This is a genomic window from Herbaspirillum sp. GW103 (assembly GCF_000261365.1).
Classification (GTDB): domain Bacteria; phylum Pseudomonadota; class Gammaproteobacteria; order Burkholderiales; family Burkholderiaceae_D; genus Herbaspirillum.
This window is the reverse complement of sequence record NZ_AJVC01000003.1, coordinates 115344-173014: the sequence shown is the minus strand read 5'-3', so window position 1 is coordinate 173014 and position 57671 is coordinate 115344. Positions and strand designations below refer to the sequence as shown.

The window sequence follows — 57671 nt, the reverse complement described above, 5'->3', positions numbered from 1 at the left end:
AGGATATCGGCCATGGCCACCCTGGCCCCGGCGGCGGCAAGGGCTTCGACGAACGCCAGGCCGAGGCCGCGTGCCGCGCCAGTGACCAGAATGCGTCGTCCTGCCAAAAGAGTCACCGTGCTTGCTGCTGACATGTTCATGCTCCTGTGTCCTGTCGGGAAATCGCCATCAAGCTCAGACGGTGCTGGTATGGACCTTGGGCAGGTAGTGCAGTACCTTGCGTTCGGCCCAGACCACCGCGCCGTAGGTGACTACGCCGATCAGGGTCAGGGCGACGATGGAGACGAAGACGGCGGCGGTGTTGCCCTGCCCTTCGCCATCCACCAGCAGATAGCCCAGACCCTGGTTGCCACCGACCAGCTCGCCCACGGTCACGCCGATCACCGACAGCGTGGAGGCGATACGCAGCCCCGAGAACAGTGCCGGCAGTGCCGAGCGAAACTCCACCAGATGGAAAATCTGCCAGCGCCCGGCATTGAGCGTACGCACCAGGTTGACCATATCGGGGTCGACAGTACGGATGGCCGAGAGCACGTTGATCATGATGGGGAAGAACACGATCAATACCGCCACGATGATCTTGGGATAGATGGTGTAGCCCAGCCACATCACGAACAGCGGCGCAAAAGCGACCTTGGGCGCGATCTGCAGTGCCAGGATGTAGGGCGAGAGCATGGCTTCGGCACGCGGCGAGAGGCCCAGCGCCACACCGACGGCCAAGCCGAGCAAGGCCCCGAAGAGGAAACCGAACACCACCTCCATGGCAGTCACACCGAAGTGCTGCAGCAGTTGTGCGTTGTTCCACATCACCACGCCCTCACGCACGACCTGCATGAAATTGGGCAGGATGTATTCGGGCAGGCCGAGCATGCCGGGCCCCCATTGCCAGGCGGCGATGAAGAGCACCAGCAGCACCAGGCTGCCACATACGGTACGTGCCTTCTCACTGAACAGCGGACGACGTGGCTGGGTCGCGGGTACAGCGGATGGCTCGGAACTGGACATGGTCAGGTCTTTGGCTGTCGTGGTGTTCATGATTACTTGGCCACTCCCACGAACTGGTTGGTGAAGAGTTCATTGAGCGGCGTGGCTTTGCTCACGATGCCTTCGCTGACGTAGAACTTCTGCACCGCATCCATGCGCGCCGGGTCGATCTGGCCCAGGGTCTTCTGGTTGGCATAGACGTATTTGTCGTACATCTCGAAGGTGGCCTGGATGCTGGCCTCCTTGCCCTTGTAGCTGGGCAGCGCGGCGACATAGTCATCGGCAGCGGCCTTGGGGTCTTTCATGATGTCCTGCATGCCGCGCAGGGTGGCGCGCACCAGCCGCTTCAACAGTTCGGGGTTCTTCTTGATGGTGTCATCCGAGGCCAGGATGGCCTGCGCCATGCTCTTGAAACCGCCGTTGTCCAGCAGCTCCAGCTTGGCGCCGGCATCGGTCGCATTGACCACCCAGTCGGGCACCCCGGCAAAGCCCTGCGACTTGCCCGAGGTGTAGAGCTGCCACACGCCGGCGGGACCGGCGGCCTGGATCTGCACATCGGTCTTGGACAGTCCGGCAGTCTTGAGGCTACCGAGGAAGGCGTAATAGGTGGTGTCGGTATAGGACATGACGGTCACTGTCTTGCCCTTCAGATCCTTCAGGGTCTTGATGCCATCGGCCGGATTGGCCGCCACCATGGTGACGGAACCTGCCCCCAGCACGGCAATGGCCTTCACCGGAATGCCGTTGGCACGTACCACGATGGGCGTATCCCCGATGGCACCGCCGATGACGGCATTGCCGGCACCGATCTGCTTGGCCACGTCAACGCCACCCTTGGCGACGATGAAACTGACCTTGAGATTTTCGTCGGCGTAATAGCCCTTGTGCTGGGCCAGCACCCAAGGGGCGAAGGCTGGTGAATTGGGGGGCGCGGGCAGCAGGTAGGTCACTTCTTCCGGGGCCGCGTGGGCCACTGCCGGAACGACGGTCACGCCGACGGCGGCAACCAGGGCAAGTGCACTGGCGGCGGATGCAAACAGGTTCTTCATGTTTCTGGCTCTCCCTTGAGGTCTCTCTGTTGACGGGTGAAAACGGGTGAAGATGCAGCGTGAAATCAGTGGAGCTCGGCGGTCTCTTTGCCCACCTTGAGCAGTTCCATCAGGCGTCCTTGCAACGGACCGATCTCGGGCAGCTTGCGACGCTCCAGCGGGTTGTCGCGGAACGGCAGGTTGACTTCGATTTCCTCGACGATGGTGCCGGGACGTTCGCTCATGACCAGCAGACGGTCCGACAGGGCGATGGCTTCCACCAGGTCGTGGGTGATGAAGAGCGCGGTCTTCTTCTTTTCGTAGAGCATCTTGGCCAGGTCCTGCTGCAGCACCATCTTGGTCTGCGCATCCAGGGCAGAGAAAGGCTCATCGAGCAACAGCACCTGCGGATCCACCGCCAGCGTCCGGGCCAGCGCGGCGCGCTGGCGCATGCCACCGGAGAGCTGGTACGGGTAATGCTCCTCGAAGCCCTTGAGGTGGCACTTGGCCAGCAGTTCATCGGCGATGCGACGGCGTTCGGCCTCGCGCATGCCATCGATCTCCAGGCCGAGGGTGACGTTGGCGCGGATATTGCGCCAGGGCATGAGCAAATCCTTCTGCAGCATGAAGGCCACCTTGCGGACCGGCTTGGTCACTTTCTCGCCACCGACGAAGACCTCGCCCTCGCTGGGCAGGTACAGGCCGGCCCCCATGTTGAGCAGCGTGCTCTTGCCACAGCCCGAGGGACCGATGATGGAGACCACCTCGCCACTTTTGATGGACAGATTGACATTGGTGACGGCCGCCCGTGCTTGTGCCGTCTGGCGATCGACAAAACGCTTGCCGACCTTGCGGAATTCGATTTCGATCATGTTGCCTCTGCTCTTTGCCCTGGCACGCGGTTGCGCCCCAGCTAGTCTTCCCGGCTGCCGCCTCTGATGGACGGGTGTCTCCTGCCGGGCGCGGAAACGTTCCATATATGAAACAACAATTTATATATGGGAGATATTCAACGCCAATATAGCAGATATCTCGGCGCGGAATAACTTATTTTGTTCCATATATGAACTGATGGTTTATATAAAAACCGTTTCAGAGCAAAAAGCAAATTACATACCAGGCTCGAAAGCCCCGTCTGACCGGGTTTATGTCAGGCAGGACAAACTTCGTCGCCCCAAAATCTCCCGTCGCCACCAAAGTACGGTGCAGCTTTGCACTGCCTTGGCGCCTGTCGCGGCTGCGCGACGCTGGGCATTACGCCGGGCTTCCCCGCGCTTGTCGTGGAAATGCCATGAGAAAGCAACTGAATCGACATCACGGAAAAATAATCACAACTTGACGGATCTTTTCTGGATGAGCCAACTCAATAGCGTTACAAGATCCGTGCATATCGTCATAAAGCAGGCAATTAGTTGCGCAAATTGCATGCAATTAAACGAACATGGCGTATAGACCGCGTAAAAATGTGTAATTGCATCATTTATATACGGGAATTTCATTCACCCTGTACATGGCGGCCACAGCCATGGCAGGTCTGAGGGGGTCTTGCAACCTGATCGGAAGCAAATTACATCTAGAGGGGCTTTTCCATGAACAAATTGAAAGTATCCACCCGCCTGGCCTTGGGCTTTGCCAGCGTTGTCGTCTTGCTGGTCGTCATTTCTCTCGTCGGCGTGTGGGGCATGTCCACGGTCAAGGGCAACCTGTCCGACATCATCGTCAACAACCAGCAGGGTTCGATGGTGGACCAGATGAACACCAGCGTGCGCGTCCGTGCTCTGGCCATCCGCAACATTGCGCTGTTCCAGGATCCGGCGCTGATCAAGCGCGAGATCGATCGCATCAAGGTGCAGGAAAAGTCCTATCAGGAGGCGCGCACCAAGCTCGCCAAGCTCTTTGAACAGCCGGGGACGACGCCAAAGGAACATGAACTCTTTGATCGGATCGCGCAGAACGCCGCCGAGACCGAGCCACTGCTGGCCCAGGCCGTGGCGCTGGCCCAGGACAACAAGACGGCGGAAGTGACCAGCCTGCTGGTCCAGAAGATCCGCCCGGTCCAGGCCAAATGGCTGGACAACCTGGATGAACTGGGCAGTTTCGAAGACAAGCTCAACGCCCAGGCGGCTGCCGACTCTGACGTCACTTACAGTGGCATCCTGACCACCACCTGGACGCTGGTGGCCGCTGCGGTACTGCTGGCCTTGGGCGCAGCCTTCCTGATCGTGCGCAGCGTGCTGCGCCAGCTCGGTGGCGAACCGGCACATGCCCAGGAACTGGCGGCCCAGATCGCCCAGGGCAACCTGGCCGTGACGATCCCGCTGACCAAGGGTGACCACAGCAGCCTGATGGCCTCGCTGGAGAACATGCGCGCCCAGCTGACCAGCATCGTCGATGGCATCAAGCGTTCGGCCGAGTCGATTTCCACCGCCGCCGGCCAGATCGCGGTAGGCAACCTGGATCTGTCGCGCCGTACCGAAGAGCAGGCGGCGTCGCTGGAAGAAACTGCGTCGAGCATGGAAGAGATCACCTCCACCGTGGAGCAGAACACCCAGAACGCCGGCCAGGGCAACCAGCTGGCGCGCTCTGCCTCACTGCATGCGCAAAAGGGCGGCGAGGTGGTGGAACGTGTGGTCGATACCATGAAGGATATTTCCGACAGCGCCAACAAGATCACTGAGATCATTTCGACCGTGGAAGGTATCGCTTTCCAGACCAATATCCTGGCACTCAACGCCGCCGTGGAAGCCGCTCGTGCCGGCGAACAGGGCCGCGGCTTCGCAGTGGTGGCGACCGAGGTGCGTTCGCTGGCCCAGCGCAGTGCCTCGGCGGCCAAGGAAATCCGGGGCTTGATCGAGTCGTCGGTACAGCACGTGGGAGCAGGCCAGAAACTGGTCGACGAGGCCGGCCAGACCATGAGCCAGGTGGTGCAGTCGATCCAGCAGGTCAATGACCTGATGAGCGAAATCACGGCGGCGTCCAGCGAACAGAGCTCGGGCATCAGCCAGATCAACATCGCCATCTCGCAGATGGATGAAGTGACGCAGCAGAACGCAGCGCTGGTGGAAGAATCGGCCAGCGCTGCGCAATCCATGGCGCAACAGGCCGACAGCCTGCGACAGGCCGTGTCGGTATTTCGTATCGAGCCGCCAGCGCTGGCGCCGCTTGTTTCTCGTGAACCCGGCTTCGGCAGCACGACTGCCCTGCTGAGCCCGGCCTGAAGTCGCGCCGCCGGCCGCCTCCTCAATGCAGGGCGCGGCCGCGGTGCTCCAGCCACGACAGCCAGCGCACCAGCGGCAGCAACAGCGCCAGGTAAAGCAAGGCCGCCAGCACGATGGGCGAAGGATTGTAGACCAGCGACTGGGCATCGCGCGCCACACGCAGCAGTTCGGGCAGCGCCACCACGCTGGCAATGGTGGTGAGCTTGATGACTTCGATGCCATTACCCACCAGGTCCGGCAAGGCGTTGCGCACCGCCTGGGGAACCACCACGTACGCCAGCGCCTGGGTGCGCGAGAGACCAGTGGAGCGCGCCGCTTCCATCTGTCCGCCGGGAACGCTCTCGATGCCGGCGCGCAGCACCTCGGCGAAGTAACTGGAATTGTTGAGCATGAAGCCCAGCGCCACCGCCAGCAGCTTGGGCAGTTCCAGCCCCAGGAACGGCGCGCCGAAATAGATCAGGATCAGCAGCACCAGCGGCGGGAAGGAACGGAAAAAGTCCACATACACCGCCACGGCAATGCGCACCGTGCGCGAACGGCTCTGGGTCGCCAGCAAGGCCAGCAGCAAACCCGAGATCACACCGATCGGAATGACCAGCAGCGACAGCCACACCGTGGTCCACAAGCCTCCCAGCAGGAAAGGCAGGACCTGGCGGTACACCTCCAGGTTGAAGAAATTCTGCAGCAAGGCATCCATGATGGCCCTCTCCTATCGTTTCCAGCGCCAGCGCGTTTCCAGCCAGCGCGCCAACAAGACCACCGGAATGAAGATCAGCAGGTAGGCTGCCGCCCCCAGCATCAGCGGGGTCGGATTGCCGGCATTGCTGCTGGCGGCCTGGGCCGTGTTGAGAATTTCGGACAAGGCGACCACCGAGCCCAGCGCCGTATTCTTGGTGATCGAGATGACGCGGTTGGTCAGCGGCGGCACGGCCATGCGCAAGGCCTGCGGCAGGATCACGGCGGCCATGGTCTGCCCCCAGGACAGCCCGGTCGAGCGGGCCGCCTCGCTCTGCCCGCGCGGCAAGGAAGCGATGCCGGCCCAGATGCTCTCTTCGGCATAGGCGGCCAATACAAGCGTCAGCGCCAGCCAGGTCGCGGTGAAGGACGACATGGCCAGGTCGATATACGGAAACGCAAAGAAGAGCACGATGATCAGGATCAGCGGCGGCAAGGCCCGCATCACATCGGCAAAGGCCACCACCAGCCACACCAGGCCACGCTTGCCGGTAGCGCGCAGCACCGCCAGCAGCAGGCCCAGCAGCAGGCCGGAGACGATCACGGCCAGGCTCAGCAGCACGGTCACGCCCATGCCGCGCAGGATGTCGGGCCAGTAGCGGGCGGCGATCTCGGCGTTGAAGAAGGTGAAGAGGAATTGCTCCATGGTTCAGCCGTGCTGTGCAAAGCGCGCCACGAAGGCTTTGGTGCGGGCTTGCTGCGGATCGCCGAAGATCTGCTCGGGCGGTCCTTCCTCGACGATCACGCCACCGTCCATGAAGACCACGCGATCGGCCGCCGCGCGGGCAAAGGCCATTTCGTGCGTGACCACCAGCATGGTCATGCCGGCTTCGCGCAGTTGACGCATCACCTGCAGCACGCTGCCGACCAGTTCGGGATCGAGGGCGCTGGTCGGTTCATCGAACAGCATCACCTTGGGTTCCAGTGCGATGCCTCGAGCGATGCCCACGCGCTGCTGCTGGCCGCCGGAAAGCTGGCCGGGGAAGGCTGATGCCTTCTCCAGCATCCCCACCTGCTCCAGGGCCCGCCGCGCGCGCCGCTCGGCCTCGGCCTGGGAATGCTTCTGCACCTTCTTCAGGGCCAGCATCACGTTGCCCAGCACGCTCATGTGCGGATAGAGGTTGAACTGCTGGAACACCATGCCGACCTTCTGACGGATCGCATTGAGGTCGGCGCGGGCGTGCATGATGTCCACGCCGTCCACCACGATCTGGCCGGCGCTGGGTTCTTCTAGCCGGTTGCAGCAACGCAGCATGGTGCTCTTGCCCGAACCGGACGGGCCGATCACGCAGATCAGCTGGCCCGGCCGCACGCGCAGGTCGATCCCGCGCAGGACCGTATTGCCCTCATAGGACTTGTGCAGGCCGACGATTTCAAGGATGGGTGCGGCGAGGTTCATGGCGGCATCAGTCTCGGTTCGTTCAGGCGATTCGGGCAATCCGGGCGCGGTGCTGCGGGCTCACTTGCACTTGAGCGTCACGGGCGTCGGGTCGTAGCCATCCAGGCCCGGCACGCCCTGCCCCACGCCGACCTTGACCACGGTGGCATCTGGCGCCGGGGTATAGCCGAACCACTTCTGCGCGATCTTGCCCAGCGTGCCGTCTTGCTTCATGCACTTGAGCGCCATGCCGGCGGCGTCGCGGCCGGCCTTGTCATCCAGGCGGAAGGCCAGTGCCCACACCAGGCCGGTCTTGACGGTGTAGGAGGTCTGCACGGCCGGATTCTGCTTGGCGGCCCAGGCGGCCACGGTGCTGCCGGCCAGGTTGGCGTCGGCACGGCCGGATTGCACGGCCTGCACCGCATCGGCGTTGTTGCCATAGACGTCGTACTTGAAGCCGTACTTGGGTGCGTTGTCGCGTGCCCACAGCTCATAGGCCGAGCCCTTGTTGACCGAGATGGTCTTGCCCTTCAGGTCTTCCAGCGCATGGATGGGGGCGGCGCCCTTCTTGATGACGAAGGTGTAGTCGGTATCCAGATAACCCTCGGTGAAGAGCATGGACTTGGCGCGCTCGGGGGTGGCCGTCACGGGCGCCAGCACGAAGTCATATTTCTTGGCATTGAGCCCCGGTACCAGGCCGGAAAACTCGGTGCCTTCGATCTCGATCTTGCGGCCCAGGCGGCGCGCCAGTTCTTCGCCCAGGTCGATGTTGAAGCCTTGCAGGCCACCGCCCAGCTTGACCATGGCATGCGGCGCAAAGGTGGCATCCACACCGGTACGCAGCGGACCACTCTGCGCCATCGCGCCGGCCGACAACAGCGCACTGGCCGAGAGCACGGCCAGCAGGGAACACTTCAGGGAAGACTTGGAAGGTAGGGCCAGGAACGGGAACATCGCAACACTCCTCGATTGGGTGGAAGGTGGACAGTGATTCAGGTAGACAGCTCGGACGGCGACAGCGGCTCGCCGGCCCCGGTGCGCTCGACGATGAGACGGTAATGCTCGGGACGGCGGTGCTTGGCGAAATTGAAGACATGCTGCAGAAATGTTTCACCCAGTTGCAGATCGCAACTGGCGAAGATCACCTCATCCTCCTCACCCTGCGCCTGCGCCACGATCTCGCCGGAAGGCGCCACGATGGCCGAGCCGCCGATCATGTGGAAACCATCCTCGAATCCGCACTTGGCAGCGGCGGCCACCCACAATCCGTTCTGGTAGGCATTGGCCTGCAGCGACAGCAGGTGGTGGAACATGCGCAGGTGCGGCGGCTCGTTCCAGTGGATGTTCCAGGATGGCGTGTTGTAGCCCAGCGTGACGATGCGCGCGCTCTGCAGGCTCATGACGCGATAGGTCTCCGGCCAGCGACGGTCATTGCACAGGCACTGGCCGATGCGCGTGCCCAGCATGTCGGTGACACCGAAGCCATCGTTGCCGACTTCGAAGTACTTCTTTTCCAGATGCTGGAAAGGCGCATCGGGCTTGTGGTCGCTGTGTCCGGGCAGGTGGATCTTGCGATAGCGCGCCACGATCCTGGCCTGGTCATCCACCAGGATGGCGGTGTTGTAGTGATGGCCATCGGGTGTAAGTTCACCATAGCCCAGGTAGAAGCCGATCCCCAGCTGCGCGGCCAGATCGAACAGCGGCCGGGTCTGCGGGCCGGGCATCTCGGACTCAAAGAAACGGGCATCGATCTCGGCCTGGTCTTCCATCCAGTAGCGCGGGAAGAAGGTGGTCAGTGCCAGTTCGGGAAACACCACCATCTTCGCGCCACGGGCGGCGGCCTCGCGCATCATCTCCAGCAGGCGGCGCACCACCGTGGTCCGGTCTTCGGCCAGTTGCACCGGCCCCATCTGGGCCACGGCCAGGCCGAAACGATTGTCCTTGTTGCTCATTGCGATTCCCATGCCTTTCCCTTGAGGCCGAGCAGACCCGGCAGATGGCTGCGTGTCGGCCGCTGCGCAATGCTGGCCGGCTCCGGACACTGGCGCGCGATATAGCGGCCCGAGCCGCGCGCCACTTTCAGTTCACCCGCGCTGACCACCACGCGGCCACGGCTGATGACCACTTCCGGCCAGCCCTTGATCTGCCGTCCTTCGTAGGGCGTATAGCCCACGTTGTCGTGCAGGAGAGCGGCAGTGATGGTGGTCTCGCGTTCCGGGTTCCAGATCACCAGGTCGGCATCGAGCCCCTCGGCGATGTTTCCCTTGCAGTGCGACAGCCCATACATGTGGGCGTGATTGGTCGCCGTCAGGCGCACGAATTCGTGGATGTCGAGGCGGCCCTTGAGCACGCCTTCGGAAAACAGCAGCGGCAGGCGCAACTCGATGCCCGGCACGCCATTGGCCATTTCCTTGAAGGTGGTGTCTTCGCCGCGCGGCAGCTTGCCGCTCTCGTCGAAGCGATACGGCGCATGGTCGGAGCTATACATGCCCAGCGTGCCATCCTTGAGCCCGGCCCAGACCGCCTCCTGGGCGTTGGCATCGCGCGGCGGCGGGCTGCAGCAATACTTGGCCCCCTCCACGCCGGGCAGGTCGATATCCTCCGCCGTAAGGAACAGGTATTGCGGGCAGCTCTCGGCGTAGATCTGCGCGCCCAGCAGCCGGGCATTGCGAATGGTCTGCACCGTCTCGGCACCGGCCACGTGCACGATCAACACCGGCACGCCGATCAGGCGCGACAAGGCAATGGCGCGATGGCTGGCCTCAGCCTCGGCCAGCGGATCGTGCGCCACCGCGTGGAACTTGGGGGCGGTATGTCCCTGGTCCAGCAGGCGCGAGGCGAGCCAGCGGATCATGTCGTGATTCTCCGCATGGATCATCACCAGCGCCCCTTCGCGGCCGGCCAGCGCCATCACGTCCAGCAGCTGGTAATCATCGAGCTTGAGGGCGTTGTAGGTCATGTAGACCTTCAGCGAGGTGATGCCTTCGCGGATGGCTTGCGGCAGGTCGTGTTGCAGGGCCTGCTCGTCAGGGTCGGCCAGGATCAGGTGGAAGCCATAGTCGATCACCGCCTTCTCGCGGGCGCGTTGCGCATAATCGGCGATCACGTCGGGAATGCGCTTGCCGCGATGCTGGGCCGCAAAGGGAATGATGGTGGTGGTGCCGCCGAAAGCGGCCGAGACCGTGCCTGAATAGAAATCATCGGCACACATCATGCCCATGCCGGAGAGCTGTTCGATGTGGCAATGGCTGTCGATGCCACCGGGCAGGACCCAGCGGCCTGCGGCATCAATGTCGTCGCGGCCGGGCGGCAGGTCCGCCGCGATGCGCACGATCACGCCATCCTTGACGCCAATATCGGCCAGGAAGGTCTCGCGATCAGTACTGATGCGGCCGTTGCGGATGGTCAGGTCGAAGTCCATGCGGTGGTCTCAGGGTCAGAAGGTTCCGGGATAGGCGCCGCCATCCATGAGCAGATTTTGTCCGGTGACAAAACCGGCCTGGGCGCTGCACAGCCAGGCGCAGGCATCGCCGAATTCGGCCGGCTGGCCGAAGCGGCCGGCCGGGTTGGCGGCACGGCGCGCGGCCAATACTTCCTCAGCCGTCTTGCCGGTGCCACGGGCGCTGGCTGCCGCCGTGGTGAGAAGGCGCTCGGTCTCGAAGGGACCGGGCAAGAGATTGTTGATCGTCACATTGTGGGCCACGGTCTTTCTCGCCAGACCGGCAACGAATCCGGTCAGGCCGGAACGCGCGCCATTGGACAGGCCAAGGATGTCGATGGGTGCTTTCACCGCCCCGGAAGTGATGTTGACGATGCGGCCGAAGCCTCGCTTCATCATGCCGTCCACGGTGGCCTTGATCAGTTCGATGGGGGTGAGCATGTTGGCGTCGATGGCGGCGATCCAGTCTTCGCGCGACCACTCGCGGAAGTCGCCCGGCTTGGGGCCACCTGCATTGGTCACCAGGATGTCCGGCGCGGGACAGGCGGCCAGCGCCAGGGCACGGCCCTCGGGGGTGGTGATGTCACCGGCCACGGTGATGACGGTGGCGCCGGTGGCGTCCCGCACCTGCTGCGCCGCTGCCTCAAGCACCTCGGCACCCCGTGCGGTCATGGTCACGGCCACACCCTCGCGTGCCAGCGAGATGGCGCAGGCCAGTCCCAGGCCTTTGCTGGAAGCGCAGACCAGTGCGCGTCGTCCGGCGATTCCCAGATTCATCGGCGGCTCCTCAGCGGATCACCAGCGCACCGCGCTGATCCAGGTCCAGGCCCACGCGAGCGATCACGGCTTCCAGTTCGCGCTCGGTCTCGGGATCGATACGCATGCCGGGCGAGCGGATGGCGTCGCTGCTGATGACACCGCGCTTGCGATAGACGTACTTGCGCAACGAGAGCCCGATCTTGGGCTGGAATTCATAGCGGATCAGCGGGCAGTACTTGTCGAAAGTGGCCGCCGCACCGGCCAGGTCACCGGCCGCGAACTGGTCATAGATGCGCACCAGGATCTCCGGGAAGGCAAACCCGGTCATGGTGCCGACCGCACCGCGCTGCAACTCTTCCAGGAAATACACCCCGCCCAGGCCACCGAAGATGCGCATCGATTCCCCGGCCAGGTCGCGGATGCGGCTGATCTTCTGGCCTACCGGCGGCTCTTCCATCTTGATGAAGTTGACGCCGCCTTCGCGTCCCAGGCGGGCGATCACCTCGGCCTTGATCTCGGTACCGAAGGAATCCGGGAAATCATGGATCACCACGGGGATGGAGAGCGCCGCCGCCAGCGATTTGTAGTAGTCGAACTGCACCGCATCGGAGGCCATGTCCAGCGGTGCCGCGAAGACGGCTGCCGCACCCGCCTCGGCTGCCTCGGTGGCTTGCTCGATGGCACCGGCCAGGCCCAGTGCGCGCACACCGACCCACACCGGCACCCGTCCGGCAGCACACTTGACGAACGTGGACGTCACCGCGCGGCGCTCGGCGTTGGAGAGCTTGTGGGCTTCGCCGAGGAAACCGAGGATGGCCAGGCCGGACACGCCAGCTGCGATCTGGAATTCGACCAGGCTGGCGATGCTGCCCAGGTCGAGTGCGCCATCGGCGTGGAAAGGCGTGGGGCAGATGGTATAGACACCGCGCGCAGTGGCCAGCGCGGAAGCAGGGGCGAGAGTTGAAGACATGCGCGACGTTCCATGAAAAAAGAGTGGGCACGGCGGCCAACCTGGCGGCGGACCGGAGAAGTTGCAAACGATTGTCGTGGAGTCATCTGCGCTTGTCGCTTGCCTTTTTGTGTGCTTGCCTTAACGTCGTGTTAATCGCCGGTTCCAGTCGATATGTTCGTTTCTTCATCAGGCAGGCCATATCCCTGCGTGCGCACCAGCTGCTGCAGTTCGGCGATGAAAGCCTGGGTCAATTGCGAGAGCGGCTCGGTACGCACATGCACCAGGTTGGCCCGCAGGATGGGGGCACGGGCCACCGGCCGCACCACCATCTGGCTGGTACCGGCCCAGCTGCGCACCGAGAATTCATCCACCAGCGCTACGCCCGCGCCCATCTGCACCAGCGAACAGGCGTTCTGCGGCGAACCCACTTCCATGATGGGCCGCAAGGCTTCTTCTTCGGACTGGTAGAAGCGCCCGACGATGCCGCCGAAAGGGGAATCACGGTTGTACGAGATCAGCGGGAAGGGCCGCAGGTCGGCCAGGCTCAGGGTGCCGCGCCGCGTCAGCTCATGGTTGTAGGGCAGCACGCACACCAGGCGGTTGCTGCACAGGGGCGTGACCTGCAGGCTGGGATGCTCCATCGGCAGGATGATGATGCCCAGGTCCGCCTGGCGCGACAGCAGGCGGTCCTTCAGGTAGCCATAGTTGAGGCAGTGGAAGGTCAGCTTGACCTCCGGATGGCGGTTGCGGAACAGCGCGATGGCCTGGGGGATCAGCATCTGCCCGATGCTCGGGCTGGAGACGATGTTGAGGATGCCGCTGCGGTTTTCCGACAAGTCGGTGGCCAGCTCGTTGACGCGCTGCACGGCCTGGTACACGTGCTCCACTTCATGGAACAGCTTCTTGGCCTCGGGCGTGGCATACAGCCGGCCCTTGATACGCTCGAACAGGGCGAAGCCGACCCGTTGCTCGGTGTGGGACAGCAGGCGGCTCACCGCCGGCTGCGAAACGAACAGCAATTGCGAGGCGCCGCTGATGGAGCCGGTCGTCATGACCGCCCGGAACACCTCGATCTGGCGCAGGTTCAGTGCCATGGATCCTCATCGCGCATAACAGCATGTTAAGGGGAACCGACAAATGAGCAAGGAGCATGCCCGTCAGCCTGGGGTACAGTCGTTGCCTGTGCTGACTCCTGTTTTGCGAGAAACCATCATGTCCCTTGTCCCGGCCGACGGCCCTGCCCTGTTCGTCATCAATCCCAATAGTACGGCCGCCGTCACGCGCGGCATCGATGCCGCGATGGCGCCGCTGCGCATGGCCGGAGGACCGGCCATCGAATGCCTGTCGCTGCCCTCCGGCCCGCCCGGCATCCAGACCCAGCAGGACGTGGACAGCGTGGCGCCACAGCTGGTATCGCTGGCGCGCTCCTTGCGTGCCCGTGCCGGTGCGTTCGTCATCGCCTGCTACTCCGATCCTGGCCTGCATGCGGTGCGCGAGGCGGTCGACGTGCCGGTGCTGGGGATCATGGAAAGTGGTGTGCTGACGGCCCTGACACTGGGCCAGCGCTTCGGCGTCATCGCCATCCTGCCGGGTTCCATCCCGCGCCATCTGCGCGCCTATGGCGCCATGGGCGTGCAGTCACGGCTGGCGGGCGAGCTGGCCATCGGCCTGAACGTGACCGAACTGGCCGACTACGACCGCACGCTGGCGCGCATGCGCGAGGTCGGCCTGCGCCTGCGGGATACCCATGGCGCCGACGTGATCGTCATGGGCTGCGCCGGCATGGCGGTCTATCGGGACGCCTTGCAGGAAGCGCTGGGCATACCCGTGGTGGAACCCAGCCAAGCGGCAGCGGCGATGGCCATCGGCCGCATCAAGATGAACTGGCATGGCGCCTGAGGACCGATATGAATGAAAATACCCAGCAACTGATAGCGCAACTGCGCAGCATCGTGGGTGACGCGGGACTGGTCACGGCGGCCGAGGAGCAGGCTTCGTATGTGAAGGATTGGCTCAACAAGTGGCATGGCCGGGTCGCCGTCGTGGTGCGCCCCGCCGACACCGCACAAACCGCCGAGGTGGTACGCCTGTGCCACCGGACCCACACCCCCATCGTCACCCAGGGCGGCAACACCGGCATGAGTGGGGGCGCTACGCCCGACGACAGCGGTGCCCAGGTGATTCTCTCGACCACGCGCATGAACCGCATCCGCGCGGTGGACCCTATCAACAACACCATGACGGTGGATGCCGGCGTGATCCTGGCCCATGCGCAGGACGCGGCGCGCGCCGCAGGACGCTACTTTCCGCTCAGCCTGGGTGCAGAAGGCAGCTGCACGATCGGCGGCAACCTGGCCACCAATGCCGGCGGCATTGCGGTACTGCGCTTTGGCAACATGCGCGAGCTGGCGCTGGGGCTGGAGGTGGTCCTGCCCGATGGCCGCATCTGGAATGGCTTGCGCGGCCTGCGCAAGGACAATACCGGCTATGACCTGCGCGACCTGTTCATTGGCTCCGAAGGCAGCCTGGGCGTGATCACTGGTGCAGTGCTGAAACTGTTTTCGCAACCGCATGCGCGCGCTACCGCCTGGGTCGGCTGCGACAGCCTGGCGCAGCTGGCGGAGTTGCTCGCGCGCACGCGGGCGCGCTGCGGCGACCGGCTGGTGGCTTTCGAGATGATGTCGGCCGCCTCCTTGGCGCTGGTGCTGCAGCACGTGACCGATACCCGCGCACCACTGGCCCAGCCGGCGCGCTACAACGCCCTCATCGAACTGGCCGATACCGAAGACCTGGGCTTGCAGGCCATGCTGGAAGAACTGCTCGGGCAAGCGATGGAAGATGCCCTGGTCAATGACGCCATGCTCTGCACCAACGGTACGCAGGCCGCCGCCCTGTGGAAAATCCGCGAGGGCATTTCGCAGGCCCAGGTGCGGGCGGGCAAGGTGATCAAGCACGACATCGCACTGCCGATCTCGGCCATCGCCGAGTTCGTGGAGCAGGCCGAGCGCATCATTGCCGCTTGCGAGCTGCAGGCGGAGATCATCAACTTCGGCCACCTGGGCGATGGCAACCTGCATTTCAATGTGATGATTCCGTTGTCCTCCTCGTATGAAGAGGTCAAGCAGGCCACGTTGCAGTTGAACCGGCTGGTGCACGACCTGGTGACGGAGAAACAAGGCAGCATCAGTGCCGAACACGGCGTGGGCCAATTGCGGCGCGATGAACTACGGCACTACAAGTCGCCGCTGGAGATGGAACTGATGTTGCGCATCAAGCAGGCGTTTGATCCTAACCTGATCATGAATCCGGGGAAGCTGCTCTAGAGGATGAACCACGCAGGCGTGCCCCCATGAAAAAAATGGCGGCCCCGAGGGTCCGCCATTTTTTCATGCAAGACGCTGCGCTTACTTCTTGCGCTGCGGCGGCAAGTCCGTGCAATGCCCTTCTGCCACTTCCGCTGCCATGCCCAGGGACTCGCCCAGGGTCGGGTGCGGGTGGATGGTCTTGCCGATATCGACCGCATCGGCGCCCATCTCGATGGCCAGCGCCACTTCGCCGATCATGTCGCCTGCATGGGTACCAACGATGCCGCCACCGATGATGCGATGGGTTTCGGCATCGAAGAGCAGCTTGGTGAAGCCTTCCGAACGGCCATTGGCCACGGCGCGGCCGGACGCGGCCCACGGGAAGTGGCCCTTCTCGATCTTGATACCCTTTGCCTTGGCTTCGTCTTCGGTCACGCCGACCCATGCCACTTCCGGATCGGTATAAGCCACCGAAGGAATGACGCTGGCATCGAAGAAGCTCTTCTCGCCGGCAATCGCTTCGGCGGCCACGTGGCCTTCGTGCACCGCCTTGTGCGCCAGCATGGGCTGGCCCACCAGGTCGCCGATGGCGAAGATGTGCGGGACGTTGGTGCGCATCTGCTTGTCCACGGCAATGAAGCCGCGATCCGAGACGATCACGCCAGCCTTGTCGGCCGACAGCTTCTTGCCGTTCGGGCTGCGGCCCACGGCCACCAGCACCAGGTCGTACAGTTGCGGCTCGGGTGCGGTGGCACCGGCTTCAGCGGCTTCGAACGTGACCTTGATGCCTTCGGGCAGGGCTTCCACGGCCACGGTCTTGGTCTTGACCATGACGTTGTCGAAGCGCTTCTCGTTGAACTTCTGCCAGACCTTGACCATATCGCGGTCCGCGCCCTGCATCAGGCCATCCATCATCTCGACCACGTCGATGCGCGCGCCCAGGGTGGAATAGACGGTCGCCATTTCCAGGCCGATGATGCCGCCGCCGATGACCAGCATGCGCTTGGGCACCTGGCGCAGTTCCAGCGCGCCGGTCGAGTCGACGATGCGCGGATCCTGCGGCACGAACGGCAGGTTCACCACCGAGGAACCGGCGGCGATGATGGCGTGCTTGAACTGCACCACCTTCTTGCTGCCGTCCGCTGCAGTGACTTCGATGTGGTTGGGGCCGGCGAACTGGCCGTCGCCATTGACCACCTGCACCTTGCGGGCCTTGGCCATGCCGGCCAGGCCACCGGTCATGGTGCCGATGACCTTGTCCTTGTAGGCGCGCAGCTTGTCGATGTCGATTTCGGGCTTGCCGAAGGTGACACCGTGCGAGGCCATGGCGGCAGTCTCGTCGATCACGGCGGCCACGTGCAGCAGTGCCTTGGACGGGATGCAACCGACGTTGAGGCAGACGCCACCGAGCGTTGCTTCACGTTCGACGATGACGGTGTTCAAGCCCAGGTCGGCGGCGCGGAAGGCAGCCGAGTAACCACCAGGACCACCACCCAGCACCATCACGTCGCACTGCACGTCAGCGCTGCCGCCGAAGCTGGCCGCCGTCGGTGCGGCAGCGGGAGCGGCTGCCGGAGCAGGCGTTGCAGCCGGTGCAGCCGGAGCCGGGGCTGCAGCGGCTTCGCCGGCCGCTTCCACCAGCAACAGCAGCGAACCTTCGGCGACCTTGTCGCCGACCTTGACCTTGACTTCCTTGACCACGCCCGCCTGGCTGGACGGGATTTCCATGCTGGCCTTGTCGGATTCGACGGTGATCAGCGACTGGTCCACCTTGATGGTATCGCCGGCCTTGACCATCACCTCGATGACTTCGACTTCCTTGAAATCCCCGATATCGGGGACCTTGACTTCAGAGAGACTCATTGTCCTGACTCCGTAATGTTCGGTGGTGGCTTAGAGGAGCGACTTGCGCAGGTCGCCCAGCACGTCGGCGAGATACGCCGAGAAGCGCGCGCCCATGGCGCCGTCGATGACACGGTGGTCATAGGACAGCGAGGTCGGCAGCATCAGGCGCGGCACGAATTGCTTGCCATCCCACACCGGCTTGGTGATCGACTTGGACAGGCCCAGGATCGCCACTTCCGGCGCATTGATGATGGGCGTGAAGGCGGTGCCGCCAATGCCACCCAGCGAGGAGATGGTGAAGGTCGCGCCTTGCATGTCGGCCGGCTTCAACTTGCCGTCGCGGGCTTGTGCGGACAGTTCGCCCATTTCGGTGGCGATCTGGCCGATGCTCTTCTGGTCGGCGTTCTTGATGACCGGCACCACCAGGCCATTCGGGGTATCGGCGGCGAAGCCGATGTTGTAGTACTTCTTCAGGATCAGGTTCTCGCCCTTCTCGTCCAGGGACGCATTGAAGGCCGGGAACTTCTTCAGCGCCGAGACGCTGGCCTTGATGACGAAGGCCAGCATGGTCAGCTTGACCGGCGACTTGGCCTTGGCGAAGGCATCGTTGGAGGTCTTGCGGAATTCTTCCAGCTCGGTCACGTCGGCTTCGTCGAACTGCGTCACGTGGGGGATCATCACCCAGTTGCGATGCAGGTTGGGGCCGCTGATCTTCTTGATGCGTGACAGCGGTTGCAGTTCGGTTTCACCGAACTTGCTGAAGTCCAGCGACGGCCACGGCAGCAGGTTCATGCCCGTGCCGCTGCCATTGGTGGCAGGTGCGGAAGCCGCCACCGAGGTGGAACCGGCCATGACGCCCTTGACGAAGTTCTGCACGTCCAGTTGCAGAATGCGGCCCTTGGGACCGGTAGCCGGCACACGCGACAGATCCACGCCCAGTTCGCGGGCGAACTTGCGCACGGAAGGCGAAGCGTGGGCCTTGCCGCCGGTGCTGGTGGCCGACGCGGTAGCGATGGCGGGCACGGCGGCAGCAGCGGCCGGTGCGGGTGCTGAGGCGGGAGCCGGTGCCGCAGCGGCGGCCGGCGCGGCTGCAGGCGCAGCAGCGGGAGCAGCGGCAGGCGCACCGCCCGCGGCTTCGATGGTGGCGATGATGCTGCCCTTGGACACCTTGTCACCCAGCTTGACCTTCAGTTCCTTGATCACGCCAGCGTGGCTGGAGGGGATCTCCATGCTGGCCTTGTCGGATTCCACGGTCAACAGCGACTGCTCCGCCTTGACGGTATCACCCACCTTGACCATCACTTCGATGACTTCCACTTCCTTGAAGTCGCCAATGTCGGGCACTTCGATCTCGACGGTACCGCCAGCAGCGGCTGCCGGTGCAGCAGCAGGGACCGGTGCCGGGGCGGAGGCCTGCGCGGCCGCAGGAGCGGCAGCGGCGGCTTGCGGTGCGGCGGCGGAAGCAGCAGCGCCCTCGCCTTCGACGATCACCAGCAGCGAGCCTTCGGCGACCTTGTCACCGACCTTGACCTTGATTTCCTTGACCACGCCGGCCTGGCTGGACGGGATTTCCATGCTGGCCTTGTCGGATTCGACCGTGATCAGCGACTGGTCGACCTTGATCGTGTCACCGACCTTGACCATCACCTCAATGACTTCGACTTCCTTGAAATCGCCGATGTCCGGGACTTTTACTTCGACTTGACTCATCTGATGCGCTCCGTTGTTCTGTTCCCAGGCGCTGTGCCGGGAGAAGTATTCGCTTAGGGCAGGTGCTGACTGAGCAGCGGACCTCCCCGTTGGGGTGGCAGTTCCAGACACGACACATCCCCGCGATCAGCAGGCTGAGGCGGGGATGGTCGGTCAGGCAGTCCTTACAGGGTCACCGGGTTGGGCTTGTTCGGATCGATACCGTACTTGGCGATGGCTTGCGCCACCACTTCCGGCTTGATCTTGCCTTCGTCGGCCAGCGACTTCAGGGCCGCCACGGTCACGAAGTAACGGTTCACTTCGAAGAACTCACGCAGCTTGGCGCGGGTGTCCGAACGGCCATAACCGTCGGTGCCCAGCACCTTGTAGGAACGACCCTTCGGCACGAAGGCGCGGACCTGCTCGGCGTAGGTGCGCATGTAGTCGGTGGAGACCACGATCGGGCCTTCGCTGCCTTCCAGCGATTGCTCGAAGTAGCTCTTCTTCGGGGCCTCGGCCGGGTGCAGCATGTTCCAGCGTTCCACATCCTGGCCATCGCGGGCCAGCAGGGTGAAGGACGGTGCGGACCAAACGTCGGCATCGACCTTCCAGTCATCACGCAGCAGGTCGGCGGCGGCGATGACTTCGCGCAGGATGGTGCCCGAACCCAGCAGTTGCACGCGCAGCTTGTTTTCCTTGCCGCCTTCGTTCAACAGGTACAGGCCCTTGATGATGCCCTCTTCCTGGCCCGGCTTGATGCCAGGGTGGCCGTAGTTCTCGTTCATCACGGTGATGTAGTAGAACACGTCTTCCTGGTTGGCCACCATGCGGCGCAGGCCGTCATGGATGATCACGGCGACTTCGTGGGCGAAGGTCGGGTCGTAGGGGATGCAGTTCGGGATGGCCGAAGCGAACACGTGGCTGTGGCCGTCTTCGTGCTGCAGACCTTCACCGTTGAGGGTGGTACGGCCGGCGGTGCCGCCGATCAGGAAGCCGCGTGCGCGCATGTCACCCGCTGCCCAGGCCAGGTCGCCGATACGCTGCAGACCGAACATGGAGTAGTAGGTGTAGAACGGAATCATCACGCGGTTGTTGGTCGAGTACGAGGTCGCCGCAGCGATCCACGAGCTCATGCCGCCCGCTTCGTTGATGCCTTCCTGCAGGATCTGGCCGGCCTTGTCTTCGCGGTAGTACATCACCTGGTCCTTGTCGACCGGTTCATACAGCTGGCCGACCTGGCTGAAGATGCCGATCTGGCGGAACAGGCCTTCCATCCCGAAGGTACGGGACTCGTCGACCATGATGGGCACCACACGCGGGCCCAGGTTGGGGTCGCGCAGCAGTGCGGTCAGCACGCGCGAATAAGCGGCGGTGGTGGAGATTTCACGGCCTTCGGCAGTGGGCTCCAGCATGGCCTGGAAGGCCGACAGTTCCGGCACCGGCAGCTTTTCGTCCGCGTGCACGCGGCGTTGCGGCAGGTAGCCGCCCAGGGCCTTGCGGCGCTCGTGCAGGTACTGCATTTCCGGTGCGTCGTCAGCAGGCTTGAAGAACGGAATGTTCGGCAGTTCAGCGTCCGAGATCGGCAGCTGGAAGCGGTCGCGCATGGCGCGGATGGCTTCGTCGTCCAGTTTCTTGGTGTTGTGCGCGGTGTTGCGCGCTTCGCCGGCCTTGCCGAAGCCATAGCCCTTGATGGACTTGGCCAGGATCACGGTGGGCTGGTCCTTGGATTCCTGCGCGACCTTGAAGGCGGCGTAGATCTTGTGCGGGTCGTGGCCGCCACGGGTCAGGCGCCAGATGTCGTCATCCGACATCTTGGAGACCATTTCCAGAAGCTTCGGATGCTTGCCGAAGAAGTGCTTGCGCACGTAGGCGCCGTCCTTGGCCTTGTAGTTCTGGTACTCGCCGTCGACGGTTTCCATCATGACCTTCTGCAGGATGCCGTCCTTGTCCTTGGCCAGCAGCTCGTCCCAGCCGCTGCCCCAGATGACCTTGACCACGTTCCAGCCAGCGCCGCGGAAATCGGACTCCAGTTCCTGGATGATCTTGCCGTTGCCGCGCACCGGACCGTCCAGACGCTGCAGGTTGCAGTTGACCACGATGACCAGGTTGTTCAGCTTTTCACGGCCGGCCATGCCGATGGCGCCCATCGATTCCGGCTCGTCCATTTCGCCGTCGCCACAGAAGGCCCAGACCTTGCGGTTGTCGGTCTTGGCGATGCCACGGGCGTGCAGGTACTTCAGGAAGCGGGCCTGGTAGATCGCCATCAAGGGGCCCAGGCCCATCGAGACGGTCGGGAACTGCCAGAATTCCGGCATCAGCTTGGGGTGCGGGTAGGACGACAGACCATGGCCATCGGCTTCGCGGCGGAAGTGGATCAGTTGGTCTTCGGTCAGGCGGCCTTCCAGGAAGGCGCGGGCGTAGATGCCGGGCGAGGAGTGGCCCTGGATGTACAGCAGGTCGCCACCGTGGTCTTCGGTCGGAGCGTGCCAGAAGTGGTTGAAACCGATGCCCAGCATGTTGGCCAGCGAGGCGAAGGAAGACAGGTGTCCACCCAGGTCGCCATCGACGCGGTTGGCCTTGACCACCATGGCCATGGCGTTCCAGCGCATCCAGGAGCGCAGGCGCTCTTCATATTCCAGGTTGCCCGGGCAGTGCTCGCCCTGGTCGGCGGGAATGGTGTTGACGTAGGCGGTGTTGCTGGAGAAGGGGATATGGGCACCACGACGGCGGGCCAGATCGACCATGCGTTCCATCAGGTAGTGGGCGCGATCCGGGCCTTCCTTTTCGATCACGGCTTCGAGGGCGTCAAGCCACTCCTGGGTTTCCATCACATCGGGATCGTTGGCGGCCTGCGCCAGAACTTGATCGATTTGGGCTGACATGTCATGTCTCCTGGTTGTTGAGAGATCCGTCCGGTCGGATAAACCAGGCGGGTCGGTCGGGTCATTCGGTACGCAATGCCGCCGGCAGGTGATGCAGGAAGTTGTCATGTGTTGCCTGTATTGCAATCTTTCCTGACCCTTGGGGCAAGGCGTCGGAGGCGAAACAGGCTTAAATGTACGGTCTTCCAGCCGTGTGGACGACGAATTTTATCAGGGAATTTTCAATTTTCAAATTACGATAATCGATTTCATAATACGAAAATATGCTGCAAAGCGGCATGAATAGGGGCTTCCAGGGCCTCGTATTTTTACTATATCGCCCTTGCGGCGGGGTTTTCTTGCCCTGTTTGCAATGCGGCAAAGACCTGCCGGAGCGCACAAAACAGCATTTTTTGCCCAATAAAAGTGAACATAAAGAATTGCCAGGACAGCAAGCATGGGGCTTTCCGACCGACCAGCAAAAACGCCTCGTCCGGGGACGAGGCGCTCTTGTCGGTTTCTTGTTCAGTTATTGCTCTATATAAGTGAACAAGCGAAGGCGGGCTAGATAGCGATATTGCCCAGGGTGCTGGCCCGGTAAGCCGCCACGAAGGTATCGAAGTCGCCCACCTGGGTGCGTTCGATCTCGCGCTGGGCATCCAGCGAAGCCTGAGCGATGGCGACAAAATCGGCGGTCTGGTCGGGCGACAACGGACGGGCGATCAGTTCGGCGGCCTGGCGCTGACTCTGGGCGAGGGTATAGGCCGGGAAGGAATTGCCGGCGGCGCGGATTTCCCGCAGCACGCGTGCCGAGGGCGTGGCATCGGGATCGGCCAGCTTGGCGCGCTGGGCGGCCAGGCTGTCGCGGTGCTGGCTGCCGCCGCGCTGACGGTCCAGCAGCTCGGCCACCGGTGCCATGCGGTCCAGCAACTGGCGGCCCCAGTCGGTCAGCAGCAGGGATTCCCCCTTGAATTGCAGGCGCAGGCCCGGCCGACGACCTTCCTTGACGGTGGCCAGGAAGTTGGCGCGATTTTCCACGCCTTCCTCGTCCGAGGTCAGGCAGCTCGATTCCAGCGCCAGGAAGTGCAGAAACACATCCAGGAAGCGCGCGGCTTCCAGCCCGATGCCCAAGGGATTGAAGGGATCGATGTCCATGCAGCGCACTTCCACATACTGCACGCCGCGCGCCGAGAGCGCCTGTATCGGCCGCTCGCCGCTGTTGATGACGCGCTTGGGGCGAATCGAGGAGTAGAACTCGTTTTCGATCTGCAGGATGTTGGTATTGATCTGTACCCATTCGCCGTCGCGCTTGGTACCGATGGCTTCATAGGGCGGATACGGCTCGCTGACCGCATGCGACAGGCTGCGGATGTAGGCTGGCAGGTTGTTGTAATGCGGTGTGATGTTGGCCTGGGCGTGGTTCTGGTAACCCAGGTCGCTCATGCGCAGGCTGGTGCCGTAAGGCAGGTAGAGCGTGTCCTCGGAGAGGGTCTCCAGCTGGTGCGGGCGGCCGCGCAGGAAATTGGTCGCCACCGCCGGCGAGGCGCCGAACAGGTACATCAGCAACCAGCTGTAGCGGCGGAAGTTGCGGATCAGGGCGATGTAGCGCTCGGACTGGTAATCGCGGCGCGACAGCGAGGGATCGACGCTCTCATCGCCCTCGCGCAGGACTTCCCACAGGTCTTCACTCAAGGAGAAGTTGTAGTGAATACCCGCGATGCACTGCATGGTACGGCCATAGCGCAGCGCCAGGCCACGGCGGTAGACGTGTTTCAACATGCCGATGTGAGAGCTGCCGTACCAGGCGATGGGAATCTCGTCTTCCGGCGGCAGCACGCAGGGCATGGAGGCGTTCCACAGGAATTCGCCCCCCAGTTTGGTATAGGCAAAGCGGTGGATCTCATCCAGGCGCTGCAAGGCATCGGCGATGTCGGGCATGGCCGGGGTGATGAATTCCAGCAGCGCTTCAGAGTAATCGGTGGTGATCAGGTCATTGGTCAGGGCCGAACCCAGTGCCGGCGGATGGGGCGTGCGGGCCAGGTGGCCCCGGGCGTCCACGCGCAGCGTCTCCCGCTCCACCCCGCGCAGGCCCTGGCCCAACAACGCAAGATGTTGCGGCTGGGATAGCTGGTGCAGGCGGCGGGTCAGGAGATCGGTCATGCGGTAATCCTTGTTTCTTCAGGGCGGTCTATCAGGGGCCGGGAGGCTTGGTTGCGGGAGCATAACCGAAATTGCAAATCCCCGTCGTGCGCTGCCCCAAAAGCCAATGTCAGATCAAGGGGACAATATCTATTTTCAATATGACAACAAATCCTCGCTCGCCGGCATTTCGTCCGGCCTGCCGCCTGGCTTTATAATCACGGGTTCTGGCGCCTAGCGCCCTTCAGTGGCCCCGGCCTGTCCGGGCGCTTTCTTCCCAGCCCTGCCCTTCACTTTCTATTTGCCCTATCTGCCATGTCTGCCCAACTGATCGACGGAAACCTGCTCTCCCAACAACTGCGCGCCGAAGTGGCCCAGCGCGCCGCCGCCCTCACCGCCCAAGGCAAGCAACCCGGCCTGGCCGTGATCCTGGTGGGCGACAGCCCGGCTTCCCAAGTCTACGTGCGCAACAAGGTCAAGGCCTGCCAGGACAATGGCCTGCACTCCGTGCTGGAAAAATATGAAGCCACGATGACGGAAGCCGAGCTCCTGGCCCGCATCGACGCCCTCAACGGCGATCCCAAGATCAACGGCATCCTGGTGCAGCTGCCGCTGCCGGCGCACATCGACGCCCACAAGGTGATCGAAGCCATCGCCCCGGAAAAGGACGTGGACGGCTTCCACGTCAGCAACGCCGGCCTGTTGATGACCGGCCAGCCGCTGTTCCGCCCCTGCACGCCCTACGGCGTCATGAAGATGCTGGAATCGATCAATTACCCGGTGCGCGGCGCCAATGCCGTGGTGGTGGGGGCTTCCAACATCGTCGGCAAGCCGCAAGCCATGTTGCTCTTGCAAGCGGGTGCCACCGTCACTATCTGTAACTCCAAGACCCGTGACCTCGGCCACCACACCCGCCAGGCCGACATCCTGGTGGTCGCCACCGGCAAGCGCAACATTGTCACTGCGGATATGGTCAAGCCTGGCGCGGTCGTCATCGACGTCGGCATGAACCGCGACGACAACGGCAAGCTGTGTGGCGACGTCGATTTCGCCAACGCGAAGGAAGTCGCCGGCTGGATCACCCCGGTGCCGGGTGGCGTGGGTCCGATGACCATCACCATGCTGCTGGTCAACACCATCGAAGCCGCCGAACGCAGCTGATCGGCACGCCCCTAGCGCAATACCCTCCGGCGGCCTGGCTGCCGGATGTTTTCAGAGAAACGAGAGCCCATGACCACCAACGACATCGCCGCCAATCCCCTGCTCGATTTCTCGGGCTATGCCCAGTTCGACGCCATCCAGCCCGAACACGTCACCCCGGCGCTGGACAAGCTGCTGGCCGACGCCAGCCGCCTGGTCACCGAACTGGAAGCGCCGATGGCCGAAGTCACCTGGGACAATTTCGTCGAGCCGCTGGAATCGGCCACCGAAAAGCTGGGCCGCGCCTGGAGCGTGGTCGGCCACTTGAATTCGGTGATGGACACCCCGGCCCTGCGCGCCACCTACAATGAGAACCAGCCGCGCCTGGTGGAATTCTGGACCGGGCTGGGCCAGAACCTGGCGTTGTTCGAGAAGTACAAGGCGCTGCAGACCAGCCCGGCCTTCGCTTCCCTGTCGGCCGCGCGCCGCAAGGTGGTGGACAATGCCGTGCGCGATTTCCGTCTGTCCGGCGCCGAACTGGCCGAGGACAAGAAGGAACGCTTCGCCGAGATCCAGGAAAAGCAGGCCATGCTGACCACGCGTTTCTCCGAGAACGTGCTGGATGCCACCAATGATTTCGCCCTCTTCGTCGAGGACGAGGCCGAATTGTCGGGGCTTCCGGCCGATGTGAAGCAAGCTGCACGTGCCGCCGCCGAGAAGGACGGCAAGCCCGGCTACAAGTTCACGCTGCACTTCCCCTCGTATTTCCCGGTTCTGCAATATGCAGATAATCGCGCGCTGCGCGAGAAGATCTACCGCGCCAACGCGACCAAGGCGTCGGAACTGGGCGCAAAGCCCGAATGGGACAACAGCGCCAACATCGACCAGATCCTGCAACTGCGCAAGGAAGAAGCGCAATTGCTGGGCTATGCCAACTTCGCCGAAGTCTCGCTGGTGGCCAAGATGGCCAAGTCACCCAGCGAAGTGATCGCCTTCCTGGAAGACCTGGGCCAGCGCGCCCGCCCCTTCGGCCAGAAAGACTATGAAGAACTGAAGACCTTCGCCCGCGAAAAGCTGGGTCTGGACGACCTGAAGGCCTGGGACAGCACCTATGCCTCCGAAAAGCTGCGCGAGCAGCGCTACGCCTTCTCGGAACAGGAAGTGAAGCAATACTTCCCCGAGCCCAAGGTGGTCGGCGGCCTGTTCCAGGTGGCGCAGCAACTGTTCGGCGTGCAGATCAAGCCCGATACCGCCCCGGTCTGGCACAAGGATGTGAAGTTCTTCCGCATCGAGCGCGATGGCCAACTGGTTGGCCAGTTCTATCTGGACCTGTATGCCCGCTCCGGCAAGCGTGGCGGCGCCTGGATGGATGACGCCCGCGCCCGCCGCCTCACCGCGCAGGGCGTGCAAACCCCGATTGCCTATCTGGTCTGCAATTTCACCGAACCTGCCGTGGTCGATGGCGTGACCAAGCCGGCCCTGTTCACCCATGATGAAGTCATCACCCTGTTCCATGAGTTTGGCCATGGTCTGCACCACATGCTGACGCAGGTCGATGAAGTGGGCGTATCGGGTATTTCCGGCGTGGAATGGGATGCGGTGGAACTGCCTTCGCAGTTCATGGAAAACTTCTGCTGGGAATGGGATGTGCTGCAGCAGCTGACCGCACATGCCGAGACCGGCGAGCCGCTGCCGCGCGCGCTGTATGACAAGATGATCGCCGCCAAGAACTTCCAGTCCGGCCTGCAGATGCTGCGCCAGGTGGAGTTCTCGCTGTTCGACATGCTGATCCACCATGAATATGAAGTCGGTGGCCAGCAGACCGTACAGCAGTTGCTCGACAGCGTGCGCGACCGCATCGCCGTGATCCGCCCGCCGGAATTCAACCGCTTCCAGCATTCGTTCTCGCACATCTTTGCGGGTGGGTATGCGGCGGGTTACTACAGCTACAAGTGGGCGGAAGTGCTGTCGGCTGACGCTTACAGCGCCTTTGAAGAGGCAGCTGCCAGCAGCGGCAATGTGATCTCGCTGGAAACCGGCCGCCGCTTCCAGCAGGAAATCCTGGCCGTGGGCGGTTCGCGTCCGGCCATCGAGTCCTTCAAGGCGTTCCGTGGGCGGGAGCCGAGCATTGATGCGCTGTTGCGGCATAGTGGGATGGCGGCCTGAGTCGCCAATTCTTCAGGTAGTAAACAAAGCCTCGGTGGAAACCGGGGCTTTGTTGTTTCCGGGACTGTTGTCTCTACCGGTGAAACGCATTGATACATTTTCGTGGCTAGCGAAACCTGCTCAGGGATTGACGCTGAAGCCAATGTACCGAGCACCAGAAATGACAAGGCCTTGCCCCAGGTCCACTTGCTGGATCAATGAGGATGCTGATGGACATAGAGAAACCACGTCAATATGAGCATGACAAACGTCGACGCAAGCAACAAGCAAATCAAGATCCTGGATGCCTGAGGTTTTCCAACGGTGAGCGGCAGACCAGCTCCCCACAGAATTGGCATCGCGGCATAGATTGCAAGTGAAATTCCACGTAGTACGCCAGGACATGATTCGATACAGATGTTGGTATTGGCCACGATTTCAAACAGCGAAGGAATCAAGTCGAAAATGTATCCGATTAGAAGTCCTGCACAGAACAGAGCAGTCTTTCTCATGATCACTTCACCTCAAAGAAGAGTATGAGTTTTGACGCTCTAAGGTCAGAGTAAAAGTGAGGCCAAGGGCGATGGATGCCCAGTGAGAATCGTGCGAATGTTTCTAACGTCCCAGCGATTCCGTTGTTGGTGAGTCGTGATCCATTCCACAGGTCGATATGTCCACCGCTGGCATTAGCGGCAGTTTGCCCTTCTCGCGTCCAATAAGCATGAAACATGATGATCCCTGTACGCCCTTTCACCTTCGACTCCCAATCCTTGCCTGTGATGTCCTCTGGCTGCTTGGGCAAACCGCAGAATGGTTGCAGCTTGAGCCACTCGCCAAGCTCATACGCTCGCACGGCTGCCGGCTTGCCATCCATCATGACACGGCCCAAGGCTTTGGCGCCTGGCATCGGCTTGACCGTCTTCTGCGAGAAGGAGCGCATCTGAATGCCCACCTTGTGAAATGTGGCACTGACGCGCAAGGCGCACTGGTTGCTATAGTCCCCTTTGTCCTCAGGCCCCGGCTTGAACGGAGCGCCACTCACGTAGTTGTCCCACAGGTCCGAGAATTTCACGACAGGCACGTCAATCTTGCACACCGAGTCCTTGATGGTGTTGGTCCGCACCTTGGCTTGTTGCACCAGAATCTTGCTCATGCTTGCGCCTCTTCCATCTTGATGAGAGCCTCATCTCCCCAATAAACGACGTATTCATCTTCCCCATAGGTATCAATGCGCGGCAGTTGGCCATCGGGCTCGGCCCGGCCAGAGAATCTACGCCCATCCATCGTCTGGACGTACCAGGGTACGCCTTCAATGGGCCGCGCAATAAGCTGGGGTTGTTCATCGTAGCGGGCTTCGTGTGGCTCCGGCTCTTTGATAGGCATCCAATCGCCCTCGGCGTTGAGAAAGTGCTTTTCGGCGATAGTTTCCCCGCTCGCATTACCTACCCCGTCAATATCATTGAGCGTTGATAGCAACGGGCATCCGGCACTCGTTTTCATTCCATGGATCACCTGCGGCCGTCCATTGGTCAAGGTGGAGCGAGGGAAACCATGTGCAATGATGCAACTCTTGCGGCACGCCATGCGAGCGCCTTGGAATGCGTAGGCACGCCCATGGCTGAGGCAAGTCTGGTCACCTTCGATCACCGTACCGCCGCAGGCGGCTTTGTCACCGTAGCGAATCCAACCGATGATCTTCATGCGCGATCTCCCGTCCGGCACAGGTAGCCAGCTTGTAGAAGGCCATGCGTGCCGATGCTGCCTAAAAAATCGCTTACCAAGTGCCGCCCATCCGATTCCGTGTGTTTCATTTTTGCTCCTTCCATCAGTCGCAAACGCTCGCCCCAAAGCCCATCAGCGCTTGCTGAAGAGGTGCTGACGTTTTGGAGTGAAAGGAGTCTAAATTTGACAACCGGCAAAGCAGATTGCCCTCAAGCAATCAGGCTCCATTTCTCGAAAAAGATCGACTCACCTGACGGGAACCACCACCGAAATCCGGCGGACAAGGGCGTTCTTTGGCACTCCGATAGCCTGCTGCACCGCGACCCACTATACTGACGGGATGACCCGAATCGACTTCCACAGCAACGTCCCGCAAAAGATCGCTTACGTGTGCCGTCTGGTGCGCAAAGCGCGCGCTTCCGGCGCCAACCTGGTGCTGCGCACGCCCGACCGCGCCGAGTTGCAGCAACTCGACCAGGCGCTCTGGAGCTTTTCCGAGCAGGATTTCCTGCCCCACGTGATGGCCGGCGACCCGCTGGCAGCGCAGACGCCCATCATCCTGACCGCCGACGACAGCACCGAACTGCCGCACCACCAGATCCTCATCAACCTGGGTGGCGACACCCCCGCGCACTTCGCGCGCTTCGAACGCCTGCTGGAAATCATTTCCGCCGACGATGCCGACAAGGCCGCCGGCCGTGACCGCTACCGTTTCTATAAAGAACGCGGCTACCCCCTCTCGCACCATGTGGCCGCCTGAGCCCGCCCCGCCCGCTCATGCCATGAACCACGACGACAACAGCATTCCCCTCCTCACCGAGATCATCCCGCTGGCACCTGCCGCCCCGGATTACACCGCGCCCGCGCAGCCCGGCGCCTTCCATACCCAGCCTGCTGCGGCCAGCTACCAGGCACCCGCCGCTGCGGCGCCCATGATGGCCGCCATGCCCCCGGTTACCCCGGTCGCCGAGCAATACCGCCAATGGGAACAGGAAATCCGCGAAAACGTCCTGCAAAGCCTGCTCGAACGCGTCGATACCGTGCTGCACCAACACCTGCAAGACCAGATGGCGCTGGCCCTGGACCATCTTTCCGAGATCGTGATGCAGCGCGTCAGGGAAGGCCTGCGCGATGCCTTGACCGAAACGGTAGAGCGGGCCGTCGCGGAAGAGATGGCACGTTTCACATCTTCAAAAATGTAAATACGATCTGATTTTTCTTTTTATTTTGAATAAAAATTCCGCATCAGTCTTTTTATTCACAAAAAATTGATCCAGTATTGATCACATCTGCAATCGCGCTTTTCTTACAATGCTTGCATTGTTCGCATTTGAATTCAGGGATGCGAACGTCCGAACAACCACAGCAAGTTCACGCAACACCGGGAGAGCAAGATGAAAGTGATCGTATTGGGCGCAGGCATTATCGGAACCGCTTCGGCCTGGTTCCTGAAGAAGCAGGGCTACGACGTCACCGTCATTGACCGTCAGCCCGGCGCAGCGCAGGAAACCAGCTTCGCCAACGGCTGTCAGATCTCGGTCTCGCACGCTGAACCCTGGGCCAATCCGGCTGCCCCGATGAAGGTCCTGAAGTGGCTGGGCAAGGAAGACGCCCCGCTGCTCTACCGCTTCCGTCCGGAATGGCTGCAATGGAAGTGGGCCGTGGCCTTCCTGCGCGAATGCACCGCCGCCCGCACCGACGAGAACATCCGCAACATCGTCGCCCTGTGCGAATACAGCCGCCAGACCCTGCAGGCCGTGCGCGCAGAGACGGGCGTGCAGTACGACCACCTGACCCGCGGGATCCTGCACTTCTATACTGAAGAAAAGGAATTCCAGGACTCCCTGCCGGCCGCCAAACTCATGCGCGACCTGGGCTGCCCACGCGAATCCATCGGTGCCGATGAAGTGATACGCATCGAACCGGCACTGGCCTCGATCCGCAACAAGATCGTCGGCGGCGACTTCACCGCCACCGATGAATCGGGTGACGTCTTCAAGCTCACCACCGGCCTGGCCAAGAAGAGCGAGGAAGCCGGCGTCGAATTCCGCTATTCCACCACCATCACCCGTCTCATTACCGAAGGTGCCGGAGCATCGGCCCGCGTGACCGGCGTGGAAATCATCAACCCGGACGGCCGCCATGAAGTCTTGCAGGCCGATACCTTCGTGGTCGCCATGGGCAGCTTCTCGCAGCAACTGGTCAAGCCGCTGGGCATCGACCTGCTGCTCTACCCCGGCAAGGGCTATTCGGCCACCTACAAGGTCACCAACCCGGACGCCGCCCCCACCGTCTCGCTCACCGACGACGGCTACAAGTTGGTGGTCTCGCGCCTGGGCGACCGCCTGCGCGTGGCCGGTACCTGCGAACTGAACGGCTATACCCGCGAACTGAACACCACCCGCTGCGAAGCCATCACCCGCCGCACCCGTGAACTGTTCCCCGATGGCTGCGACTACGAAAACCCGACCTACTGGACCGGCCTGCGTCCGCTGACGCCCTCCAACGTCCCCTATGTGGGCAAGACCAAGTTCGCCAACCTGTACCTGAACACCGGTCACGGCACCCTGGGCTGGACCATGGGCTGCGGTTCAGGCCGGGCCATTGCCGAGATCGTGGCCGGCCACGTGCCGGAAATCGATTTCGCCTTCACCGGCCTGCCGCGCTGGAACCGGGCACGCCAGGTGGTGACTCAAGCCGCTTGAGCCTTTTGCTTCACCCTCTCGCGAAGGACCGGACTCCCGGTCCTTTTTTTATCCCCTTGATCTGGATCAGCGCAAGCCGCTGTTGAAAGAATATTCACATAGGGCAATCAGCCCTCCTTACAAACGCTGACTCCCCCTTGGTGTAGAATCCTCGCTTGCTCTGCGTCGCCGGCGTCTGGCCGGGCCTGCGCAGTGAGCGGGATTTCAACTCATCATCGTGCATCTTGCGGCATCATGGCTTCTTCCAGCCTGTTTTTTTCTGCTGCTGCCCCGGCTCGAACCGCTTGTTGTCGTTGATCTCCCTGCTCCCGACCCCATATGGACGGATATCCGTCACAGCCTTTTCCTTCAGTTGAAGAGGCCGGCAACATCAAAGGACCCTGCAATGAAATGGGCAATTGTCTTCATTTATCTCTTTTCCATCCTGTTCATCCACTTCCGAGGTCGGGTGCGCCTGCCCTTCCTTCGGCAGTTCTTCGACCACTCGTCGATCATGTCGCCGATCAATCTGTTCATGTACGCGTTTTCGCGCGTGCCAGCCGTGCCTTATCCGGCCGTCAAGCAGTTTGATGACCTGGCCATCATCGACCAGAACTGGGAAGTGATCCGCGACGAAGCCGTGGCCCTGCGTGAAATGGCCAAGATCAAGGCGGCGGAGAAGAATGACGACGCCGGTTTCAACTCCTTCTTCAAGGCTGGCTGGAAGCGCTTCTACCTCAAGTGGTACAACGCCAGTCATCCCTCGGCCGAGAAGTTCTGCCCCAAGACCGTGGAAATCTTGAAGCGCATTCCCTCGGTCAAGGCCGCCATGTTCGCCGAGCTGGCCCCGGGCGGGACCCTCAATCCGCACCGCGACCCCTTCGCCGGTTCGCTGCGCTACCACCTGGGCCTGGTCACGCCCAACGATGACCGCTGCTTCATCGAAGTCGACGGCCAGCGCTACAGCTGGCGCGATGGCCAGAGCGTGGTGTTCGACGAGACCTTCATCCACTGGGCGCAGAACGGCACCGAGACGAACCGTATCATCCTCTTCTGCGATGTCGAGCGGCCGCTGCGCTATCGCTGGGCAGAAGCCATCAATGGCTTCCTCGGCCGCACCATGATGACCGCCGCCGCCTCCCCCAATGAGACCGGCGACCAGACCGGGCGCGTCAACAAGCTGTTCCGTTTCGTCTGGCTGGCCGGGCAGTATCGCCGCCGCTTCAAGAACTGGAACAAGACCGTCTACAAGATCACCAAGTTCGGTCTCATCATTGCCGTCGCCCTGCTGATCATCTATGCCTGAGGCTGGATGGAGGGTAGCCGCCATCGGCAATCCGAAACAAGATCGTAAATGATATAAACAAAAATCGCCGGCTACCCAGTCGGCGATTTTTTTAAGTCAATCCCGGAACTGGCGTATTGATTTTCGGAGCATGAGAAGCAGGACCGGTCGCCGGCAGACAATGTCAGATCAGCGTCAATTCCGCTACACAGCTGGTTTGTAGCCGGTTTGTCTGATATCGGAAGGCGCCCGGGAGAGAAAAACTCACCAAGTCGCACGTAAGTGAAAATCACGCAAGAGTTGAAGTTTCCACATGGAAATGAAATGGAGATTTTTCTGCAGTGAAATGCAGAAACTGCTTCATTCCCCTGCTTGCCGCCTGTAAAATCGCTTTGCTTCCGTGCTAGCTTGATGGCGTGAATCTTGCAACGGGATCGTCTTCGTTGCGCTGTGACATGCCTTGCTCCTGACTGCGCTCCTGCCGATGGCCGGGCACTGCTTCATGGCATGTCAGCCAGCCCGCTGTCGAAGACGCCGGGCAAGCACAGCCGAGTACCGACCATACATAGAACAATGGGCTCATGCAGGACATCGACGACGAGATGAAAAAACCGCTGCTCAAGCATCTGGTAGAAATCACGGCCCACCGGGAGCATTCCCGCCTGGCCATCTCCGTCATCTCCGCGCTGTACCAGCTGACCGACGTCGAGGCCATCCGCATGCTCGACATCTTCACGCTGCGTGATGAACACTTCGTGCAGGAAAAGATGGTCATCCGCGATGGCGCCGTGCACACCATCGCCGAGCTCACCAGCGACGATCCCAAGGAACCGCTGTCGACCTATCCGGCCATGCTGGCCTGCATCCGCAATCATCTCAATGAGTTCCAGGAGACCACGGCCGATGGCCAGCATCTTTTGTGGCTGCCGGTCTGGCTGCATGGCAAGATGAATTCCTGCCTGGAGATCCGTAGCCAGGTTCCCTTTGCACCGGCCATGCTGGACGTGATCCACGGCATCTTCCACGTCTATTGCAATTACCAGAGCCTGCTCGACTACAGCGAGCGCGATGCCCTCACGGGCCTGTTCAACCGCAAGACCTTCGATGAACAGTTCACCCGCTACGCCTTTGCCATCGCGCCGCACGAGGCGCACTCGGTGGACCGTGACGAGCGCCGTCACGAGAGCAACGACGAACCCAAGGGTCACTGGCTGGCGGTGGTCGACATCGATCACTTCAAACAGGTCAATGATCGCTACGGCCATCTGTACGGGGATGAGGTGTTGATCCTGGTGGCCAATATCCTGCGCGCATCGTTCCGTGCGCATGACCGCATCTTCCGTTTCGGTGGTGAGGAATTCGTGATCCTGCTGCGCTCGACCACGCTCACCGATGCGCGCAAGATCTTCGACCGCTTCCGCCAGAACGTGCAGGAATACGATTTCCCGCAGGTCGGCAAGGTGACGGTGAGCCTGGGTTTCGTCAATATCGCGCGGGAGACGCCGGTGGTGATCCTGGGCCATGCCGACCAGGCGCTCTATCACGCCAAGAAGAGCGGTCGCAATCGCATCTGCTACTACCAGGAACTGGTCAATTCGGGTGTGCTGCGCTCGGGTATCACGACCAACGACACGGTGGAATTCTTTTAGTCGATCCACCTGCACAGCACAGACCTGCACCGGGGCCGCGCGAGCGGTCTTTTTTTTCACCTGCGCTTTGTGTGTGCTGCCCTGCAAGGCAGATGGGGACTGGCCGGACTCATGCACGGCGTGCATTCGTTCATGTTTCAAAAGCATGAGACAACGACGTGCCGCTTCCGTATGATCGCCCTCGTCCGGCAGCGCATGCCTGAGGCGATATCCATCATTGCTCAGGACAGGCGCGCCAGCAAGCAAGGTGTTTTTGTGTTGTAACCTGAGGTATCCTCAGTTCCCTCTTGGCCCCGCTTCGGCGGGGCTTTTTTCGCTCTTGCAAAGTAGCTCAGAAATCCAGTTGCTCGATGCTTACTCCCAGTGCCGCTGCGATCCGCTCCAACGACAGCGGGCGCAAGCGGGTACTGCGTTCCTGCTGTGCATAAGCCGACTGCGAGATACCTATGCGCGCGGCGACCTCCTGCTGGGTCAGGTTCAGATGCTCGCGCCAGCTGCGCATGGGGGTCCATTGGTGTTCGACCATCATCGCGACGACCTCGTGCGGAACGTAGGCTTCATCCTCTTGAGGGAGCTCCTTGACATAATCCGCATACGGGATCACGACGAAGGCCGGCTTTCCATCGGCCCCGTGGATGATCTGAGTATTAGTACGTGCGTTCATTGCGCTTGCTCACTTCCTCGATAAAGACAATGCGGACAGTTCCGTCGAAGTTGAAGAAGACTCGATAGTGACCAACCCGAAGCCGAAATTGACAAGGATGATTCGTCAGCGATTTCACTTGCTGGCAATGCGGCATCAGTTCCAACTTGGCCGTTGCGTCCTTGATTCTGATTTGATCGGAGCGGTTGATCTTCAATAACTGCCTGATAGCTCTTGGGTGCCACTTGATCGAATTCATGCGCCTTAATTATAAGTCCATTATCAGTATTTACTCAATTTATTAGACCTGGACTTATTTCTCCGAGTCAGCACGCCAGCTTGCCCATGCCTCCCCTCTGCAGCAAGTCTGTCCCTCCATTCTCTGACGACTTCTCGAAAAACCTGAGCTCCGTGCTCAGGACAACACTGGCTCGGCAATTTCCGGAATCAAGCGAATCGGAATCGACTTGGCCGCCGGCACCTTGCTGCCCCGCGCGTGATGGAACAGCGGAATGAGCCGGTTGAGTTCGGGGAAGTAACCCATCACGCAGCCCACCGGAATATCGAAGGGTTCCACGCGCAGATGATCCACGCGGCGCTCCACGCCATCCTCCGAGACCGTCTCGGCCGTCACGAAATCACCTGCCCCCAATCCCTGCTGCTGCAGATCGCGCTGGTTCATCAGCAGCACGCGGCGCGTTCCCCAGACTCCTCGGAAACGATCGTCCAGCGAATACACGGTGGTGTTGAACTGGCTATCCCCACGCGTGGTCATCAGGCGCAGCACGCCCGCCGCATCAGCGGGCATGTCGGGGTCCGGCTCGAATCCCTGCGGGGTCTTGAAGTTGGCCTTGCCATTGGGTGTCGTCCACTGCCGCTCGCGGGCCGCCAGCGGACGCGCAAAGCCGCCGGGCGTCCACATGCGCTCATTGAAGTCACGGAAGATGTCCGGATAGGTCGCTTCGATGGCGTCACGAATCAGGGAGTAATCCCCGACCCAGGCATCCCAGTCCACGTGTGCATTCGCAGGCAGCAGGCGCTTGGCCAGCTCGGCCACGATGGCCGGTTCCGACAGCAGCCGGGGCGAAGCCGGCTCGGCGCGGCCGCGTGAACCGTGCATGCAGCCGGTACTGTCTTCCACCGACACCGCCTGCTCGCCACTGCGCTGGCGATCGATCTCGATGCGTCCCAGGCAGGGCAGCACGTAGGATGTCTGTCCGTGGACCACGCAGGACCGGTTGAAGTGCGTCACCACCTGAACCGTCAGTGGCAGCTTGCGCCAGGCAGGTTCCATCACACCATGATCGGGAATGGCGCGCACGAAATTGCCGCCCAGCATGAAGAAGGCGGACAACGCGCCGTCACGGATCTTCTCGCAGGCTTCCACCGTATTGAGCCCCTGCTCCATCGGCGGCTCGAAATGATAAAGCGCGCGCAGCTTGTCATTGGGTACCATCTGCGGTTTTTCGGTGATACCCACGGTACGCTGGCCCTGCACATTGGAGTGGCCTCGGATCGGGCAGATACCGGCACCGGGCTTGCCGATATTGCCGCGCATGAGCAGCAGATTGGTCAGCATGTGGATGGTGCGCACCGCTTCGCGATGCTGGGTCACGCCCATGCCATACATGAGCATGGCGCGACCGGCACTGGCATAGGTATCCGCAGCCAGCTCCAGCTCTGCACGCGAGACGCCGGCGTGGCGTTCGATCTCGCTCCACTGGGCCGCGCGCGCGGCCGCCGCGAATTCCTCGAAGCCACTGGTGTGTTCCTCGATGAAGGCCACGTCCAGCAGGCGCGGCAAGCCTTCAGTACGGGCGCGGTCGTCGCGTTCCAGGATGCGCTTGGCCATGCCGATGGCGGCGGCAGTGTCGCCACCGATCCTGATCTGCACATATTGCGAACTGATGTCGGTATGTGCGGGGGTGATCATCTCCTTGGGCGATTGCGGATTGACAAAGCGCTCCAGGCCGCGTTCGCGCAAGGGATTGAAGGTGATCACCGGGACGCCGCGCTTGCGCGCCTGCTCCAGTGGATGCAGCATGCGCGGGGCATTGGTGCCGGTGTTGTGACCGAAGAAGAGGATGCACTCGGTCTGCCCGAAATCGTCCAGCGTGACCGTGCCCACCGGTACGCCGATGGTCTGCGGCAGCGCCACCGATGTGGATTCGTGGCACATGTTGGAACTGTCCGGCAGGTTGTTGGTGCCATACATGCGCGCCATGAGCTGGTACAAGTAGGAGGTCTCCAGCGAGGCGCGTCCGGAGGCATAGAACACCACCTTCTTCGGATCCATGGCACGCAATTGCGCGGCGATGTCATCGAAGGCCTCGTCCCACGAGACCGGCAGATAGCGGTCGCTGGCGGCGTCGTATTTCATGGGCTCGGTGAGGCGACCGGTGGATTCCAGTTCGAGATCGTTCCAGCTTTCCATCTCGGCCACGGTATGCCGGGCGAAGAACTCAGGCGTGGCACGCTTGCCGGTGATTTCCCAGGCGGTGGCCTTGGCGCCGTTCTCGCAGAATTCGAACAGATGCGGATCCGCCGGCTTGGCCCAGGAACAGCTGACGCAGGCAAAGCCATCGGGCTTGTTCTGCTTCATCAGGATGCGCGTGCCGGTAGCGATCACGTGCTCCTGCTGCAGAATGGCCCCCAGTGCCTTGACCGAGCCCCAGCCACCGGCGGCGTTGTTGTATTCGTCGAAATGGGCTTGTTCGGGGATATCCTTGGTTTTCATGTCGCTTCTCCGAGCGTGACAGTTTCGTGGGGGGACGCCCTGCGTAATCACCTGGTCGCCCTTTGGCGCGGCGCATGAACATCTTCTGCGTCCGGAGCTTCATGATGAAAGTGACGACGCAATTTGGCTGTAGGCGCTGCACCGATTTTCAGCGCTCCGGATTCCTACAGGCAGCGCTGCGACATGCCCCTGCGCTAATGAATTCCTACGGCAAACACGGCAGCGCGCCGACATCTTGCCAGCGCGAGTACGCGCATACTGCCTCCCATTGCACAGCCTGTGCGCTTGATCTTCTCCCCCGCATCATGATGAGCAGCCCCGCCCGCCGTTACGCTCCACCCTGCCCTTCCTTGCCTGCCGCGCTCGAGGAATTCATCGCGCCCGCCCTGCAGGAAGCCAGCCACGCGCAGCTGCCCATTGTCGCTGCGCGCCTGTTGCGTCAATTGGTGGTGGCGGGACTGGACCGCTTGCCCCTGCCCGGCCAGGGCGAGACGCTGGGTCGCTGGCAAGCGCTGGCCGCCGTCGCCGCTCAGGATCTGTCGCTGGCCAAATTGTTTGAAGCCCATACTGACGCCCTGGCGATCCTGGCCGAGGCCCGGCGGCCCTTGCCGCTGCATTCCATCTGGGCCGTCTGGTGTGCCCAGGGTCGAGCGGGCAGCCTGCGCATGACGGCACAGGGAGATCACGTCATCCTCGACGGCGAGAAATCCTGGTGCTCCGGCGCGACCGCTGTCACCCATGCCCTGCTCGGCCACCGTGACGACGACGACCGCTATTGGCTGCTGGCGCTGGAGCTGGGTCAGCCGGGCGTCACCATCATCGAAGATGACTGGGCTGCCGTCGGCATGGCAGCCACGCGCACCGCGCGCCTGCAACTGCGCAACGTGGTAGCGCAGGTGGTCGGTACTCCCGGCTTTTATCTGGAGCGTGCCGGTTTCTGGCACGGCGGCATCGGCATTGCCGCCTGCTGGTACGGCGCTGCCAGCGCGCTGGTAGCCGCATTGCGACAACGCTTGAGACGGCGCGCCGACAGCCATGCGCTGGCGCGACTGGGCAGTGCGCTGTGCGGCCAGCATGCGGCAGCCACCTGCCTGCGCGAGAGTGCCGCACGCATTGATGCTCATCCACGCGCCAACGCCATGCAGGATGCCCTGCGCGCCCGTCTGATCGTGGAGCGATCCAGCCTGCAGATCATCGATGATCTGGGGGCCGCACTCGGTCCCCATCCCTATTGCGGCAGCCGGCACAGTGCGCGCCTGCTGGCCGACCTGCCGGTGTGGCTGCGCCAGAGCCACGCCGAACGCGATCTGGCGGCGCTGGCCAGCGCCAGTCTTGAAGAGGAGCCTTCTCCATGCCTACTGTGAATGCCACGCCGTCCATCGTGACGGCAGACTCGGCGCGCCATATCGATATCGTCCATGGCACCGCCGAGGAGGTGTGGCAATCCTGCCAGCGCCTGCACGTTCTGCCCGAACTGGAGCTGTGCCACCTGGTGCCGCCACGCTCACGTGCGGTCATCCTGGCGCCGCATCCCGATGACGAAACGCTGGGGTGTGGCGGGCTGATCGCCCGACTGGCCGGCATGATGCGCGAAATCGCAGTAGTGGCCGTCAGTGACGGTGAGCACAGCCATCCTGCGACATCACCCCTGGCCGCGCGCCTGCCCCTGATGCGTGCGGCGGAGAGCCGGGCGGCGCTGGAATGTCTGGGCGCGGGTCAGGCACAGATCCTGCGGGCCAGGATTGCGGACGGCCAGATCGGCCAACATCGGCTGGAACTGAAGGCCTGGCTGATCGCGCAATTGCGCCCTACCGACATCGTCTTTGCACCGTGGCGCCTGGACGGCCATCCCGATCACGAAACCGTGGGCGAAGTGGCCGCCGAACTGGAACACGAACTGGGCTGCAAGCTCGTGGAAGTGCCGATCTGGGGCTGGCACTGGGCGCAACCACTGGGCGGCGAATTTCCCTGGGGCCGGGCGCACAAACTCAGCTTCGATGCCGGAACCGGCATGATGAAACGGCGCGCCCTGCGCTGTTATCACAGCCAGGTCGGGCGCGACGGCCAACGCGATCCGGTGTTGCCGGCCGGCGTGCTGGCGCACTTCGTGCGGCCCTATGAGGTGTTCTTCCTATGACGACAGCGCAGTTTCCGGCCAGCGGCCATTTCGACCAGTTGTACGCGGCCAGCGACGATCCCTGGAAGACGCGCGAGCGCTGGTACGAACAGCGCAAGCGCGCCATCATCGAGGCCATCCTGCCGCGTCGGCAGTGCAATGCCATCTTCGAACCCGGATGCGGCAGCGGTGAACTGACGCTGCAACTGGCGACCCGCTGCCAGTGGCTGATGGCCTCCGATTTTTGCGCGGAAGCGGTGCGTATCGCCCGGGAAAAGACCGCGCACCTGCCGCACGTCCAGGTGCGCCGGCAGTCGCTGCCCGAACAATGGCCGACGGCGGCGCAGGACATGCCGCCGCTGGGGCTGATCGTGTTTTCCGAGCTGTGCTACTACTTCGACGCACCCAACGTGGCCGAGCTGGCGGCACTGGCCGCCGCCAGCCTGGCGCCGCAGGGCCACCTGCTGGCCTGCCACTGGAAGAAGGATTTCGATGACCGCCTGCTGGCCACCCAGCCCATGCACCGGCTCATCGATACCCATCCGCACCTGAAGCGCCAGGCCTGCTATGAAGACGAGGACATCCTGATCGATCTCTGGCGCAGGATCTGATCCAACCTTGATATCGCACGCACACCATCATTCTGGAAGGAGTGAGCATGATCGGCATCGTCATCCCCGCGCACGACGAAGAAGCCACCCTGCACGCCTGCTTGCGGGCCGTACGCAAGGCCGCTTCGCATGCGCAACTGCAGGGCGAGGCAGTACGCATCGTGGTGGTGCTCGACAGTTGCAGCGATGCTTCCGAGGCCATCGCGCGCCGTCACCCGGTGAGGCTGCTGCCGCTGCAGGTCGGCAATGTCGGCGTGGCGCGCCATCATGGCGCCCGCTCACTGATTGCCGAGGGTGCACGCTGGCTGGCCTTTACCGATGCCGATACCCTGGTCTCGCCCGACTGGCTGGCAGCACAGCTGCACCTGAAAGCGGAAGCGGTCTGTGGCACGGTCACACCCGACAGTTGGCACGATCACCCCCCGGAAGTGCAGCAACGCTTCGCGCGCCACTATCGCGACCAGGACGGCCATCACCATATCCATGGTGCCAATCTCGGCGTCAGTGCAGAAGCGTATGTGCGCGCAGGCGGTTTTCCACCGCTGCGCTGTCATGAGGATGTCGCCCTGGTACAGGCCCTGCAGGGCATCGGCGCCCGCATTGCCTGGAGCGCGCAGGTGCGCGTGGTCACCAGCACCCGCCAACAGAGCAAGGCGCGCGGCGGCTTTGGCGACACCCTGCGACGCTGGGCCAGCGAGGACAGTGCAGCCCTCCTGCCGGTTTAGCGCGCGTTGTCTCCTGATCGCACCACCTGCTGCGCCTGCTCGATGCTCACGTGATGATCTTCCACGGTATTGACCAGCCGCTGGCGCCTGGCACGTGAACCGAAGTTGTTGGCGTAGATCCAGGTGAATTCGGCACCCAGCAGGAAGATCTGCGCCGAATAGTAGATCCACAGCAGCAGCAGCGCGAACGACCCGGCCGCCCCGAAGCCCGAGGTCATGCCGGTGCTGCCCAGATACAGGCCGATCAGGTACTTGCCGATGATGAAGAGCACGGTCGTGGCCCCGGCGCCGATCCACACGTCATGCCAGGACAGGGTCACGCGCGGCATGAACTTGTAGATCATCGAGAAGAGCGTGGAGAACACCACGAAGGACAGCACGAAGTTGAGCATCTGCAGCAACAGTTGCCAGCCCTCGAACCAGCCGCCCCACCAGCGTCCCAGCGCCGCCAGCGCCGCACTGACCACCAGCGAGATGATCAGCAGGAAGCCCAGACCGATGATGAGACCGAAGGACAGCAGCCGCGTACGCGCCAGTTGCCACACACCGCTCTTGCGCTTGACCGCGGGGATGCGCCAGATACGGTCCAATGCACTCTGCAGTTCGGAAAACACGGCCGTGGCGCCGATGACCAGCGTCACCACCGAAATGCCGGCGGCGATCATGCCCTCGCGCGGCTGGCTTACCGACTTCAGCAAACCCTGAATGGCGAAGGCCCCTTCGGTACCGACGATGTCGCGGATCTGGTTGACGATCTCGCCCTGCGCGGCGTCGTGGCCGAACAGCATGCCGGCCACCGCGATGGCGATCACCAGCATGGGCGCAATCGAGAAGATGGTGTAGTAGGCGATGGCCGCGCCCATGCTGGGCGCGAAGTCATCGATCCAGGCATTGATGGCGGCCAGGGTCATCTGCCAGGCCTGCTGGGCGCGCGTGCCGCCCCGGATCATCTTGACCTCGGCGGCCGGGTCCAGGTAATCGGAGGGCGCCGGTTCCAGCCTGGCCTTGACGATATCGATGCGGGCCGGCGCATCCGCTGGCAGTGGCGCTTCCTTGTTGCCCTTGGCCGCCGCCGCCCTGGCTCGCGCCGCCCCCTTGCGCCAGGCCGCGATCAGGGGCATGGCCAGGGTCACCACGCGCAAGGCGCGCTCCAGTCCCGCCGGCAGCCCATGGTGGCTGCTGCCGTGGGAGGCGGTCCCGGCGTGCGCGACGCTCTGCCCCGCCGCCTGGCCCGGTAGCGATGAGGCTGCGGCACGCTGCTGGCGGCGCCTGCGTCCCAGCCATAACCCGACGCCGGCACTGAGCAGTGCACCGGCTACCAGGCCACCAGTGGATGGCACGCCACCCTCGACCGGATCAGGGCTGGCTGCAGTATCACGGGAAGCGGGACGAAACGGGTCGGAAGAGCTGCTCATGGAGACCTCGGCTTGACATATTGTTGTGGCAGTGTGACCGATGCGCGGTAATGATTGTTCCTTTTCGTGGGCAGCCCGTCCAGCCCTGTAGGAAGCCGCTGTCGGCGCCCCGGCAAGCAACGCGAAAACGGTGTGCGTGGTATAAAGGATGTCTTGGTGAAAGTCTTCACTGGCGGCATATCGCGTATGAACATTCCACATGAACATCGCCCATGACCCTGCCGCGTGAACATCACCCGTGAACCAGAGCGGCACGCGCCGGTCTGTCTGCATTCTCCCCAGGCCATCGCGCCTGCCCTGCGTTGTCGGCCTCGTTGCCGGAGCGGGCGGCGCCGGCCCTCCCCCAACCTGACGAACGAGGATTGCCCATGTATAAGGACGTACAGCTTTTCATCAACGGCGAATGGACCGCCAGCGCCTCCGGCCGCACCATCGATGTCGTCAACCCGGCGACCGAAGAGGTGATCGGCAAGATTGCCCACGCTGACCGCAGCGACCTGGATCGTGCGCTGGAAGCGGCCAAAAAGGGCTTCGAGACCTGGCGCAACATGTCCGCCTTCGAGCGTTCCAAGATCATGCGCCGCGCCGCCGACCTGCTGCGCGAACGCGTGGACGAAGTGGCGCGCCTGATGACCATGGAACAAGGCAAGCCGCTGGGCGAAGCCAAAATGGAAACCCTGGGCGCAGCCGATACCATCGACTGGTTCGCCGAGGAAGCCCGCCGCACCTACGGCCGCCTGGTGCCGGCCCGCGTGCCGGGTGCCTACCAGATGGTGATCAAGGAGCCGGTCGGTCCGGTGGCCGCCTTCACTCCGTGGAACTTCCCGATCAACCAGGTGGTGCGCAAGCTGTCGGCAGCGCTGGCTGCAGGCTGCTCCATCATCGTCAAGGCTCCGGAAGAAACCCCGGCCTCCCCGGCTGAACTGATCCGCGCCTATGCCGATGCCGGCGTTCCGGCAGGCGTCATCAACCTGGTCTATGGCGTGCCGGCCGAGATCTCGGAATATCTGATCCCGCATCCGGTGATCAGGAAGATTTCCTTCACCGGCTCCACCCCGGTAGGCAAGCAGCTGGCAGCACTGGCCGGCCAGCACATGAAGCGGGCCACCATGGAGCTGGGCGGTCATGCACCGGCCATGGTGTTTGATGATGTGGATGTGGATCTGGCGGCCAAGACCCTGGCCACCTCCAAGTTCCGCAATGCTGGTCAGGTGTGCGTGTCGCCGACCCGCTTCCTGGTGCAGAAGGGTGTTTTCAATGCCTTCGTCGACAAGTTCGTGACCTATGCCGAACAGCTGAAGGTAGGCAATGGCCTGGAAGCCGGCGTGAACATGGGTCCGGTGGCCAACAAGCGCCGCATCCCGGCACTGGAAGCGCTGATCGACGATGCCGTCGCACAAGGCGCACAACTGCGTACCGGTGGCAAGCGCATGGGTGACAAGGGTTACTTCTTCCAGCCGACCGTGCTGACCAACGTGCCACTGCATGCCCGCGTGATGAATGAAGAGCCCTTCGGCCCGCTGGCCCTGATCAATTCCTTCGAGACCCTCGATGAAGTGATCGCCGAAGCCAACCGCCTGCCCTTCGGTCTGGCCGCCTATGCCTTCGCCAAGTCGGCCCACACCAAGCACGCCCTGGCCGCGCGCGTGGAAAGCGGCATGCTGACCATCAATCACCTGGGCCTGGCGCTGCCGGAACTGCCTTTCGGCGGCGTCAAGGACAGCGGCTACGGTTCCGAAGGCGGCACCGAGGCCATCGAGGCTTACATCAATACCAAGCTGGTGACGCAGCTCGATGTGTGACGGCTTGAGTTGATGGGCTGATCGCCCTGCGCGATCAAAAAAAATCGGCGGACCTGCAAGGGTCCGCCGATTTTCTTTTGGCGCTACGCTTTTTATTCTTCGCCACCGCCACCCGAAGGCGGCACCAGGATATCGCGGCTGCCATTGCGCGACATGGCCGAGAGTACACCGGCCGTTTCCATCTGCTCCACCAGACGCGCGGCGCGGTTGTAGCCGATGCGCAATTGCCGCTGCACCGAGGAGATGGAAGCTCGCCGCGTCTTGAGCACGAAGGCCACCGCTTCGTCGTAGAGCGGATCGGATTCTGCATCGCCGCCCTCGCCACCGGCGAACATGTCGGCCTGGGCCGTGTCCTCGGAAATCGGCGGGGCCAGGATTTCCTCGATATAGCGCGGCTCACCGAAGGACTTCAGGTACTCCACCACACGGTGCACCTCCTCATCGGATACGAAGGCGCCATGCACCCGCTGCGGATAGCCCGAGCCCGGCGGCAGGAACAGCATGTCGCCATGGCCCAGCAGGGATTCGGCCCCCATCTGGTCCAGCACGGTGCGCGAGTCGATCTTGGAGGAGACCTGGAAGGCCACGCGAGTCGGGATGTTGGCCTTGATGAGACCGGTGATGACGTCCACCGAAGGACGCTGGGTCGCCAGGATCAGGTGGATGCCAGCCGCGCGCGCCTTCTGTGCCAGACGCGCAATCAGTTCTTCCACCTTCTTGCCGACCACCATCATGAGGTCGGCCAGTTCGTCGATGACGATGACGATGGTCGGCAGTTTTTCCAGCGGCTCGGGCGCGTCGGGGGTGAGGCTGAAGGGATTGGGGATTTTCTCACCCCGGGCTGCGGCTTCATCGAGCTTCTGGTTGTAGCCGGCCAGGTTGCGCACGCCCAGCTTGGACATCTTCTTGTAGCGCCGCTCCATCTCTTCCACCGCCCAGTTCAGCGCATGCGCGGCTTCACGCATGTCGGTCACCACCGGCGCCAGCAGGTGCGGGATGCCTTCGTAGATCGACAGTTCCAGCATCTTGGGATCGATCATGATCAGGCGCACTTCCTCGGGCGTGGCCTTGTAGAGCAGCGAGAGGATCATCGCATTGATGGCCACCGACTTGCCCGAACCCGTGGTGCCGGCCACCAGCATGTGCGGTGCGCGCGCCAGGTCGGTCACCACGGGCGTGCCGGTGATGTCCTTGCCCATGGCAATGGTCAGGTGCGAAGCCGACTTGCGATAAGCCTGCGAATGCACGATCTCGGAGAGCTTGATCATCTGTCGACGCGCATTGGGCAGTTCCAGGCCCATGCAGGTCTTGCCGGGAATGGTCTCGACCACGCGGATGGACGTCAGGCCCAGGGCGCGCGAAAGATCCTTCATCAGGTTGACCACCTGGGCGCCGCGCACGCCTTGTGCGGGCTCGACCTCGAAGCGGGTGATCACCGGACCGGCCTCGGCGCCCAGCACCGTGACCGGCACCTTGAATTCGCGCAGACGCTGCTCGATCAGGCGACCGGTTTCCTGCAATTGTTCGGGGTCGACCTCGATGCGCGATTCGGGCACTTCATCGAGCAGATCCAGCGAGGGCAGCGGGATGTCCACATGCGGCTCGTCGATATCGTCGACCCCCCTCTGCGATGCCATCGCGACCGCTTGCACATGGGCGGGGGCCGGATCGGGCATGCGTACCGTGAAGGCCGGAGCAGGCTGGATGGGCGGCTGTTCGGGCGCCGGGTCGGGCAGCATGTCGAACCAGGGAGCGTTGAAGGTGCCCAGGTCGATGGGTTCCTGCGGTTCGGGCATCGGTGCCGAGAAGGGCGGCACGGCGGGTGCGACGACCGGCGGCGGCACCGGAACCGCAGCGGGCAGCGGCCCCAGGGATGGCGGCAGCGGCTGTCCCTGCGGGCTCAGAGGCACGATGGGCGGCAACTGCGGTTGCGGTTGCGACGGCAGCAGCGCGGCCGTGTCCTGCTCGCCGCTGCTCTGCTGCAGCGAACGCATCAGGCGCGTGGGTACCACATCGGCGCGCTCGGCTGGCTTGTCTGCCGCACTCCCCGCCTCAGGGGTACGACCCACGCTGCTGATGCGAATGCTGCGGGTAGGCTGGGCCGGTGCCGGATTGCCGCGCGCAATGGAGGGCGGAATCGGACGGATCGGCGGGGATGGCGTGGCCGCGCGCGACAGGCTGGCATCGGCTGCGGCACTGGCCGCCGAGATGGCACGACTGGCAGCAGCACGCGCCAGCATGGCTTCGGTCGGACGCAGGCTTTCGAAGGCGGCCCATTCGGATTCCGGACGCGGCTTGGCGGCGGGCCCCGCCTGACGCGCATTGAGCGAGGGCCACTTGCCGCCCTGCGCGCTGCCGGTGGGCGTGGCCTGGGCGTTGCGGCTGCCGCCGGTCAGGGCCGACAGGGGGACTTTCCAATCGTCGCGCGGCGCTTGCTCGGCCGGACGTTCGGGTGTCGGGGCCGGCGTCAGGCGCGCCGGACGGGGACGCGGTGCGAAGGGCGAGGCAGGCGGTACGCGCTTGGCAGCGGCCGACGAGGGCGCGCGCGGCAGCGGTGCCCGGCGTTCCGAACCCGGCGGGAAGCTGTTGCGAGATGGGCCAGCACTGCCGTGATGACCGCTCATGCGTACCCGTTCGCTTTCGATGCTGCCGCGGCGCGGCGGCCCGAGGTCCAGCTCCGGATGCTCATCGCGCCCCACAGGGGCGCTGCGACCGAACATCGCGCTCAACACCCATTTCAATCCCAGCGCCAGCAAACCCAGCATCAGCACGGCGGCGATGCCACGGCTGATCTTGCCGCCCAGCGCATCCATGAGGGCCGCGCCCAACAGAGCGGCCCCCGGTCCTTCATCGCCGGAGACCAGTTGCGAACGCACCAGCGACTCGACCGCACTGCTGGCCCCCAGCAGCAGCAGGCTGCCGCACCACAGGCGAATGGCACCGCGCCCGCCGAAGATGGACTTGCGGCCGAGCGCGCGCGCTACCGTGCGCAGCAGCAGCGGCAGCAGCCAGAGGACCGACCAGCCAAACCATTTGACGAAAATCATGCTACTCCCAAACTCCACCGGCCTGGCAGCGCCAGACGGCCTCGTGAATCCATACGGTGCAAGCTATTGCTGCATCGCAGGCTGCGAGTGTAAACCAAACCGGCGCCCTGCCGCCGCACATCGGCTGGCCTTTTGGTGCAGAGCACGCCCGGCCTCAACGGCCATGACAATGGCAATCCATCACGTGATCATTGATCACGCCCACGCCCTGCAGATAGGCATAGATGATGGTGGACCCGACAAACTTGAAACCGCGCCTGGCCAGTTCCTTGGAAATCGCATCCGACAGCGGGGTCTTGGCCGGACAATCCGCCAGCGAGGCCCAGCGGTTGACGATGGGCTGGCCATCGACCTTGCCCCACAGATAGGCGTCGAGCCCGCCCACTTCCTCGCGCAGTTGCAGATAGGCACGCGCATTGCCGATGGTGGCGGCCACCTTCAGGCGGTTGCGCACGATGCCGGGATTGGCCAGCAATTGCGCCACCTTTCGCTCGTCATAACGGGCGATCTTCTCGGCATCCCAGTCGTCGAAGGCGGCACGGTAGCTTTCGCGCTTGTTGAGCACGGTCTCCCACGACAGCCCGGCCTGGGCTCCTTCCAGGTTGAGCATCTCGAAGAGGCGCCTTTCATCGTGGCAGGGCACCCCCCATTCGTGGTCGTGATACTGCACATAGCGCGGATTGGCCAGGTTGACCCAGCCGCAGCGGACAGGTGTTTGCGTCATGATCATGTTGCTTTCTTCATATCGGCCAGATCAGACCGGCCACAGCGGCGGCTCATCCATCAGCGCGATCTGTTCGCGCAGCTCCAGGATACGATCCTGCCAGTATCGTTGGGTATTGAACCAGGGAAAGGCTACCGGGAAGGCCGGATCATCCCAGCGCCGCGCCAGCCAGGCGGAATAATGGATCAGGCGCAGGGTGCGCAGGGCTTCGATCAGATACAGCTCGCGCGGCTCGAATTCGCAGAAACTTTCATATCCCGCCAACAGGTCGGCCAGTTGGCCCACCATCTCGCGGCGCTCCCCCGAGAGCAGCATCCACAGGTCCTGCACGGCCGGACCACTGCGGCTGTCATCGAAATCGACGAAGTGCGGGCCGGCATCGGTCCACAACACGTTACCGACATGGCAATCCCCATGCAGGCGCAGCGTGCGGATCGCCCCGGCCCGATCGTAGCAGCGACGCACGCCGTCCAGTGCCTGCTGGACCGTGGTGCGCCAGGCGGTGGCCACATCCATCGGGATGAAATCATGCGCCAGCAGCCAGTCGCGCGGTTCTTCGCCGAAGCTGGTGATATCCAGCGCGGGGCGGGCCGCGAAAGGACTGCGCAGGCCGACCGCATGGATGCGGCCAATGAAGCGCCCCAGGCGCTCCAGGGTATCGGCGTCGTCCAGCTCGGGCGCGCGGCCCCCATGGCGGCGGAAAACGGCGAAGCGGAAACCGGCATGGCGATGCAGGGTAGCGCCGTTGTCCAGACGCATGGCGGGCACCACCGGCACCTCTTCGTCGGCCAACTCCTGTGAAAATGCGTGTTCTTCGAGGATCTGCCCCTCACTCCAGCGCAAGGGACGGTAAAACTTGGCCACCAGCGGCGGGCCGTCCTCCATGCCGACCTGGTAGACGCGGTTTTCATAGCTGTTCAGGGCCAGCAGGCGACCATCGCCATACAGGCCCAGCGCATCGAGGGCATCGAGCACCGTATCGGGCGAGAGCGTGGCGAAGGAAGTGGCGTCGGGCAGATCGGGAGCGGGGGCGGCGGGATTCATCCGTCTATTGTACTGTCCGCAGGCGTGGACGCCGCATCAGAATGCCGGGTGCCGAGCGACAACACTCGCGCCCCCGGCGCAATGCCTTTACACTCCTGCCTTTAGCATCTGTCACTGGAACCATCATGCAGCTTGACCAGCCCCTTTCCGACGCCGAATTCGACGAACTCGACGATTTTCTCCTCTCCGATCGCTGCGCCGACGATGTGATGACCATGGACACCCTGCACGGCTACCTGACGGCGCTGGCCATCGGTCCGCAGGAAGTGCTGATGGCCGAATGGCTGCCGCGCGTCTGGGGCAGCCGTCCCGAAGACACGCCCAAGTTCAAGAATGGCAAGGAAGCCGAGCGCATCACCAGTCTGATCGCGCGCACCATGAACGAAATCGCCATCACCTTCGAGGTCGCGCCCAAGGAATATGAACCGCTCTTTTGCGAGCGCGAGCACGAAGGCAAGCCGCTGCTGGATGCCGAAGCCTGGGCCTGGGGCTTCTGGGAAGGTATCCAGTTGCGCGCGGCGCAGTGGGATGAAATCTTCCACTCCAACCTGGCGCCGCTGATGCGTCCGATCTACCTGCTCGGATCAGAAGAGCTGGAAGAGGAAGAAACCAAGCTCATCGACGACCCGATCAAGACCCACAAGCTGGCCATCGAGATCGAATCGGCCATTCCGCACATCTACCGCTACTGGGCGCCCAAGCGCAAGTCCGCGGTCGAGCAGGTCCAGCGCGATGCACCCAAGACCGGCCGCAACGATCCCTGCCCCTGCGGCAGTGGCAAGAAGTACAAGAAATGCTGTGGGGCAGATTCGGAAGAATGATTCACCCACCCCCATGAAAAAGGCGCGCCAGATACCGGGCGCGCCTTGTTTCTTCATACAGGACGGTTTTTTCTGCCAACCGCCCTGTCACCCTGCCACCTTGCATCACTCCTTGATGAAGTGCTCGCGGTAGTACTTCAGTTCTTCGATGGATTCGAGGATATCGGCCAGGGCGGTGTGCATCTGGCGCTTCTTGAAACCGGTGGCGATTTCGGGCTTCCAACGCTTGCAGAGTTCCTTCAGGGTCGACACATCCAGGTTGCGATAATGGAAGAATTCTTCCAGCTTGGGCATGCCGCGCACCATGAAGCGGCGATCCTGGCAGATGGAATTGCCGCACATGGGCGACTTGCCGGCCGGGACGTATTGCTTCAGGAAGGCGATGATCTGCTGTTCGGCGTCGGCTTCGGTGACGGTGGAGGCCTTGACGCGGTCGATCAGGCCGGAACGGCCGTGGGTACCCTTGTTCCAGGCGTCCATGCCGTCCAGCAGTTCGTCGGACTGGTGGATGGCCAGGACCGGGCCTTCGCCCAGCACATTGAGTTCAGCATCGGTAACCACCACGGCCACTTCGATGATGCGATCCTTGTCCGGATCCAGGCCGGTCATTTCCATATCGACCCAGACCAGGTTCATTTCATTGGGACGGACAGGCGCGGCGGGGGCTTGTGACATAATTCTTCCTTATTGACGGGATGGGGTCTGGCCCCATCTACTGCAGGGTTCATTGCTGGGTTCGCTCGCCCGGATCGGACCGGACGGCACGGCGCGCAAGCCTGCCACCGGCGTCGGCTGGGGCAGATCGCGGGCCTGGGCCTCGAACTTCCGCCATTTTCGCACAGGGACAGCATGTCTTCACTTTCGTTTTCGGTTTTGTTCGTCGTATTCCTGGCCATCAGCCTGGGCGTGCGTTTCTGGCTGGCCTCGCGCCACATTCGCCATGTCATCGCCCATCGCGCCGCCGTGCCGTCCGAGTTCGCGGAAAGGATCCCGCTGTCGGCCCACCAGAAGGCGGCCGACTACACGGTTGCGCGCACCAAGTTCGGTCTGGTGACGCTGCTGGTCAATGCCGCGGTCCTGATCGGCTTTACCCTGCTGGGCGGGCTGCAATGGCTCTCCAGCCTGCTGCTGGGCTGGACCGGGGGGCCGGGCATGCTGTACCAGATTGCGCTGGTGGCCGGCTTCGGTCTCATTTCTGGCGCAGTGGACCTGCCCTTCGACTACTACCGCCAGTTCAGGCTGGAGGCCGGTTTCGGCTTCAACAAGATGACCCCTGGCCTGTTCTTCAGCGACATGATCAAGCAAACCCTGCTGGGCGCCGTGATCGGCCTGCCGCTGCTGTGGGTGGTGCTGGTGTTGATGGAGAAGGCCGGCGCGTTGTGGTGGTTTTATACCTGGATCGTGCTGTGCGCTTTCCAGCTGCTGATGCTGGTGATCTACCCCAGCTTCATCGCGCCGCTGTTCAACAAATTTACCGCGCTGGAGGATGACAGCCTGCGCAGCCGCATCGAGGGCCTGATGCAGCGCGTCGGTTTCGCCTCCAAGGGCCTGTTCGTGATGGATGGTTCCAAGCGCAGCGCGCATGGCAATGCCTACTTCTCGGGCTTCGGTTCGGGCAAGCGCATCGTCTTCTTCGATACCCTGCTGGCGCGCCTGGCCCCGCATGAGATCGAAGCGGTGCTGGCCCATGAACTGGGTCACTTCAAGCTCAAGCACATCGTCAAGCGCGTGGTGGTGATGTTCGGCCTGTCGCTGGCCTTCCTGGCGCTGCTGGGCTATCTGAAGGGCCAGGCCTGGTTCTACACCGGCCTGGGCGTGGAGCCGATGCTGCTGGGCAGTAACGATGCCATGGCGCTGATCCTGTTCATGCTGGTGCTGCCTATCTTCACTTTCCTGTTCTCGCCGCTGTCGTCGCTGTCCTCGCGCAAGCACGAGTTCGAGGCCGATGCCTTCGCCGCGCAGCACACCAATGCGCAGGACCTGGTCTCGGCGCTGGTCAAGCTGTATGAAGACAATGCCTCGACCCTCACGCCCGATCCGCTGCACTCGGCCTTCTATGATTCGCATCCGCCGGCGTCACTGCGCATCCAGCATCTGCATGGCGCGATGGCTGCAGCCGGCGGCAATCACTAAATTTTTCATCGTATTCAAGGCGGGCGTCATGAATGACATTGCCCGCCGCAGGAGAACCCCATGAGCATCACCGCAAGCACCCTCGCCGCTTCCCGCTGCATCCAGCCCATCGAGGCACTGGATGAGGCCGCCATCGCCAGCCACCTGGCCGCCCTGCCCGACTGGAAGATCGAGGGCGGCAAGCTGGCGCGCAGCTTTGCCTTCGGCAACTATTACGAGACCCTGGCCTTCGTCAATGCAATCGCCTGGATCATTCACGCGGACGACCATCATCCGGAACTGGTCGTCACCTACAACCGTTGCAGCGTGAAGTTCGACACCCACAGCGTCAATCAAGGCCGTGGCGGTCTGTCGGCCAATGACTTCATCTGCGCGGCCAAGGTCGACGCCATCTTCGCCCAGCGTGCACCGGCCTGATGGGAGTCCGCAAGCAAGGTGCGCGCAGCGCACGGGCGGGATCGGCAACGGGCAAGGCCGAGCTGGAACCGGGGCTGGTCATTGCCGCCCACGGACGTCACTACCTGGTGCAGGCAGGTGAACAGAAACTCAATTGTGTCACCCGCGGCAAGAAGAGCGACGTGGCCGTGGGCGATCATATTCGTCTGGCGCGCACCTCTGCCGACCAGGGCGTGGTGGAGAGCATCGACGAGCGTCGCACCCTGCTCTATCGCTCGGACCAGTACAAGTCCAAGCTGCTGGCGGCCAACGTGGATCAACTCTTCATCGTGGTGGCGACCGAACCGAGTTTTTCGGATGATCTGGTCTCGCGTTCGCTGGTGGCCGCCGAATCAGCTGGCGTCGCGGCGCACCTGATCCTGAACAAGACCGATATCACCGAAGCGCTGCCGAGGACGCGCGAGCGCCTGCAGGTCTACGCGCGGCTGGGCTATCCGGTGCACGAAGTCTCGGCCAAGGCACAGCCGGAAGAAACCCGCGCGGCCTTCATGCCGCTGCTGGCCGGCAAGAGCACCATCCTGATCGGCCAGTCGGGCATGGGCAAGTCCTCCATCATCAACCTGATCGTGCCGGACGCCGATATCGCCACCCGCGAGATTTCGGCCGCGCTCGATACCGGCAAGCACACCACTACCTTCACCCGGCTGTACCAGATGGAGCAGGAAGCCAGCATCATCGATTCGCCGGGCTTCCAGGAGTTCGGGCTGTACCAGCTGTCCGAAGGCATGCTGGAACGTGCCTTCCGCGACTTCACGCCGTATCTGGGCAAGTGCCGTTTCTACAACTGCCACCATCTCAACGAGCCGGGCTGCGCGGTGCTGGAGGCGGTGCAGGCCGGCGAGATTGCGGGCATGCGGCACCAGCTGTATGCGCAGCTGGTGCATGAGTCTTCGCAGACCTTGTACTGATCCTGCTGCCGCTCAGAACTTGTAGGCCGCCGTGAAGACCAGCGCACGCGGTGCGCCCGGTGCGATCTGCGACACACCGGTGGCGCTGGCATAGTAGCGGCGGTTGCTCAGGTTGGTGATCGCCAGCGTATAGTCGGCCCGTGCCAGGCGATAGCCCAGCATGGCGTCCCAGCGGGCGTAGCCAGGCAGTTCGAGCAGGTTCTCGCGATCGGCAAAGCGCGCGCCCTCATAGACTAAGCCGGTCTCGCCGAACCAGCCCTGGGGAGGCGCATAGGCGACGAACAGGCTGCCGTTGCGCGCCGACACCCCTGACGGGCGTTTGCCCGCCAGTTGCGCCTCGGCCCTGACGACGCGTGAATTCTGCCGGGTCCAGCCACCGCGCACGAACCAGTGGCGCGCCAGCTCTCCGGCCACGCTGAACTCAATGCCGCGATTGCGTTCCAGCCCGGTCTGGCTGAATACGTCGGGCTGTACCGGATCGCGCACGATGCGGTTGTAGAGTTCCAGTTCGAACCAGGCCAGTGTGGTGCTGATTTTGCGCTGGAGCCAGTCGCTCTTGACGCCGGCTTCGAGCTGGCGGCTGAATTGCGGACCGAGGTCGTTGCCATTGCCCTTGGCGCCCGGAGACAGACCGATCACGTCGCCACCGACCGGTGCGTAGTTCTTGCTCCAGGAAGCGTAGAAATGATGCTCGGGCAGTGCCTCCCACACCGCACCGATGCGCGGGCTCAGTGCATGACTGGAGCGCTCGCTGCGCAGCTTGAGCAGGCGGCTACGCGAATCCACCTCGAAGTGATCCCAGCGCAAGCCCACCAGCCCCTTCACGCGCGCGCCCAGGTCGATCTGGTCTTGCGCATAGAAACCGGTCGTCTTCACCTTGTGATAGTTCATCTGCCAGGGCTGCGGCAGCGAACCTGCGTTGTCGTGCTGGTCCGGGTCGGTCAGGGAGACCGGGCGCGCCGAGCCCATCCACAGCCTGGGCTCGCGCTTTTGCCAGCCGTACTCGGCACCGGCCAGCAACTGGTGCTGCACTGCGCCCGTGGCGAGCTTGCCCAGCACTTCCAGATTGACCTGCACATTGCGCTGCTGCAGGTTCTGCTGAAAGCGGCTGCGCTGCACGCGCCCCAGATCGGGCCCCGCGCTCACAAAGGGTTGGCTGGTGAAGGTATTGTCAAAGTCGCTGTTGAGATCGAACACGCTCACCTTCTGGCGCAGGCTCCAGTCGGGCGCGATGGCGCGTATCAGGGTGGAGCGCAGGTTCAGGCTGGTATCACGAATGAAGTCGCGTCCGGCCGCACCGAAGAAGGTGCGATCGGACGCCACCGGCAAGGTATAGGCACGGGCCGTACCATTGCGCGTGACTGCCGTGACCCGCGCCGGTACGCCGCGATCGGGGATGCGGTCGTATTCGTCGTAGTCGGCTTGCAGCAGCCAGCTGTCAGGGCCGGACTCCCACTTCAGCGCGGGCGCGAAGTATTGGCGCGTGCCCCGCACCTCATGGCGGAAGTGCGTCTCGTGCTCACGCCCGGCATTGATGCGCAGCGCCCATTGCGCTCCCAGCGGACGATTCCAGTCCACCGCCGCGCCCAGCTGGCCGCGACTGCCCCAGGTGGCCGACACCAGGCCAAAGTCTTCCCGTGTGGGCTGCTTGCTGATGCGGTTGATCACGCCGCCGCCACTGCCGCGCCCGTAAAGGACGGCGGCCGGGCCCTTGAGGATTTCGATGCGCTCGATGTTGCCCAGACTGCGCACGTATTGCGCATCGTCGCGCATGCCGTCCAGAAGCGTGTCGCCCGCATTGGAAAAGCCCCGCAGCCGGAAGGCATCGAAGCGCGTATCGGAGACGTTGGACACACCCGGCACCCCGACCAAGGCGGCCGCCAGCCCACGACCACCGTAAGCCCGGACTTGGGCAGCATCGACCGCCTGCACCGTCTGCGGCACTTCGCGCACATCGGTGGCGGTGCGGGTAGCGCTCTCCAAGGGACCAGGACGCGGATCCAGCACGCTGCGCTGGCCGCGCACCTCGATCGCAGGCAGGGGGGCGGCGTCGCTCCCCTCGCCTTCTTCTGCCGCATCAGCGGCATAAGAAGGTATGGGAAACGCGAACAAGGCGGCCATCAGAGCCGCCGACAAGGTGCGCAGCTTCGGCGGTGAAGCAAGGAAAGAGCAGCAAGACCGCTGCAAACCCCGCAGGCGACTCGGCAAAGAAGACGTGTGCGACATGACAGCTATTCCTTTCAGGCAATGGAAAGCTGCGGATTCTAGTCGCCTAAATAGCAATAATTCTCATTTGTGATGAGGCTTTGGCCGATCGCTCGCACTTAGTGAGCATTCCTCGAAAAAGCTGGATGCGGTTTTCGAAAAGTTTCTTCACGTGGATAGAAGGAATTCGAGGCGCCCACGCGGTGGTGTGCGCGGATCTTCACCTTTGACGCAAAAAGGCCGATGCCGAGGAGTTTCTTTCAGGCAAGCACTGCGGGTATCTTTTTGAGCCGAATCCCTTATAATCTAAGGAGTTAACGACTATCGGCGGCAGGCGCCACACTGGCCGCCGTTTTTATTTATGGCAATCAAACACTACCTTCAGTTTTCCGACTTTACGCTTGATGAATACGAGTACGTGATCGAACGTTCCCGTGTGATCAAACGTAAGTTCAAGAATTACGAGCCCCATCACACGCTGGCCGATCGTACCCTGGTGATGGTGTTCGAAAAGAACTCAACCCGTACCCGCCTCTCGTTTGAGGCTGGCATGCACCAGATGGGCGGCGCGGCAATCTACCTCAACACCCGCGACAGCCAGCTTGGCCGTGGCGAACCGGTGGAAGATGCGGCACAAGTGATGTCACGCATGTGCGACGTCATCATGATCCGCACCTATGGTCAGGAAATCATCGAGCGCTTTGCCGCCCATTCGCGCGTACCTGTCATCAACGGCCTGACCAATGAGCAGCATCCCTGCCAGGTGCTGGCCGATGTGTTCACCTACATCGAGCATCGCGGCAGCATCCAAGGCAAGATCGTGGCCTGGGTCGGCGACGCCAACAACATGCTCTATTCGTGGCTGCAGGCAGCCGAGGTGTTCGGCTTCCACGTCAACGTCTCCACGCCCAAGGGTTACGACATCGATCCGGCCCAGGTCTCGCCGGGCAACAAGAATTACACCTTCTTCGCCGATCCGGCCGATGCCTGCCAGGATGCCGACCTGGTCACCACCGACGTGTGGACCAGCATGGGCTTCGAGGCCGAGAACAATGCCCGCCTGAAGGCCTTCGATGGCTGGATCGTGGACCAGGCCAAGATGGCGCGCGCCAAGAAGGATGCGCTCTTCATGCACTGCCTGCCCGCCCACCGTGGCGAGGAAGTGGCCGCCGAAGTGATCGACGGCCCGCAATCGGTGGTCTGGGAAGAAGCGGAAAACCGTCTGCACGTGCAAAAGGCCCTGCTGGAATACCTGGTGGCCGGCCGCTTCGATTAAGCCGCTCCTGCCCGCCACCGTATCGCAAGAATCACGCTCAACACTTCAATC

General features: G+C 62.8%; 48 protein-coding genes (1 of these 48 only partly in view). 20 read left to right on the top strand and 28 right to left on the bottom strand.

Annotated features, from left to right (window positions below; genetic code table 11):
* The 4 genes from GWL_RS04265 to GWL_RS04250 form a co-directional block, all read right to left on the bottom strand.
* Positions 1–134: the 5' portion of an SDR family oxidoreductase gene (locus tag GWL_RS04265; RefSeq protein WP_008327050.1), read on the bottom strand. Its footprint begins 637 nt before the window's first position; the window shows 134 of its 771 coding nt (coding positions 1–134); the start codon lies at positions 132–134; its stop codon lies off the left edge, out of view.
* 40 nt (positions 135–174) lie between these two features.
* A complete protein-coding gene (locus GWL_RS04260) occupies positions 175–1035 on the bottom strand; it encodes an ABC transporter permease (RefSeq protein ID WP_008327049.1) in 861 nt (286 codons plus the stop codon).
* 2 nt (positions 1036–1037) lie between these two features.
* Positions 1038–2033: an ABC transporter substrate-binding protein gene (locus GWL_RS04255; RefSeq protein WP_008327048.1), complete on the bottom strand. Its 996-nt coding sequence runs from the start codon at positions 2031–2033 to the stop codon at positions 1038–1040.
* 65 nt (positions 2034–2098) lie between these two features.
* The gene (locus tag GWL_RS04250; protein ID WP_008327047.1) at positions 2099–2884 is read right to left on the bottom strand and encodes an ABC transporter ATP-binding protein; all 786 of its coding nucleotides are present in this window, start codon (positions 2882–2884) and stop codon (positions 2099–2101) included.
* 717 nt (positions 2885–3601) lie between these two features.
* Here GWL_RS04250 and GWL_RS24075 point away from each other — a divergent pair.
* Entirely contained in the window at positions 3602–5230 is a 1629-nt protein-coding gene (locus GWL_RS24075) for a methyl-accepting chemotaxis protein (RefSeq protein WP_008327046.1), read from the top strand.
* A 22-nt stretch (positions 5231–5252) separates the two neighbouring features.
* Here GWL_RS24075 and GWL_RS04240 read toward each other — a convergent pair whose 3' ends face one another.
* The 9 genes from GWL_RS04240 to GWL_RS04200 all read right to left on the bottom strand — a co-directional run bounded on the left by GWL_RS04240 (position 5253) and on the right by GWL_RS04200 (position 13587).
* Positions 5253–5927 carry an amino acid ABC transporter permease gene (locus GWL_RS04240; protein ID WP_008327045.1) on the bottom strand — a complete coding sequence of 225 codons (675 nt, stop codon included), beginning with the start codon at positions 5925–5927 and terminating at the stop codon, positions 5253–5255.
* Between the two features lie 12 nt (positions 5928–5939).
* On the bottom strand, positions 5940–6611 hold the full coding sequence (locus tag GWL_RS04235) for an amino acid ABC transporter permease (protein WP_008327044.1): 672 nt from the start codon (positions 6609–6611) through the stop codon (positions 5940–5942).
* A 3-nt stretch (positions 6612–6614) separates the two neighbouring features.
* Positions 6615–7364, bottom strand: coding sequence for an amino acid ABC transporter ATP-binding protein (locus GWL_RS04230; protein WP_008327042.1), 750 nt, complete (start codon positions 7362–7364; stop codon positions 6615–6617).
* Positions 7365–7424: 60 nt separating this feature from the next.
* Positions 7425–8297 (bottom strand): transporter substrate-binding domain-containing protein, encoded by an 873-nt coding sequence (locus GWL_RS04225; RefSeq protein WP_008327039.1) that lies wholly within the window; start codon positions 8295–8297, stop codon positions 7425–7427.
* Positions 8298–8335: 38 nt separating this feature from the next.
* Positions 8336–9295 carry an N-carbamoyl-D-amino-acid hydrolase gene (locus GWL_RS04220; protein ID WP_034350039.1) on the bottom strand — a complete coding sequence of 320 codons (960 nt, stop codon included), beginning with the start codon at positions 9293–9295 and terminating at the stop codon, positions 8336–8338.
* The gene (gene hydA, locus GWL_RS04215) at positions 9292–10764 is read right to left on the bottom strand and encodes a dihydropyrimidinase (RefSeq protein ID WP_008327036.1); all 1473 of its coding nucleotides are present in this window, start codon (positions 10762–10764) and stop codon (positions 9292–9294) included. Before hydA ends, GWL_RS04220 begins: the two co-directional genes overlap by 4 nt.
* A 15-nt stretch (positions 10765–10779) precedes the next feature.
* A complete protein-coding gene (locus tag GWL_RS04210; protein WP_008327034.1) occupies positions 10780–11559 on the bottom strand; it encodes an SDR family oxidoreductase in 780 nt (259 codons plus the stop codon).
* A 10-nt stretch (positions 11560–11569) separates the two neighbouring features.
* Complete coding sequence (locus GWL_RS04205; protein WP_008327032.1) at positions 11570–12511, bottom strand: dihydrodipicolinate synthase family protein; 942 nt, start codon at positions 12509–12511, stop codon at positions 11570–11572.
* A gap of 131 nt (positions 12512–12642) precedes the next feature.
* Entirely contained in the window at positions 12643–13587 is a 945-nt protein-coding gene (locus GWL_RS04200) for a LysR substrate-binding domain-containing protein (RefSeq protein WP_008327029.1), read from the bottom strand.
* A 118-nt stretch (positions 13588–13705) separates the two neighbouring features.
* Here GWL_RS04200 and GWL_RS04195 point away from each other — a divergent pair, with 118 nt between their 5' ends.
* Positions 13706–14392: an aspartate/glutamate racemase family protein gene (locus tag GWL_RS04195; protein WP_008327028.1), complete on the top strand. Its 687-nt coding sequence runs from the start codon at positions 13706–13708 to the stop codon at positions 14390–14392.
* Between the two features lie 8 nt (positions 14393–14400).
* A complete protein-coding gene (locus GWL_RS04190; protein WP_008327025.1) occupies positions 14401–15816 on the top strand; it encodes an FAD-binding oxidoreductase in 1416 nt (471 codons plus the stop codon).
* 81 nt (positions 15817–15897) lie between these two features.
* Here the strand turns inward: GWL_RS04190 and lpdA are convergent, their stop codons facing one another.
* The 4 genes from lpdA to gshA all read right to left on the bottom strand — a co-directional run bounded on the left by lpdA (position 15898) and on the right by gshA (position 24353).
* The gene (gene lpdA / locus GWL_RS04185) at positions 15898–17661 is read right to left on the bottom strand and encodes a dihydrolipoyl dehydrogenase (protein ID WP_008327023.1); all 1764 of its coding nucleotides are present in this window, start codon (positions 17659–17661) and stop codon (positions 15898–15900) included.
* 30 nt (positions 17662–17691) lie between these two features.
* The gene (aceF, locus tag GWL_RS04180) at positions 17692–19353 is read right to left on the bottom strand and encodes a dihydrolipoyllysine-residue acetyltransferase (RefSeq protein ID WP_008327021.1); all 1662 of its coding nucleotides are present in this window, start codon (positions 19351–19353) and stop codon (positions 17692–17694) included.
* 164 nt (positions 19354–19517) lie between these two features.
* Positions 19518–22214: a pyruvate dehydrogenase (acetyl-transferring), homodimeric type gene (gene aceE, locus GWL_RS04175; RefSeq protein WP_008327017.1), complete on the bottom strand. Its 2697-nt coding sequence runs from the start codon at positions 22212–22214 to the stop codon at positions 19518–19520.
* A 543-nt stretch (positions 22215–22757) separates the two neighbouring features.
* Positions 22758–24353 (bottom strand): glutamate--cysteine ligase, encoded by a 1596-nt coding sequence (gshA, locus tag GWL_RS04170; protein ID WP_008327014.1) that lies wholly within the window; start codon positions 24351–24353, stop codon positions 22758–22760.
* A gap of 294 nt (positions 24354–24647) precedes the next feature.
* On the opposite strand from gshA, the gene folD reads away from it, so the two are divergent.
* On the top strand, positions 24648–25493 hold the full coding sequence (gene folD / locus GWL_RS04165) for a bifunctional methylenetetrahydrofolate dehydrogenase/methenyltetrahydrofolate cyclohydrolase FolD (RefSeq protein WP_008327011.1): 846 nt from the start codon (positions 24648–24650) through the stop codon (positions 25491–25493).
* 69 nt (positions 25494–25562) lie between these two features.
* Positions 25563–27638: a M3 family metallopeptidase gene (locus GWL_RS04160; RefSeq protein ID WP_008327008.1), complete on the top strand. Its 2076-nt coding sequence runs from the start codon at positions 25563–25565 to the stop codon at positions 27636–27638.
* A 493-nt stretch (positions 27639–28131) separates the two neighbouring features.
* On the opposite strand, the gene GWL_RS04155 is transcribed toward GWL_RS04160, so the two are convergent.
* Positions 28132–28770, bottom strand: coding sequence for a type VI secretion system amidase effector protein Tae4 (locus tag GWL_RS04155; RefSeq protein WP_008327006.1), 639 nt, complete (start codon positions 28768–28770; stop codon positions 28132–28134).
* Positions 28767–29318, bottom strand: a complete 552-nt coding sequence (locus tag GWL_RS04150; protein WP_008327004.1) for a PAAR domain-containing protein — start codon at positions 29316–29318, stop codon at positions 28767–28769. The genes GWL_RS04155 and GWL_RS04150 overlap by 4 nt, the downstream gene beginning before the upstream one ends.
* Before the next feature lie 361 nt (positions 29319–29679).
* On the opposite strand from GWL_RS04150, the gene GWL_RS04145 reads away from it, so the two are divergent.
* From GWL_RS04145 to GWL_RS04125, 5 genes are all read left to right on the top strand, one after another.
* Entirely contained in the window at positions 29680–30099 is a 420-nt protein-coding gene (locus GWL_RS04145) for a DNA polymerase III subunit chi (protein WP_008327001.1), read from the top strand.
* 22 nt (positions 30100–30121) lie between these two features.
* Positions 30122–30541, top strand: a complete 420-nt coding sequence (locus GWL_RS04140; RefSeq protein ID WP_008327000.1) for a hypothetical protein — start codon at positions 30122–30124, stop codon at positions 30539–30541.
* 192 nt (positions 30542–30733) lie between these two features.
* Positions 30734–32044, top strand: a complete 1311-nt coding sequence (locus GWL_RS04135; protein WP_008326999.1) for a D-amino acid dehydrogenase — start codon at positions 30734–30736, stop codon at positions 32042–32044.
* 385 nt (positions 32045–32429) lie between these two features.
* Positions 32430–33329: a lipid A hydroxylase LpxO gene (gene lpxO, locus GWL_RS04130; protein ID WP_008326998.1), complete on the top strand. Its 900-nt coding sequence runs from the start codon at positions 32430–32432 to the stop codon at positions 33327–33329.
* A gap of 560 nt (positions 33330–33889) precedes the next feature.
* Complete coding sequence (locus GWL_RS04125) at positions 33890–34957, top strand: GGDEF domain-containing protein (RefSeq protein ID WP_008326997.1); 1068 nt, start codon at positions 33890–33892, stop codon at positions 34955–34957.
* Positions 34958–35288: 331 nt separating this feature from the next.
* Here the strand turns inward: GWL_RS04125 and GWL_RS04120 are convergent, their stop codons facing one another.
* The 3 genes from GWL_RS04120 to GWL_RS04110 all read right to left on the bottom strand — a co-directional run bounded on the left by GWL_RS04120 (position 35289) and on the right by GWL_RS04110 (position 38337).
* Positions 35289–35621 (bottom strand): helix-turn-helix domain-containing protein, encoded by a 333-nt coding sequence (locus GWL_RS04120; protein WP_034350035.1) that lies wholly within the window; start codon positions 35619–35621, stop codon positions 35289–35291.
* Complete coding sequence (locus GWL_RS04115; protein ID WP_034350033.1) at positions 35605–35859, bottom strand: type II toxin-antitoxin system RelE/ParE family toxin; 255 nt, start codon at positions 35857–35859, stop codon at positions 35605–35607. Before GWL_RS04115 ends, GWL_RS04120 begins: the two co-directional genes overlap by 17 nt.
* A gap of 156 nt (positions 35860–36015) precedes the next feature.
* Positions 36016–38337: an FdhF/YdeP family oxidoreductase gene (locus GWL_RS04110; RefSeq protein WP_008326994.1), complete on the bottom strand. Its 2322-nt coding sequence runs from the start codon at positions 38335–38337 to the stop codon at positions 36016–36018.
* 308 nt (positions 38338–38645) lie between these two features.
* On the opposite strand from GWL_RS04110, the gene GWL_RS04105 reads away from it, so the two are divergent.
* The 4 genes from GWL_RS04105 to GWL_RS04090 are packed head-to-tail and all read left to right on the top strand — an operon-like array spanning position 38646 to position 41789.
* Positions 38646–39701 carry an acyl-CoA dehydrogenase family protein gene (locus GWL_RS04105; RefSeq protein WP_034350513.1) on the top strand — a complete coding sequence of 352 codons (1056 nt, stop codon included), beginning with the start codon at positions 38646–38648 and terminating at the stop codon, positions 39699–39701.
* Positions 39689–40474, top strand: coding sequence for a PIG-L deacetylase family protein (locus GWL_RS04100; RefSeq protein ID WP_050978067.1), 786 nt, complete (start codon positions 39689–39691; stop codon positions 40472–40474). The genes GWL_RS04105 and GWL_RS04100 overlap by 13 nt, the downstream gene beginning before the upstream one ends.
* Positions 40471–41064, top strand: a complete 594-nt coding sequence (locus tag GWL_RS04095; RefSeq protein WP_008326982.1) for an SAM-dependent methyltransferase — start codon at positions 40471–40473, stop codon at positions 41062–41064. The genes GWL_RS04100 and GWL_RS04095 overlap by 4 nt, the downstream gene beginning before the upstream one ends.
* Positions 41065–41111: 47 nt before the next feature.
* Positions 41112–41789 (top strand): glycosyltransferase family 2 protein, encoded by a 678-nt coding sequence (locus GWL_RS04090; RefSeq protein ID WP_008326981.1) that lies wholly within the window; start codon positions 41112–41114, stop codon positions 41787–41789.
* Here the strand turns inward: GWL_RS04090 and GWL_RS04085 are convergent.
* Positions 41786–43204, bottom strand: coding sequence for a YihY/virulence factor BrkB family protein (locus tag GWL_RS04085; protein WP_008326980.1), 1419 nt, complete (start codon positions 43202–43204; stop codon positions 41786–41788). The genes GWL_RS04090 and GWL_RS04085 overlap by 4 nt on opposite strands.
* A gap of 368 nt (positions 43205–43572) precedes the next feature.
* Here GWL_RS04085 and GWL_RS04080 point away from each other — a divergent pair, with 368 nt between their 5' ends.
* A complete protein-coding gene (locus tag GWL_RS04080; protein ID WP_008326977.1) occupies positions 43573–45006 on the top strand; it encodes an NAD-dependent succinate-semialdehyde dehydrogenase in 1434 nt (477 codons plus the stop codon).
* A gap of 92 nt (positions 45007–45098) precedes the next feature.
* Here the strand turns inward: GWL_RS04080 and GWL_RS04075 are convergent, their stop codons facing one another.
* From GWL_RS04075 to GWL_RS04065, 3 genes are all read right to left on the bottom strand, one after another.
* The gene (locus tag GWL_RS04075) at positions 45099–48053 is read right to left on the bottom strand and encodes a DNA translocase FtsK (protein ID WP_008326976.1); all 2955 of its coding nucleotides are present in this window, start codon (positions 48051–48053) and stop codon (positions 45099–45101) included.
* Between the two features lie 154 nt (positions 48054–48207).
* Positions 48208–48777: a DNA-3-methyladenine glycosylase I gene (locus GWL_RS04070; protein WP_034350509.1), complete on the bottom strand. Its 570-nt coding sequence runs from the start codon at positions 48775–48777 to the stop codon at positions 48208–48210.
* 30 nt (positions 48778–48807) lie between these two features.
* On the bottom strand, positions 48808–49821 hold the full coding sequence (locus tag GWL_RS04065; protein WP_008326974.1) for a serine/threonine protein kinase: 1014 nt from the start codon (positions 49819–49821) through the stop codon (positions 48808–48810).
* Positions 49822–49946: 125 nt separating this feature from the next.
* On the opposite strand from GWL_RS04065, the gene GWL_RS04060 reads away from it, so the two are divergent.
* Complete coding sequence (locus GWL_RS04060) at positions 49947–50642, top strand: UPF0149 family protein (protein ID WP_008326972.1); 696 nt, start codon at positions 49947–49949, stop codon at positions 50640–50642.
* A 105-nt stretch (positions 50643–50747) separates the two neighbouring features.
* On the opposite strand, the gene orn is transcribed toward GWL_RS04060, so the two are convergent.
* On the bottom strand, positions 50748–51317 hold the full coding sequence (orn, locus tag GWL_RS04055; protein ID WP_008326970.1) for an oligoribonuclease: 570 nt from the start codon (positions 51315–51317) through the stop codon (positions 50748–50750).
* A 174-nt stretch (positions 51318–51491) separates the two neighbouring features.
* On the opposite strand from orn, the gene GWL_RS04050 reads away from it, so the two are divergent.
* From GWL_RS04050 to rsgA, 3 genes are read left to right on the top strand one after another with little or no spacing between them, the layout of a single operon-like run.
* The gene (locus tag GWL_RS04050) at positions 51492–52775 is read left to right on the top strand and encodes a M48 family metallopeptidase (protein WP_008326969.1); all 1284 of its coding nucleotides are present in this window, start codon (positions 51492–51494) and stop codon (positions 52773–52775) included.
* A 60-nt stretch (positions 52776–52835) separates the two neighbouring features.
* Complete coding sequence (locus GWL_RS04045) at positions 52836–53192, top strand: 4a-hydroxytetrahydrobiopterin dehydratase (protein WP_008326968.1); 357 nt, start codon at positions 52836–52838, stop codon at positions 53190–53192.
* Positions 53192–54139: a ribosome small subunit-dependent GTPase A gene (rsgA, locus tag GWL_RS04040; RefSeq protein ID WP_008326967.1), complete on the top strand. Its 948-nt coding sequence runs from the start codon at positions 53192–53194 to the stop codon at positions 54137–54139. The genes GWL_RS04045 and rsgA overlap by 1 nt, the downstream gene beginning before the upstream one ends.
* Before the next feature lie 12 nt (positions 54140–54151).
* Here the strand turns inward: rsgA and GWL_RS04035 are convergent, their stop codons facing one another.
* The gene (locus GWL_RS04035) at positions 54152–56260 is read right to left on the bottom strand and encodes a TonB-dependent siderophore receptor (RefSeq protein WP_008326966.1); all 2109 of its coding nucleotides are present in this window, start codon (positions 56258–56260) and stop codon (positions 54152–54154) included.
* A gap of 445 nt (positions 56261–56705) precedes the next feature.
* On the opposite strand from GWL_RS04035, the gene argF reads away from it, so the two are divergent.
* A complete protein-coding gene (argF, locus tag GWL_RS04030) occupies positions 56706–57620 on the top strand; it encodes an ornithine carbamoyltransferase (protein ID WP_008326965.1) in 915 nt (304 codons plus the stop codon).
* Positions 57621–57671 lie beyond the last annotated feature (51 nt).

Bases quoted from the DNA above. Each gene is read 5' to 3' on its own strand.
- folD (WP_008327011.1), top strand. From the start codon at position 24,648: ATGTCTGCCCAACTGATCGACGGAAACCTGCTCTCCCAACAACTGCGC.
- GWL_RS04125 (WP_008326997.1), top strand. From the start codon at position 33,890: ATGCAGGACATCGACGACGAGATGAAAAAACCGCTGCTCAAGCATCTG.
- GWL_RS04200 (WP_008327029.1), bottom strand. From the start codon at position 13,587: ATGGCACTGAACCTGCGCCAGATCGAGGTGTTCCGGGCGGTCATGACG.
- GWL_RS04155 (WP_008327006.1), bottom strand. From the start codon at position 28,770: ATGAGCAAGATTCTGGTGCAACAAGCCAAGGTGCGGACCAACACCATC.
- GWL_RS04250 (WP_008327047.1), bottom strand. From the start codon at position 2,884: ATGATCGAAATCGAATTCCGCAAGGTCGGCAAGCGTTTTGTCGATCGC.
- gshA (WP_008327014.1), bottom strand. From the start codon at position 24,353: ATGACCGATCTCCTGACCCGCCGCCTGCACCAGCTATCCCAGCCGCAA.
- GWL_RS04060 (WP_008326972.1), top strand. From the start codon at position 49,947: ATGCAGCTTGACCAGCCCCTTTCCGACGCCGAATTCGACGAACTCGAC.
- GWL_RS04255 (WP_008327048.1), bottom strand. From the start codon at position 2,033: ATGAAGAACCTGTTTGCATCCGCCGCCAGTGCACTTGCCCTGGTTGCC.
- GWL_RS04105 (WP_034350513.1), top strand. From the start codon at position 38,646: ATGAGCAGCCCCGCCCGCCGTTACGCTCCACCCTGCCCTTCCTTGCCT.
- GWL_RS04190 (WP_008327025.1), top strand. From the start codon at position 14,401: ATGAATGAAAATACCCAGCAACTGATAGCGCAACTGCGCAGCATCGTG.
- aceF (WP_008327021.1), bottom strand. From the start codon at position 19,353: ATGAGTCAAGTCGAAGTAAAAGTCCCGGACATCGGCGATTTCAAGGAA.
- GWL_RS04070 (WP_034350509.1), bottom strand. From the start codon at position 48,777: ATGACGCAAACACCTGTCCGCTGCGGCTGGGTCAACCTGGCCAATCCG.
- GWL_RS04260 (WP_008327049.1), bottom strand. From the start codon at position 1,035: ATGAACACCACGACAGCCAAAGACCTGACCATGTCCAGTTCCGAGCCA.
- GWL_RS04195 (WP_008327028.1), top strand. From the start codon at position 13,706: ATGTCCCTTGTCCCGGCCGACGGCCCTGCCCTGTTCGTCATCAATCCC.
- lpxO (WP_008326998.1), top strand. From the start codon at position 32,430: ATGAAATGGGCAATTGTCTTCATTTATCTCTTTTCCATCCTGTTCATC.
- GWL_RS04160 (WP_008327008.1), top strand. From the start codon at position 25,563: ATGACCACCAACGACATCGCCGCCAATCCCCTGCTCGATTTCTCGGGC.
- orn (WP_008326970.1), bottom strand. From the start codon at position 51,317: ATGTCACAAGCCCCCGCCGCGCCTGTCCGTCCCAATGAAATGAACCTG.
- GWL_RS04065 (WP_008326974.1), bottom strand. From the start codon at position 49,821: ATGAATCCCGCCGCCCCCGCTCCCGATCTGCCCGACGCCACTTCCTTC.
- GWL_RS04035 (WP_008326966.1), bottom strand. From the start codon at position 56,260: ATGGCCGCCTTGTTCGCGTTTCCCATACCTTCTTATGCCGCTGATGCG.
- GWL_RS24075 (WP_008327046.1), top strand. From the start codon at position 3,602: ATGAACAAATTGAAAGTATCCACCCGCCTGGCCTTGGGCTTTGCCAGC.
- GWL_RS04090 (WP_008326981.1), top strand. From the start codon at position 41,112: ATGATCGGCATCGTCATCCCCGCGCACGACGAAGAAGCCACCCTGCAC.
- GWL_RS04230 (WP_008327042.1), bottom strand. From the start codon at position 7,364: ATGAACCTCGCCGCACCCATCCTTGAAATCGTCGGCCTGCACAAGTCC.
- GWL_RS04150 (WP_008327004.1), bottom strand. From the start codon at position 29,318: ATGAAGATCATCGGTTGGATTCGCTACGGTGACAAAGCCGCCTGCGGC.
- GWL_RS04120 (WP_034350035.1), bottom strand. From the start codon at position 35,621: ATGAACGCACGTACTAATACTCAGATCATCCACGGGGCCGATGGAAAG.
- argF (WP_008326965.1), top strand. From the start codon at position 56,706: ATGGCAATCAAACACTACCTTCAGTTTTCCGACTTTACGCTTGATGAA.
- GWL_RS04135 (WP_008326999.1), top strand. From the start codon at position 30,734: ATGAAAGTGATCGTATTGGGCGCAGGCATTATCGGAACCGCTTCGGCC.
- GWL_RS04085 (WP_008326980.1), bottom strand. From the start codon at position 43,204: ATGAGCAGCTCTTCCGACCCGTTTCGTCCCGCTTCCCGTGATACTGCA.
- lpdA (WP_008327023.1), bottom strand. From the start codon at position 17,661: ATGAGTCTCTCTGAAGTCAAGGTCCCCGATATCGGGGATTTCAAGGAA.
- GWL_RS04235 (WP_008327044.1), bottom strand. From the start codon at position 6,611: ATGGAGCAATTCCTCTTCACCTTCTTCAACGCCGAGATCGCCGCCCGC.
- GWL_RS04220 (WP_034350039.1), bottom strand. From the start codon at position 9,295: ATGAGCAACAAGGACAATCGTTTCGGCCTGGCCGTGGCCCAGATGGGG.
- GWL_RS04075 (WP_008326976.1), bottom strand. From the start codon at position 48,053: ATGATTTTCGTCAAATGGTTTGGCTGGTCGGTCCTCTGGCTGCTGCCG.
- GWL_RS04115 (WP_034350033.1), bottom strand. From the start codon at position 35,859: ATGAATTCGATCAAGTGGCACCCAAGAGCTATCAGGCAGTTATTGAAG.
- GWL_RS04095 (WP_008326982.1), top strand. From the start codon at position 40,471: ATGACGACAGCGCAGTTTCCGGCCAGCGGCCATTTCGACCAGTTGTAC.
- GWL_RS04080 (WP_008326977.1), top strand. From the start codon at position 43,573: ATGTATAAGGACGTACAGCTTTTCATCAACGGCGAATGGACCGCCAGC.
- GWL_RS04240 (WP_008327045.1), bottom strand. From the start codon at position 5,927: ATGGATGCCTTGCTGCAGAATTTCTTCAACCTGGAGGTGTACCGCCAG.
- GWL_RS04050 (WP_008326969.1), top strand. From the start codon at position 51,492: ATGTCTTCACTTTCGTTTTCGGTTTTGTTCGTCGTATTCCTGGCCATC.
- GWL_RS04210 (WP_008327034.1), bottom strand. From the start codon at position 11,559: ATGAATCTGGGAATCGCCGGACGACGCGCACTGGTCTGCGCTTCCAGC.
- rsgA (WP_008326967.1), top strand. From the start codon at position 53,192: ATGGGAGTCCGCAAGCAAGGTGCGCGCAGCGCACGGGCGGGATCGGCA.
- GWL_RS04140 (WP_008327000.1), top strand. From the start codon at position 30,122: ATGAACCACGACGACAACAGCATTCCCCTCCTCACCGAGATCATCCCG.
- GWL_RS04205 (WP_008327032.1), bottom strand. From the start codon at position 12,511: ATGTCTTCAACTCTCGCCCCTGCTTCCGCGCTGGCCACTGCGCGCGGT.
- GWL_RS04225 (WP_008327039.1), bottom strand. From the start codon at position 8,297: ATGTTCCCGTTCCTGGCCCTACCTTCCAAGTCTTCCCTGAAGTGTTCC.
- GWL_RS04100 (WP_050978067.1), top strand. From the start codon at position 39,689: ATGCCTACTGTGAATGCCACGCCGTCCATCGTGACGGCAGACTCGGCG.
- aceE (WP_008327017.1), bottom strand. From the start codon at position 22,214: ATGTCAGCCCAAATCGATCAAGTTCTGGCGCAGGCCGCCAACGATCCC.
- GWL_RS04145 (WP_008327001.1), top strand. From the start codon at position 29,680: ATGACCCGAATCGACTTCCACAGCAACGTCCCGCAAAAGATCGCTTAC.
- GWL_RS04045 (WP_008326968.1), top strand. From the start codon at position 52,836: ATGAGCATCACCGCAAGCACCCTCGCCGCTTCCCGCTGCATCCAGCCC.
- GWL_RS04110 (WP_008326994.1), bottom strand. From the start codon at position 38,337: ATGAAAACCAAGGATATCCCCGAACAAGCCCATTTCGACGAATACAAC.
- hydA (WP_008327036.1), bottom strand. From the start codon at position 10,764: ATGGACTTCGACCTGACCATCCGCAACGGCCGCATCAGTACTGATCGC.